Source organism: Micromonospora sp. WMMD730 (assembly GCF_049178955.1).
Classification (GTDB): domain Bacteria; phylum Actinomycetota; class Actinomycetes; order Mycobacteriales; family Micromonosporaceae; genus Micromonospora; species Micromonospora wenchangensis.
On record NZ_JBMHML010000002.1, the window covers coordinates 457,791 to 512,919 of the forward strand.

The following is a 55,129-nucleotide window of genomic DNA, read 5'->3' on the forward strand; positions in this document are numbered from 1 at the left end:
GCCGGGAAACCGGTCGGACCGGAGACCTGGCGGAACGAGCCGCCGTCCCAGCGGTAGCCGCGCCACTGCCGCTGCGACCATTCACCGGCCCAACCGCCGCCCGGGTAGACGTCGCCCACCTGAACCCGGACCACCCCGTCGCCGCGTACCTGCACCCCGATCAGCCACTGGGGCCGCTCCCGGGCGCTGACGACCACCCGCCCGACGGTGACGATCCGGCCGGCGGTGTCCCGGTCGAGGGCCACCACCTGCTGCCAGCCGTGGGTGCCGAAGAAGCACTGCACCAACGCCACCGTCTCCTGCGCCCCGTCCCCGTCGACGTCACCGTGGGCGAGGGCGAGCAGGGCGTTCCTCCCCTCCTGGCCGCCCGCGGTCAACCGGACGCCCGCGGTCCGGCACGCCGTACCGACCGGCCAGGTCGGCAGCGTCACCGGGGTGGCCAGCAGGTCGTCCCGGCTGATCCGGCCGTCGGGCGGGGTCGCCGTCGGGCCCGCGCCGGTCGGCGGAGGGCCGCCGGTCGGGGTCGTCGGCGCGCTCGGCGTCGGCGTGCCGGTGCCGTCGGGGGTGGGCAGCACCGGGCCGGGCCGGGGCTCCGGACGGTGCAGCGCGACGTAGCCCAGGGTCGGACCGGCGAACAACGCCAGCGCCGCCGCGACCAGTGCGGCCCACCGGCGACGGCGGCGCAGCCGCACGGTCCGCCGGACGGCGGCCGGGCCCGGCACCACCACCGCCGCCAGCACGGTACGGCGGTAACGGGCGAACTCCTCGGTCGGGTCGAGAATCTCCGAATCAGGCATCGCGCACCTCCCCGGTGCTCTCCCGCAGTTGCGTCGCCAGAGCGGCCCGGCCCCGGTGCAACCAGGACTTGACCGTCCCCTCGGCGACCCGTTCCTGGGCGGCGATCTCGACTACCGACATGTCGGCCAGGTAGTGCAGGACGACCGCCCGGCGCTGCTTCGGGGGCAGTTGCGCCAACGCGACGTCGATCGCCACCCGGTCGGGCGTCGGCCCGGCCACGTGCGTCTCCCGCTGCCGCGACAACCACGCCTGGGCGGTCCGCAGCCGCCGCCACCGGTGGTGGCCGAGGTTCCAGGCGACCTTGCGGACCCAGGCCAGCGGATCGTCGTAGCCGGACACCCGGTCCCACCGCGTGTACGCCCGGCAGAACGCCTCCTGCACCAGGTCCTGCGCCTGCCCGAGGTCGCCGGTGTAGGCGGTGAGTTGGACGACCAGCCCCCGGAAGTGGGCGTGGTAGAACCCGTCGAAGCTCAGCTGCCCGGGTGCGGTGGCGGGGTCGGGTGGCGGATCACCGACCCGCGCGCTTCTCGTCACAGTCACTCGTCCTCCCCGTGGTCGCCGGCGGCCCGCATCCCGGACCCGGGCCGCCGTCACACCGGTAAGAGCCCGCTGCCGGCGCACGGGGTTGCGTCCGCGGGCTGTGGTTGACTGTCCAGTGGGAGACAGCGCAGCGGCCACGGCGACGGATGGGCGTCGACCGGCCGGACGAGGAGGCGGTCGTGCAGTTGCCGGGAGTGCTCGGCGAGCCGATCCGGTTCGTCCTCAACTGGGGTCGCCGCTACTCGCTCTGGGTGTTCAACTTCGGCCTGGCCTGCTGCGCGATCGAGTTCATCGCCACCAGCATGGGCCGGCACGACTTCATCCGGCTCGGCGTCATCCCGTTCGCCCACGGCCCCCGGCAGGCCGACCTGATGGTGGTCTCCGGCACGGTGACCGACAAGATGGCCCCGGCGATCAAGCGGCTGTACGACCAGATGCCCGAGCCGAAGTACGTCATCTCCTTCGGGTCCTGCGCCAACTGCGGTGGCCCGTACTGGGACTCGTACTCGGTGACCAAGGGCGTCGACCAGCTCATCCCGGTCGACGTCTACGTGCCCGGCTGCCCGCCCCGGCCGGAGGCGCTCCTGCACGGCATCCTCCGCCTCCAGGAGAAGATCGCCGCCGAACAGTCGGGCATCGGTGGCGTCGACCGCACCGACCCCCTCGCCCCGCCCACCGACACCGCCCCACGCCCGGTCGAGTCCCTGACCGCCCCCCCGGTCCACCCCCCCACCCTCTCCTGACCCACCCCGCCCCCTTTCCGCCCCCGCTGTGCCCCGGTGATCAAGAGCTTTGCGTCAAATCCGCCCCCACACTGTCCAAAACCTCTTGATCACCGCCCCTGGTGTGGGCTGGCCCCGGCGTCCGGCCGGATCGGGCGGGGTGGCCCGGGTCGGGTCGACCCAGGCCGGTGATCAAGAGATTTGCGTCAACATCCCGCGTGAATCTGACGCGAACCTCTTGATCAACTGACGCAAACCTCTTGATCACCGAGGCGGGACGGGGCGAGAGGGGGCGAGACGGGGTGAGAGAGGGCGGGGTTGGCGGGGGAGCGCCGGGTGGGCGGACGGCTCAGAGGAGAGGTGGCGGGTGGGGGTTAGCGTGCGGGACATGACCGACTCCGTGGACCGACGGTCCGCTTTCATCGTCGACGTGTTGACCGAGGAGTTCGGCGCGTCGATGGCGCTCGACCCGGCGGCGTTCCGCCGGAAGTTCCGCAAGATGGCCGCCTCCCCGTTCGCCTTCTACCGGGGCAGCGCCTCGTTGTTCTACGCCGACCAGCGCGGTGACTTCGCCGACGACGCGTTCCTCGACGAGCAGACCAGCCGGGTGTGGATCCACGGCGACCTGCACGCCGAGAACTTCGGCACCTACATGAACGCCTCCGGGCACCTCGTGTTCAACGTCAACGACTTCGACGAGGCGTACGTCGGGCCGTTCTCCTGGGACCTCAAGCGGCTCGCCGCCAGCGTGGCCCTGATCGGCTACGCCAAGGCCCTGTCCGACCGGGCGATCGGCGAGCTGGTCACCGGCTTCGCACAGTCGTACCTGACCGAGCTGCGGGCCATCGCCGCCGGTGGGGACGACGCGATCGGCTCGATCACCCTGGACAACGCCGACGGGGTGCTGCGCCGGGTGCTCCAGGAGGCCCGGCTGAACACCCGGGTCGACCTGCTGGCCGCGCAGACCACCGTCGACAACTACGAGCGGCGGTTCTCCCTCGGCGACGGGGTGTTCGAGATCGACGCGGAGACCCGCAAGAAGGTCTGCGCCGCGTTCACCGGGTACCTGGACACCCTGCCCCCCTCGACGGCCCGGCTGCGACCGGTCGCCACCCAGATCAAGGACGTGGTGCTGCGCAAGGGGGTGGGCATCGGCTCGGCCGGGCTGCCGTCGTACAACCTGCTGCTGGAGGGGCACACCGAGGCGTTGGAGAACGACGTCGTCATCTACATGAAGCAGGCGCAGGTGCCGGCGGTGGCCCGGCACATCGACGACGAGCGGGTCCGGGGCTACTTCCGGCACCAGGGGCACCGCACGGCCGAGTCGCAACGGGCGTTGCAGGCGCACGCCGACCCGTGGCTGGGCTTCACCGAGCTGGACGGGGCCGGTCAGCTCGTCGCCGAGGTCTCCCCGTACGCCGCCGACCTGGACTGGTCGGACGTCAACGAGCCGGACGAGCTGGCCGGGGTGCTCGCCGACCTGGGTCGGGCGGTGGCCCGGATGCACTCGGTCGCCGACGACGAGTCCAGCCACGACCTGGTCGACTACTCGACCGAGGAGGCGATCGTCGCCGCGATCGGCGACGACACCGACGGCTTCGTCGGGCACCTGGTCGAGTTCGCCCACGCGTACGGCGTCCGGGCCCGCACCGACCACCAGCTTTTCGTGGACCTGTTCCGCAACGGCCGGCTGCCCGGCATCTGAGCCGGCCCGTCGGGCGTCACACCCCGAACTCCAGCACCACCTTGATGTCGTCGTCGGCGTGGGCGTACGCCTGTGCGTACGCCGACACCGGCACCCGGCGGGTGATCAGCGCGTTCAACCACGACTGGTCGGCCTGGGCGAGCGCCCGGGCGGCCAGGTCCCAGTGCCGCCGGTTGGCGTTGACGGAGCCGAACACCACGTTGTTCTCCAGCACCAACGCCCGGTTGAGCGCCCCGGCGTCGAAGTCGATGGTCCGCCCCCCGCTGGACACCCCGGTCAGGCAGACGATCCCGGCGGGGCCGACCTTGCACATGGTCTCCAGCACCACGGTCGGCGCGCCGGTGCACTCGACCACGACGTCCGGCTCGAAGTCCAGCTCGTCGACCGGCACCGTGTGGTACGTCGCCCCGAGCGCCCGGACCAGGTCCGGCTTCGGACCGGTGGTGTTGCGGTCCAGCACGTGCACCGACAGGCCACGCTGGACGGCCAGCAGGGCCGCCAGCAGCCCGATCGGCCCGGCCCCGGTGACCAGCACGGTCTGTGGTTTCCACTCCGCCCGGGTGCCGATCTGCGCGATGTGGTCCCACGCCTTCGCCACCACGCTCGCCGGTTCCAGCAGCATGCCGACCGGGGCGAGGACGGGGTCCAACCCGACGGCGAACTTCGGCTGCACCCGCCACCGTTCCCGGGCGAAGCCGGTCAGCCCTTTGATCCCGTGCTCGGTGTACCGCCCGTTGCGGCACATGTCCCACTCGTCGACGGCGCAGTTCGGGCAGGGCACCGGGTCGGGGTGGCGGACGATGCCGGCCACCAGGTCGCCGGGTTGCAGGGTGCCGGACGGGTCCTCCAGCACCCGGCCGAGGGACTCGTGGCCGAGCACCAGTTCCCGCTGGCCGGGCGGGGCCTCCCCGTAGTCCCCGGCGATGATCTCCTGGTCGGTGCCGCAGATGCCGACGGCGACCGCCTCGACCAGGATGGCCCCCTCCTCGGCCGGCGGCTCCGGCCAGTCCTGCACCAGCCGCAGCGAGTCGCGGACCCCGGGAGTCACCGTCACAGCGCGCACGGCCCCATCTTTCCCCGCCCCGCCCCGCCCCGCCGGCCAAAGTGCCAGATGCCCGCCCCCGCCCCGCCGGACGAGCCCGCCGGGCCCGCCGGACGACGCCCGCCGGAACTGTCGTACGACGCGGCGGGGGGTCGTCCGTTCACCTCATCCAGGTGTCCGCCGGGCGCGTACGACCGGGCGGGCGGGCCCGGCGTCGGGGCGGCGGCCATAGGATCAACCGCATGACTCCGGAAGAGGTCGGTCGGCGGGTGGTCGCGCTGCTCACGCCGGTCGAGGCGACCGCGTCGGTGTCCGGCGGGCAGGCCCACGCCCGGGCCACCGTCGACGTACCCCCGGTGGCCTGGGCGGACACGCTCCGCGCGGTGCGCGACGACGCCGAGCTGGCCTGCGACTTCTTCGACTGGCTCTCCGCCGTCGACGAGTTGGCCGCCGGCTTCGACGTGGTGGTCCACCTGTGGTCGACCCGGCACCGGCACGGCGTGCTGCTGCGGACCCGGGTGCCGAGACAGTCGCCGACGGTGGCGTCGGTGGTCGACGTGTTCCCGGGCGCGGCCTGGCACGAGCGGGAGACCCACGAGATGTTCGGTGTCGACTTCACCGGCCATCGGGATCTGGCCCCGCTGCTGCTGCCGCCCGAGTTCGAGGGGCATCCGCTGCGCAAGGAGTTCGTGCTCGCCTCCCGGGTGGCCAAACCGTGGCCGGGGGCGAAGGAACCGGGCGAGTCCGAGGCCGGTGGTGGTCGTCGGGCGGTCCGCCCGCCCGGGGTGCCCGCCCCGGGGGAGTGGGGCGTGGTGCCGGCCCCAGCCGGCCCGGTGACGGTGGGTGAGGGCGCTCCGGCCCGCACGCCCAGGGAGCGGCCGGCCCGGCCGGCCGGGGCCCGTCCGCCGCGTACCCCCCGCCCCGGCGCGGCCGGCGACCCCCCGGCGGTCGGCGACGGCCCGGCGCGCGGTGACCAGGGTGGCGACCAGGGGGGTACGGCCTGATGCCGACCTGGTTGGAGCTGGTGATCCGGATCGGCGGGGTGCTGCTGGCGTTCCTGACCCTGCCGCTGATCGTCGGTCAGGCCGAGCACAAGGTGATGGCGCACATGCAGGGCCGGCTCGGTCCGATGTACGCCGGTGGCTTCCACGGCTGGGCGCAGCTCGTCGCCGACGGGATCAAGTTCGTCCAGAAGGAGGACATCACTCCGCGCGAGGCGGACCGGGCGGTGTTCCGGCTGGCGCCGGTGGTGGCCCTGGTGCCCTACCTGCTGGTGCTGCTGGTGATCCCGCTCGGCCCGGACGACCTGGTCGGGCAGCCGCTGGACATCGGCCTGTTCTTCGTCCTCGCGGTGGTCGGGGTCGGCGTGGTGGCGGTGCTGATGTCGGCGTGGGCCTCGGCCAACAAGTACAGCCTGCTCGGTGGGCTGCGCGGGGCGGCCCAGCTACTCGGCTACGAGCTGCCGCTGGTGCTGGCCGCCGCCTCGGTGGCGGTGGCGGCCGGGACGCTGAGCCTCGGCGGGATCGTCGAGGCGTGGCAGCCGTGGTGGCTGCTCTGGCAGGCCCCCGCCATGATCGTGTTCTTCGTGGCCGGGCTGGCCGAGATCCGACGGCCCCCGTTCGACATGCCGGTGGCCGACTCGGAACTGGTGTTCGGCTACATGACCGAGTACACCGGGTTGCGGTTCGCGTTCTTCCTGCTCGCCGAGTACGTCGGGATCGTGGTGATCGCCGCGCTGACCACCGTGCTGTTCCTCGGCGGCTGGCAGGGCCCGTTCGCCGACGCACAGCTCGGGTGGCTGTGGACCCTGCTGAAGGTCTTCGCCGTCTCGTTCGTGATCATCTGGCTGCGGGTGTCGTTCCCCCGGCTGCGGGAGGACCAGCTCCAGCGGCTGTGCTGGCTGGTCCTGGTGCCGGCCGCACTGGCCCAACTGGTCCTCACCACCGCCGTACGCCTCACCCTGAACTGAGCGCCGGCCCGGAGGGGCCCCGGGACACTGTCCGGGGCCCCTCCGGCGCGCTCACGGCGCGGCGTAGAGCAGGCGGTTCGGGGAACCGACCCCCGGGTTGACGACCTTGCCGGTGGTGGCGGCGGTGATCAGCGCGCTCTTGGCGGTGGCGAGGGTCGCCGACGGGTTGGTCTGCCGGTAGCGGGCCAGCCAGCCGGTGACGTGCGGGGCCGCCATCGAGGTGCCGGACCAGCCGCTGGCCACGGCGGTGTTCGAGGCGATGCCGGCGGAGGTGATGTCCACCCCCGGGGCGAAGATGTCGACGCAGGTCCCGTAGCTGGAGAACGAGGCCCGGTTGTCGTTGATGTCGGTCGCCGCGACGGTGATGCCCCGGCTGGACCGGGGGCCGTTGGTGCAGGCGTCGGTGTTGAAGTTGTTGGCGATGAACACCGGGTACACGCCGTGGTCGATCAGGTTCTCGATCGAGGTGTTCGCCGAGGTGCCGTAGCCCTGGAGGCTGAAGTTCGCCACCGAGACGGCCGCGTGGTTGGTGGCCAGCCAGTCGACGCCCTCGATCAGGTCGGTGCTCCACCCGGAGTTGTCGCACTGGAGCACCCGGACCGCCCGCAGCGTCACCGACTTGGCGACCCCGTAGGTGGTGCCGCCGATGGTGCCGGCGACGTGCGTGCCGTGGCCGTGGCAGTCGTTGGTGCCGTTGCCGTCACCGACCGCGTCGTAGACCCCGGCGGCCCGGGTGCCGAAGTCGACGTGGGTGGCCCGGATGCCGGAGTCGACGATGTACGCGGTCACCCCGGAACCGGTCGAGGTGTAGCCGAAGCTGTTGCTCAGCGGCAGGTTGCGCTGGTCGATGCGGTCCAGGCCCCACGACGGCGGGTTGCTCTGCACGGCCTGGATGGACACGCCGCCGGCCTGGGCCCGCTCGGCGCGGGCCGTCGTCGGACCGGTCCGGTCCGGGGTGGTGCTGGTCAGCCCGCCCTCGATCCGGGTGTCCCGCTCGACGTACTGCACGGCCGGGTCGTTGCGGACGGCGGCGAGGGCGGCCGGCGGCAGCACGGCGGCGTACCCGTCGAGGACCTGGGTGTAGCGGTTCAGCACGGTGCCGCCGGCCCGCTCGGCGACGGCGGCCGACTGGTCGGTGCGGGCGAGGCGGGCGGTGCGCTCGCCGCTGACCGGCTTGTCGGAGAGGACGACGATGTACCGGTCCGGCGCGGCTTGCGCGCTGCCGGCCAGCAGCGGCGCGGGCGCGGCCCGCCCCGGGCCGGGGGTGGCCGGTGCCGCGACGGCGGCGTTGGTGGTGGTGGCGAGCGCGCCGGCGAGAACACCGGCGAGTACGCCCAGACGTGCGGTCCTGCTACCCAGCTTGCGCAAGGCTAGATCCTCCTCGAAGGGGAGTCCGTAGTGGACTGGTAGCCCGTCGACGGGAATCGCGGCGACGGACATCCCCTAGTCGAACAGGTCATATTGACCATCGTGTTAACTCTTGGGCACTGAAGGTGAATGTGCGACAGCTCTCAGTGTCCGGATTCGACTGTGGTCCGGCGACCGGCCGGAACGGCGGTGGCCCGGTGACCGCCCGGCCGCAGTGGCTCGCGTTCAGGTGGGGCGACGGCAGCGCGCCCCCGCCCGGTGGTCCGGGCGGGGGCGCGTGGTCGGTGGTGGTTCAGCCGATCGGGGTGTGCTCCGCCGGCACCTGCTCGGCCGGCAGCGGGGGCGGCGGGGGCGTGCCGTCGCCGAACGGTCGGCCGCCGAGCGCCTCCCGCCCGTGCGGGCTGAGCCAGTTGACCAGGTCCGGGCCGAGCGGCACCACCCCGGTCGGGTTGATGTCCCGGTGCACCTCGTAGTAGTGCCGCTTGATGTGGTCGAAGTCGATGGTGTCGCCGAACCCGGGGGTGGCGAACAGGTCCCGCGCGTACGCCCACAGCACCGGCATCTCGCTCAGTTTCTGCCGGTTGCACTTGAAGTGGCCGTGGTAGACCGGGTCGAAGCGGACCAGCGTGGTGAACAGCCGCACGTCGGCCTCGGTGATGGTGTCACCGACCAGGTAACGCTGGTTGGCGAGCCGGTCGCTGAGCCAGTCCAGCCGGTCGAACAGCCGCCGGTACGCCTTCTCGTACGCCTCCTGTGAACCGGCGAACCCGCACCGGTACACCCCGTTGTTGACGTCGGCGAACACCACCGCGTTCACCTCGTCGATCTCGGCGCGCAGCGCCTCCGGGTAGAGCTGCGGGGCGCCCTCGCGGTGGTACGCCGTCCACTGGGTGGACAGGTCCAGGGTCATCTGCGCGTAGTCGTTGGTGACCACCTGCCCCGTCGGCACGTCGACGATCGCCGGCACGGTGATCCCCCGGTCGTAGTCGGGGTAGCGGGCGAAGAACGCCTCGGCCAGCCGTTCGATGCCGAGCACCGGGTCGCGCCCGTCCGGGTCCAGGTCGAACGTCCAGCTCCGGGCGTCGTGGGTGGGCCCGGCCACCGCCATCGGCAGCGCCTCCTCCAGCCCGAGCAGCCGCCGTACGATGATCATGCGGTTGGCCCACGGGCAGGCCCGGCTGACGACCAGGCGGTAGCGGCCGGGCTCGACCGGGTAGCCGTCCCGCCCGTCGACGGTGATCCGGGTGGCGATGTAGCGCTGGTCCCGGGTGAACTCACCGCCCGGCTCGACGTACTTGCCGCCGCTCTGGGTCGCCGTCGTGCCGTTGCTCTCCGTCATCGTGTCGCCTTTCGTCCGCTTCGGCTCCCATCATGGCGGGTCCGGCTGCCGGCGGCACGGTAACGCCCGGGGTCGACACCCCACCTCCACCGGCCGGCCCCGACCCGGCGGGCCTAGGCTGCCCGCATGATCGACGTGGAGGCGGCGGCCCGACGCTTCGTGGCCGACGTGTGGAACGCCGGCCGCGAGGAATCGGCCGACGAACTGGTCGCCGAGGAGTGCCCGGGGCTCGGCGGCACCGGCCCGGCCGCGGTGCTGGCCTGGCACCGGGACCGCCGGGCCGCCTTCCCCGACCTGCGCTACAAGCTGGTGGACGTGGTGGCGACCGGGGACCGGGTGGCGCTGCGCTGGCGGGCCGCCGGCACCCAGGCGGGACAGTTCGGCCCGGTGCCGCCGACCGGGCAGGTGGTCAGCTACTCCGGGGCGACGTTCCTGCGCTTCGACGCCGCCGGGCGGATCGTCGACGTGTGGAGCGTCAACGAGCTGTTCCAACTGTTGCAACAGTTGGGTGTGGAGATGCTGCCGCCGCTCACCGACGCCGGGGCGTGATCCGGGCGATCGACAGGTTCACCGGGAACGGCTCACCGGTGTCGACGAACTTCGTCCACCGCCCGGTCTCCAGGTAGACCTCGTTCACCGCGTCGATCTTGTGGGTGTGCACGACCAGGCCGTCGTCCTCCACCTCGATCCGCCAGTAGAACGGGATGCCGGCCTGCGCGTAGAGGGTCGGCTTGAGCACCCGGTCGATGGAGCGGGTGCTGGGGGAGACGATCTCGACGGCCAGCACCACCTCGTGCGGCTCGTACCGGGACGGTTCGCGGGCGGCGGCGGTGGACGTGGTCACCAGCACGTCGGGGATGAACGAACGGGTCCGGTTGATCCGCACCTCCACGGCCTGGGTCACGTCGTAGTCGTCGGGGCAGTCCTCTTCGAGCGCGATCATCAGGCGGCCGGCGATGGTCTGGTGGACACGGGTGGGGGAGGCGGGCACGATCAGCACTCCATCGAGAAGTTCGCGGCGGCGGCCGTCCTCGGGCAGCGCGTCCAGATCGTCAGTCGTCCAGCCGCCCTCCGGCGGATGGTCGTTCTGCAGCGCGGCGGTCATCGGTCGGTCCTTCCCGGTGCGTCGTTCTCCCCGCCCGTCACGGTAGCGCCGGCAAACGCCGGGTGGTGGTCGCGCACGCCGTGGCCACAGGGCAGGATGACCCCATGAGCGAGCGAATCGGGGCGACACGGTGAGCGAGCACGGCGGGGGCACCGGCGGCGGGCTGGTGAAGGGGCTGGCGGTCACGTTGAAGACGATGACCCGCCGGTCGACCACCCAGCAGTACCCGGACGTCGCCCCCGAGTTACCGCCCCGCTCCCGGGGCGTGATCGCGCTGCTGACCGAGAACTGCACGGTCTGCATGCTCTGCGCCCGCGAGTGCCCCGACTGGTGCATCTACATCGACTCGCACAAGGAGGAGGTGGCGGTGGCCGGCGCGGCCCGTCCCCGCCAGCGCAACGTCCTCGACAAGTTCGACATCGACTTCTCGCTCTGCATGTACTGCGGCATCTGCATCGAGGTCTGCCCGTTCGACGCCCTCTACTGGTCGCCCGAGTTCGAGTACGCCGAGTACGACATCAAGGACCTGCTGCACGACCGGGACCACCTCGGCCAGTGGATGGCCACGGTGCCGCCACCGCCTGCGCACGACCCGCACGGCGAGCCGGCCAAGGAGGAGACCACCGCCGCGCGCAAGGCCGCCGCCCCGACCAGCTCCGCCGCCCGCCCCACCGTGGTACGCCCCGAGCCCGGCCCCGCCACCCCGCCTGCTCCCGGCGTCGGACCGGCCGTCCCCGAGCCCGGCCCCACCGACGACGGAGGTGCTCCCCGGTGACCGGTGCGGACGTGCTGCTGCTCGCCCTGGGCGCGGTGGCGGTCGGGTCGGGGGTGCTGGTGGTCGCCACGAAACACCTGGTCCGGGCCGGCCTCTACCTGGTGCTCTGCCTGGGCGCGCTGGCCGGCGACTACCTGGTACTCACTGCCGAACTGGTCGCCTGGGTGCAGGTGCTGATCTACGTGGGCGCGGTGGTGGTGCTGCTGCTGTTCGCGGTGATGCTGACCCGGGCCCCGATCGGGGCGTCCGACGACCTGGACCGGCCGGGCTGGCCGGCCGCGCTGATCGGCGCGGGCACCGGGCTGGGCCTGACCGCGCTGCTGGTCGACGCGTTCCGCTGGTCGACGGTGGAGCTGCCGGCGGCGGGCACCGCCGAGGGCATCGGCGAGCAGGTGTTCCGCTCCTGGGTGCTGCCGTTCGAGGTGCTGTCGGTGCTGCTGCTGGCCGCCCTGGTCGGCGCGGTCATCCTGTCCCGCCCCGACATCGGCCGCCGCCCCGACGCCGCCGCGTCGTCGTCGCGAACAGAGGTCATCCGGTGAGGCCGGTCATCCCGTACGTCACGGCCGCGCTGCTGTTCGGCCTGGGCGTCTACGGCGTGCTGCGGCGACGCAACGCGGTGCTGGTGCTGATGGCGGTGGAGCTGATGCTCAACGCGGTCAACCTGATCCTGGTCACCGCCGACACCACCGTGCGGGCGGTGCTGCCGCACTCCGGGCAGGTCTTCGCGCTGTTCGTGATCGTCCTGGCCGCCGCCGAGATCGGTGTCGGGCTGGCCATCGTGCTCCAGCTCTACCGGCTGCGGGCCAGCGTCACCGTCGACGACGTGCCGCTGACCGAGCCGGCCGGGGACCGCGCCGGTTCGGCCGGTGACGTCGCGGCCGGGGCGGCCGGCGTACGCGCGGAGGCCGGGCGGTGACCGGGCTGCTCGGGGCGGCGCTGCCGGTCGTACCCCTGGTCGCCGGGTTGCTCGGGTTGCTGCTGCCGCCGGCACCGCAGGGCGCGACCGCCGGGGAGGGCGCGGCCCGGCGGGCGGCGATCGGCCTCGGGGTGGCCGGCGCGGCCGGCGCGCTGCTGGTCGCGGTGCTGCTGCTGGTACGGGTCGGCGACCCGGTGGAGACCAGCACCACCTGGATCGACCTCGGCGGGCTGCGGGTCACCCTCGGGGTGCGGCTGGACGGCGTCGCCGCGCTGGTCGCCGTCGCCGTGGCGGCGGTGGCGCTGGCGGTGCAGGTCTATTCGGTGGCCTACCTGCGGCGCGGCCCGCACGACGACGTCGAGGTGGACCACCGCTATCCGCCCTACGCCGCGCAGATCAGCCTGTTCACCGCCGCGATGCTGCTGGTGGTGGTCAGCGGCGACCTGATCCTGCTGCTGGTCGGCTGGGAGGTGATGGGCCTCTGCTCGTACCTGCTGATCGCCCACGACCGACGGCTGCCCGAGGCGCCCGCCGCCGCGATGAAGGCGTTCCTGGTCACCCGGGTGGGTGACGTCGGGTTCCTGCTCGGCATCGCGCTGCTCGGCGTCTCCGCCGGCAGTTTCCGGATCGCCGACGTGCTCGCCCACGACCACTCCACCGGCACCCTGACCGCCGCCTGTCTGCTGCTGCTCGCCGGGGTGGCCGGCAAGAGCGCCCAGTTCCCGCTGCACACCTGGTTGCCGGACGCGATGGCCGGCCCGACGCCGATCTCCGCGCTGATCCACGCCGCGACCATGGTCGCCGCCGGGGTGTACGCGGTGACCCGGCTCTACCCGCTGTTCACCCGGGCCCCGGTGGCGCTGGCGGTGCTCGGGGTGCTGGCCTCGATCACCCTGCTGCTCGGTGCGCTCGCCGCCACCGCGCAGGACGACCTGAAGCGGGTGCTCGCCTGGTCGACGGTCTCCCAGCTCGGTTACATGACCGGCGCGCTCGCCGTCGGTGCCCCGGCCGCCGCGCTGTTCCACCTGCTCACCCATGCCGCGTTCAAGGCGCTGCTGTTCCTCGCCGCCGGTGCGGTGATCCACGCCGTCGGCACCACCCTGCTGTCCCGGATGGGTGGGCTGCGCCGCAGCATGCCTGTCACCTTCTGGTGCACCCTGATCGGCCTCGGTGCGCTGGCCGGCGTGCCGCCGCTGTCCGGGTTCTGGAGCAAGGACGGTGTGCTCGCCGCCGCCGAGGCCGCCGCGTTCGACGGCACCGGCCCCGCCCCGGCCTGGGTCGGTTGGCTGGTCTGGCTGTCCGGGCTGCTCGGGGTGCTGCTCACCGCCGCGTACGCCACCCGGCTGCTGCTGCGCGCCTTCTTCGGCGAGCCCCGGCTGCCGCTGCTGCACCCGCACGACCCCCCGGCTCTGATGCGCTGGCCGGTGCTGCTGCTGGCCGTCCCGGCCGCGCTGCTCGGCCTGGCCGGCTTCACCAGGTGGTTCTGGCACCGGCTCTTCTTCCCGACGGTGCCCACCCTCGCGCCCGGGGACCAGGTGCTCGTTCACCTCGGCCCGGCACTGCTGCTGCCGCTCGTGCTGGTGCTGGCCGGGGCGGGGCTGGCCTGGGCCGGCTGGCGGCGGGACCCGGCCGCCGATCCGGCCCGCGTGCTGGGTCCGCTGCGGCCGGTGTTCGCCCGCGCCTTCCGCCTCGATGACCTGCAACACACCCTCGTGGTACGCCCCACGACGGCGCTCGCCCGGGTGACCCGTACCGGTGACGAGGTCGGGGTGGACGGCCTGGTGGAGGGGATCGGCCGGGGAGCGTCCACGCTCGGTGCCGGGCTGGCCTCGCTGCACCGGGCGGCGCTGCCCCGCGCGACGGCGGCGGTGCTGGCCGGTGCCCTGCTGATCGGCCTCGCCGCCGCCCTGATCGGAGTCTCCTCATGAGCGCGAGGAGTGCAGCGCAGCGGAGCCCCGCAGTCGCGAATGAAAGGTCGGTTCGGTGAGCGCGAGGAGTGCAGCGCAGCGGAGCCCCGCAGTCGCGAACGAGAGGCGGGCCCCATGACGGTTGGGCAGGTGTTGCTGGTCGCGGTGCTGGTGTTGCCGGCGGTGGGGGCGGCGCTGGTGGCCGTGCTCCCCGGGGAGCGGGCGGCCCGGCTGCTGGGTACGACGGTCGCCGGCCTGACCCTGGTCGGGGCGGCGCTGCTGGTGCTCGGCGACCACGGCTGGTTCGGGTACGGTCCGGCTCCCGCCGTGCAGCCCTGGCACGAGGTCGACCTGCCCTGGGTGCCCGGCCTCGACCTGCGTTTCCACCTCGGGGTGGACGGCATCTCCTGGCCGCTGGTGGTGCTGACCGCCCTGCTCACCCTGCTCTGCTGCGGCTACACCGTGCGGCGGGTGCCCGAGGGCCGGGGGAGCGGCCGGGCGCTGGTGGCGTTGCTGCTGGTGGTCGAGGTGGGCATCCTCGGTACCTTCCTCGCCCTCGACCTGGTGCTCTTCTTCGTCTTCTTCGAGGTCGTCCTGCTGCCGATGTACGTGATCATCGCCGGTTGGGGCGGCACCGGCGATGATCTACCGGCACGCGACGCGGCCCGCGCGGCGGCCCGCAAGTTCGCCCTCTACACGCTCTTCGGCTCGGTGCTGCTGCTGGTCGGCGTGTTCGTGGTGGTGGCCGCCGCCGGGACCGCCGACATCGTCGCGCTGACCGGCGGGGTGGGGCTGTCGCGGGGCACCCAGTTGACCGCGTTCGCCCTGCTCGGGTTGGCGTTCGCGGTGAAGGCCCCGCTGTGGCCGCTGCACACCTGGCTGCCCGACGCGCACACCCAGGCACCCACCGTCGGCAGCGTCATCCTCGCCGGGGTGCTGCTCAAGATGGGCACGTACGGCCTGATCCGGGTCGCCGTCGGGGTGGCCCCGGAGGGTGCCCGCTGGGCCGCGCCGATCCTCGGGGTGCTGGCCGTCGCGGCGATCCTCGTCGGCTCCCTGGTCTGTCTGGCCCAGGACGACCTGAAGCGGCTGATCGCCTACTCCAGCGTCGGACACATGGGGTTCGTGCTGCTCGGGGTGGCGACGCTGACCGCCACCGGCATCCAGGCGGCGCTGATCGGAAACGTGGCGCACGGGGTGATCACCGGGCTGCTGTTCTTCCTCGCCGGGGCGGTCAAGGACCGGGCCCACACGGGGGCGCTGGCCGAGCTGTCCGGGCTGCGGGAGACCGCGCCCCGGCTGGCCGGTCTGCTCGGCTTCGCGGCGGTCGCCTCGCTCGGCCTGCCCGGCCTGGCCGGGTTCTGGGGTGAGGCGTTCGCGGTGGTCGCGGCCGTCGAGCGGGGCGGGCCGCTGTGGACCACGCTGGCGGTGCTGGCGGCGGTCGGCGGGGCGCTCACCGCCGCGTACTTCCTGCGGTTGCTGCGCCGGGTCACCCACGGCCGGCCGAGCCCGGCGGTGGGCCGGTTCACCCCCGCCCTGGCCGGGGTGGAGCTGACCGCCTGGGTTCCGCTGGTCCTGCTCGCCCTCGCCGTCGGCCTGGCACCCACCCTGGTGCTCGGCTACGCCACCGGCCCGGTGGACGCCCTGGTGGGGATTGTTCGGTGAACGGGGTGGCCCGGTGAGCGCGAGGAGTGCAGCGCAGCGGAGCCCCGCAGTCGCGAACGGAGGTGAGCACCGATGAGTCTCGTGCAGAGCGTCGACAACGTGGCGTTGCTGCCGGCGTACCTGGCGGCCGGCACCGCCGTACTCGTGCTGCTGGCGGATCTGCTGGTCGGCCGGGCCGGCGCGACGGTGGCCGTGGCCTGCGCGGGCGTCGTCGCCACCGGGGTCGGTGCGGTGGTGGTGGGCGCGGCCGGCACCCGGCGGACCTTCTGCATGGGGGCCGACTGCTCGTGGGTGTTCGACGGCCGGGCGGCCCTGGTCGCCGGGGTCTTCGCCCTGCTCACCCTGGGGGTGCTCGGGCTCTCCGGGCCGCTGCTGCGGGGCGGTCCGACGCCCGTCGGGGAGTACTGCTTCCTGCTGGCCTGCTCGATGACCGGTGGCGTGGTGCTGGGCGCGGCCGGTGACCTGATCACCCTGATCGTCGCCCTGGAGACCCTGACCCTGCCGTTGTACGTGCTGGTGGGTCTGCGCCGGGGCAGCCTGGCCAGTGCCGAGGCGGCGGTCACCTTCTTCGTGGTGAGCGTGGTGGCCACGACGGTCACCCTGCTCGGCGCGGCCCTGCTCTACGCGGCGACCGGCGGTCTGCACCTGGGCCGGCTCGGCGGGCTGCTGGCCGACGCGCCCGACCTGCCGCTGGTGCCGGCGGCGGTGGCGTTGGTGGTGCTCGGGCTGGCCTTCAAGGTGGCGGCGGTGCCGTTCCACGCCTGGGCGCCGGCGACCTACGACGGGGCACCGCTGCCGGTGGCGGCCTACCTGTCCACCGCGTCGAAGCTGGGCGGGGTGGTGGCCCTGCTGGCGGTGGTGCAGCGGGCGCTGCCGGCCGAGGTGACCGGCCCGGTGCTGGCCCTGCTGGCGGTGCTCACCATGACCGTGGGCAACCTGGTGGCGCTGCGCCAGCGGCGTACCGTCCGGTTGCTCGCCTGGTCGTCGGTGGCCCAGGCCGGTTACATCCTGGCGCCGCTGGGGGTGCTGGCATCGGCCGCCGGCCGGGCCGACGACGTCCGGGCCGGCGCGTACGCCGCTGCGGTGGCGTACGCGGTCTTCTTCGTGGTGGTGGAGCTGGCGGCGTTCGCGGCGCTGGTGGCGCTGCGCCCGGCCGGTGCGGACGGCGGCGCGGTGGCGGACCTGCGTGGGGTGGGCCGGCGGCGGCCCTGGGCCGGGGCGGCGTTCGCGTTGGCCCTGGTCGGGTTGGCCGGCCTGCCACCCGGGCTGGCGGGGTTGTTCGCCAAGGTGACCGTGGTGCGGGCGGTGCTGGACGGCGGGGCCGGCTGGCTGGCCCTGGTGGTGGCGCTGAACGCGGTCATCGGGCTGGCCTACTACCTGCGCCTCGCCGCCACCCTGTACGCCGACCCGACCGCTCCTACCCCTGCCGGGGAGCCGGCCGCGACCGACGTCCCCGCCCGAACCGGGCAGCCGGCCGCGCCCGTCGGGGTCGCGCCCGGGATGACGCCCGGCCGGGTGGCCTGGCCGGTCTCCGTGGCGCTCGCCGGGGCGACCGCGCTGGCCGTGGTGATCGGTTTCGCCCCCCAACTGGTGCTGGATCTCGCCTCCCGCTGACCGGCCCGCTCGGAGCTTGCGCCCCGGCGGGCCGGACGTCCCCCGACCTGGTGTCCCGGGTCGTCCCCGGTGTCCGGTCCGTTCAGCGGGTTCCCAGCTTCTGTCAGTCAACTGCCAGTCATGAGCTGGATGGTTGACGGGTACCGGTGACGTTGTACCGGTCAGCGGGTCCCGCGCGACCCGCGCACCGAAGGAGCGATCGTGCATCACAACCGTCTGAAGACCGCAGCGCTGCTGGGCCTGCTGACCTCGCTGATCCTCGCGGTCGGCTACTGGTTCGGTGGGAGCGGTGGCCTCGTCGTCGCCGTCGTCGTCTCGTTGCTGATGAACGGCGTGACCTACTTCTTCTCCGACAAGCTCGCGTTGCGCTCGATGCGGGCGCAACCGGTCAGCGAGGCGCAGTTCCCCGAGCTGTACCGGATGGTGCGTGAGCTGGCCACCGAGGCCGGGCAGCCGATGCCCCGGCTGTACGTGAGCCCCACCTCGCAGCCCAACGCGTTCGCGACCGGTCGTAACCCGGCCAACGCGGCGGTCTGCGTCACCCAGGGGATCACCGAGATCCTCGACTACCGCGAGCTGCGCGGGGTGATCGGCCACGAGCTGTCCCACGTCTACAACCGGGACATCCTGATCTCCAGCGTGGCGGCCGGGCTGGCCGGCATCATCACCATGCTGGCGAACCTGGCGTTCTTCATCCCGCTGGGCGGCAGCAACGACGAGGACGGCCCGAACCCGGCCGTGCTGCTGCTCACCATCATCCTCGGCCCGATCGCGGCCACCGTGATCCAGTTGGCGATCAGCCGCAGCCGGGAGTTCCAGGCCGACGCGTCGGGCGCGCAGCTCACCCGGGACCCGTTGGCCCTGGCCAGCGCCCTCCGCAAGATCCACCTGGGTACCCAGACCCGGCCGCTGCCCGCCCAGGGCCAGCTCACCAGCACCGCCCACCTGATGATCGACAACCCGTTCAAGCGGGGTGGCGGCATCGCCGCGCTCTTCTCCACCCACCCCCGGATGGAGGAGCGGGTGGCCCGGCTGGAGCAGATGGCCCGCAACACCGGCCCGGTGCAGTTCCAGCGCTGACCCCGACCGACACCGCGCCCGCGTCCACGTTCCGGACGCGGGCGCGGTCGTCTGCGCGCGGCGCCCCCGCGCCGGGACCACCGGCGCGGTGGTCGGGGCCAGCGGTCCGTCGCGGTGTGCCTCTGCCGGAAGCCGGGCCGCCGCAGGGCGTCAGTGCGGGGAAACGGTCGGTTGCGGGCCGGCGTCGGCCGGCAGCCGGTCGGGGCGGGTCAGCAGCACCACGACCAGGAGCAGCACCCCGGCCAGCAGGTAGGCCACGGCCGGCCCGAACAGCGCGGCGGCCGACCCGAGCAGGAAGATCCCGCAGCCGGCGACGACGATGTTGGCGGCCACGATGGTCGCCTCCACCTGCCCCATCCGCTCCACCGGGGCCAGCCTGGCAAAGGTGGCCTGCGCGCCGATCAGCCACCCGCCGCCCGCGCCGATCAGCGCGTTGGCGCAGGCCAGCGCCCACACCGGGGCGTGCGTGGCGACCAGCAGGGCGGCCAGCAGCAGCGCCCCGGCCAGGGCGGTGGCCACGGTGACCTGCCCGGCCAGCCGGCCCAGCCAGGTGCCCCGCCCCAACACCAGCACGAAGACCGCGCCGCCCAGCGCCGAGGAGGCCAGCACCACCGGCCGCCAGGCCCCGGCGGCGAGATCCGGGGCGAGGGTCTCCGGTAGCGCGCCGGAGAGCACCGTGGCGAGGGTGAGCAGGGCCACACCGCGCAGCACCGGGTGCCCGGCGATGGTCCGCAGGCCGGCGGTGGCCGGCGGGCGCGGCCCGCGCCGCCGCTGCTGCCCGGTCGGTAGACCGGCCAGCACCACCGCCGCGACGAGGAACGAGACCAGGTCGATCAGGAGCGCCACCCGGGGGCCGAGGGCCACGGTGATGCTCGCCCCGGCCAGCAGCCCCACCACCTGGCCGATCTGGTTGGCGAAGGCCGACAGCCCGAACAGCGGCAGCCGCAGCGGGGCGTCCACCGACTCGGCGGCGACCGCCACGTTGACGCTGGAGTAGGCGGCCCGGACCGCGCCGAGCAGACCGGCCGCGACGATCGCCGGCACCGGCCGGGGCGCCGCGAAGGGGACCGCGATCAGCACCGCGCCGGCCACCGAGAGCCAGACCAGCAGGGTACGGCGGGCCGGCACGTCCAGCCAGCCGCTGAACACCGTGGCGACCAGCAGGGCGGGCAGGGCGCGGGCGGCGTACACGGCGGCCGGCCCGAGGACCGACTGCGTCTGGTCGTACGCGAGCAGCAGCAGCGCTGCCAGCCCCACGAAGTCGCCCAGCTCGGAGATCCCCCGGGCGGTGACCAGGCGGGAGGCGACCGGATGCCGGAACAGGGCCAGGTAACCGGGGGGCGGTGAGAACCGCTCGTCGGCGTCGGTCATCAGGTCGTCGGGTCCGCTTCCTCGACCCCGTTCTGTTGGTGACTGGTGCTCTTGCGGAGCACCGGGGCAGCTTCCCGGCGGCGGCTGCCCCGGGACGCCGGGCCGGGCCGGCGGCGTTCGGTCGTCGTGCCGACCATTGGACCTCCTACGACATCGGGGGCGATCCAGCGGTGTATGTATCTGGGTCGATCAGCAAGTTACCCTCTCGCCGCCACCGGGTCAGCGGCCCCGGATGTGAGTGAATCGACCATTCCCGGAGCGACCTGCGGCGTTAGGGTCTACAGGGTTCTGAGTCGTTACCTGATCGTCTCCTGGGAGGTGTGCCGTGTCCGCACTGCGCCAGTACCTGGGCGTCTGGCGGATTCCCGGCGCCCCACTGCTGCTGCTCCTCGGCGTCGTCGGCCGGCTGGGCATCGGCATGACCCCGCTGGCGTTGCTGCTGGTCGTGGAGCAGGTCACCGGGCGGTACTCCCTCGCCGCCGTGGCCGGCGGAATCTACGCGCTGTCCGGTGCCGCGCTCAGCCCGGTCGCCGGCCGGATCGCCGACCGGGTCGGGCCCACGCCGGTGCTGCTGGTCACCGCCGTGGCGCACCCGCTGGCCCTGTTCGCGCTGCTCGGGGCCAGTCGCGCCGAGAACGCCGACCTGCGCCTGATCTACCTGGCGGCCGGGCTGGCCGGGGCCACCTACCCGCCGCTGACCGCCGCCATCCGGGGTGCGTGGAACGACCTGACCGCCCCGGCGACCGGCCGCTACCAGCTCCGCAACACCGCGCTGGCCGCCGAGACGTCGCTGTTCGAGGTCGTCTTCGTGCTCGGCCCGCTGCTCGTGGCCGCCTTCGTCCTGCTGGCCGACGCCGCCGCCGCACTGGTCGGCGCGGCCGTGGTGACCCTGGTCGGCACCGGCGGGGTGGCGCTGGGGCGGGTGATGCGCGCCTGGCGTCCGCACGCCCGCGAGCACCACGCCCGGGGCCTCGGGCCGCTGCGGGTCGGCGGGTTCCCGGCGCTGCTGGTCTGCGTGGCGAGCCTCGGCATCGCGTTCGGAGCGGCCGGGGTGATCGTGCCGGCGTTCGCCGGCAACCAGCCCACCGACGACCCACAGAGCCTGGCCGGCCTGCTGCTCGCCGTCTGGGGGGTGGGCAGCGCCGTGGGTGGTTTCTGGTTCGGGGTACGCCGCCCGGCGGCCAACATGACCCGCCAGTTCGCCTGGCTGCTCGGGGCGGTGGCCGGCACCCTGGCGATCTTCGCGGTGATGCCCGGCCCGGTGTCCCTCGGCATCGCCCTGGTGATCGGTGGAGCCACCATCGCCCCCGCGCTGACCCTGGAGAACACCCTGGTCGGGCGAATCACCCCGACGGGCATGCTCAACGAGGCGTACACCTGGGTGGTGACCATGTCGGTGGCGGCGAGCGCGGCCGGCGGCGCGGTCGCCGGCCTGATCGTCGACCACGCCGGCGGGGTGCCCTGGGCGTTCCTGTTCGCCGCCGGGGCGGTCGGCGTCGGGGCCGGCGTCGCGGCGCTGCCCGGCGGCCCGATCGCCCGCGCCGAGGCCGCCGCCACCCGCGCCGAACACCCCGTCGCGGTCTGACCAATGCGCGCGCCCCTCGGGGGTACGCGGTCCCGCTGTCCTCCGGGGTCCGTGCGTGCGCCGGGCGGCCGTCCCCCTCGGGGACGGCCGCCCGGCCGGTTGGCGCCTGGCTACCGGGTCAGCGGTAGTTGGTGAACTGGAGGGCCACCCCGAAGTCCTCGCCCTTGAGCAGCGAGATGACGGTCTGGAGGTCGTCCTTCTTCTTGCCGGTGACCCGGAGCTGGTCGCCCTGGATCTGCGCCTGGACACCCTTCGGGCCCTCGTCGCGGATCTTCTTGCTGATCGCCTTGGCCTTCTCCGACTCGATGCCCTGGATCACCTTGGCGTCGATCTTGTAGACCTTGCCCGAGGCGCGGGGGTCACCGGCGTCCAGGGACTTCAACGAGATGTTCCGCTTGACCAGCTTCTCCTTGAACACGTCCAGGGCGGCGCTGACCCGCTCCTCGGTCTCGGCCTGGAGGCTGATCGCCTCCTCACCCGACCAGGAGATCTCGGCGCCGGTGCCACGGAAGTCGAACCGCTGGGCAAGCTCCTTCTCCGTCTGGCGAAGGGCGTTGTCGACCTCCTGCCGGTCGACCTTGCTCACGATGTCGAACGACGGGTTCGCTGCCATGCTGATGCTCCTGCTTGTCCGGCGGTCTGTCAGGGTCGTCGCGGTGCTGACCAGCCCCACGACCCTCTGACGGTACCCGGTTGCCACGCCCCGGGGGGCGACCGCTATCCTTGCTCCGCTGCCGCGTTACGACGCGGCGGTGTGCCCTGGCGGGTTGCCCGAGCGGCCAATGGGAGCGGACTGTAAATCCGTCGCGAAAGCTACAGAGGTTCGAATCCTCTACCCGCCACCAGGTGCACAAAGAGGCCCCTCACCTGCTGAAACACAGGTGAGGGGCTTCTCTCGTTGGTCCCACTGAGTCTCACTCAGAGCCGTTGGATCTCACTCGTCACGGCAAATGCGCGGCAAAGTTCGGTCAAGATCCTTCCTGGTCGTCGGCCTCCTGGTCCTCGGTCCTCAGCGCGTTCTCGATCCGCCTCTTGGCGGCCTCCTGCTGACCGTCGATGCACTTCGCGTAGACCTTCATCAGGACGTGCACGCTGTGCCCAGCCCACTCGGCTACCTGCGGAGCGGAAACCCCGGCGTTGAGCCAGAGAGACACAGCGGCGTGACGCAGGTCGTACGGTCGGCGTGCCAGCGGGGAGCGCTGCTGTGCGGGCGTGAGTACCTTCTCCCGAGCCTTGCGCCAGGCGGTCCCGTAGGCGTTGTTCGTCAGCGGCTGCCCGGCGGTGGGTCGATAGCGCCCACCAGGGCCGCGACGGGTGACGAACATCCGACCGTTCGATCCGGCGGGGTACTCGGCGAGGTGCCGGTCGAGCAGGACGCAGAGGGCCGGGGCGGCCGGGACGTCACGTGTCGCGTTGCGGCCCCGGTGCTTGAGTGCCCGGTTCTCGATCGTGCCGTCCGCGTCGCCCCATCCATTGCCGACGGCCACCGTTGCCCCGGTGAGGTGCAGCCAACCCCAAGCACCTTTGCGCTTCGGCCGCTCGTACTCGTCCTCTCGCAGGTGGAGAACTTCCTCCGGGCGCAACGCGGCGTAGTACATGCACCCGAAAAAGGCGGTCAGCTCGGGCATGACCGCGTCGACTGCGGCGAGCAGCGCGCGGGCCTGCTTCGGGTTGGCGACCACCTGCCGGTCGATCTCGTCCGTGTTCTTTGGCGCAGTCCAACTCACTCGGTCCAACGGATGCGAGTCGAGGTGTCCCAGCTCCACCGCATATCGCAATGCGCCACTGAATACCGCCCGCTTACGGGCCACCGTGCTCGCCGACGCCGCTCCGCCTTTCAGCAGTACAGCGAGGCCGTCGAGCACCTTGCGCACCAGCGCGGCATCGGCCAGGGCGGCGAGCCGCACCGTATTGCGTTCTGCCCAGGCAACAGCGGCGGCGAGGCTGGCCGGCGGCGGCCCCGCGTCCCGTCGCGCCTTGTTGAACACGTAGGTGTTCAACGCCTGGCGAATCAGGTCGTCAGGCGGGGCACCGCGCTCCGTGGCAAACAGCGCCATCGTCGCCCCCGTCAGGCTTTCGGCGATGCCCTTCCGGTGCTTCGCGGACGCTCGGGGCCACTTCACATCGACGTAGGCAACGGCGTGCTCGTACCACGATCGGCTGTTCAGTTCGCGGGCCATCGGCTCGGGCAGGCCACTCGCCACGTCGAACGCAAGGCCCTCACGCTGCGCCGTGACCAGCTTTGACCGAAAGCTCTCGGCGAGAGCCCTGGTCTGGTAGGTCTGCCCGAAGTCCTGTCCCGCCACCAGCCACCGCACCCGGTAGGTACTGCGCGGCTTGCCGGTCTTGCGGTCCTTGCCCGCGTGTTCTCGGATAGCCCAAAGGCGCACGTCGTATGTGGTGTTCATGCGGCTTGCGGCTCCTCACGGCTCGACAGCCAGGCGTCGAAGTCGGTGCGACGGATGCGGAGCTGCCCGTTCGGCAGCTTGTAGGTGCGGGGTGCCTCGCCGAGCGCCTTCCAGCGGAAGAAAGTCGACTTCGGTACGTCTAGCTCGGCGAGGAAGTCAGCAAGGGTCAGGAAGTTGCGTGCCATCGGGTTCCGGCCTCCCTTGGCGAGGTGCGGGGGTGCGCTGAGTCGTGCGGAGAGAGACGTTCGGATGCGGGTGGCTTCTCGATCCAGATGGGCGGCCCACGCCGGGAGAAAGCCGTACGGCGGCCCGCTGAGAGCCGCGCTGAGCCAAGATTCCGGCTGCCCTGGTGTCTCGGTCTGCCTCTGTGCTGGAACAGCCGCATAGCTCCCTGTTTCAGCATGTTCGGCGAGATCACTGCCAGAGTCCGGCTGTCCCCGTGCTGTCCCCCTCGTTTTCGCTGCTCAGAGCGGGTCGGGGGACACCGGGGACAGGAGGGACACCGGGGACGCGATACCGGCCGCCGGTGTCGGCGGCGAGCTGCCCGTCGGCGAGCATCCGTTGACAGGTGCGCTTGACGTTGTCGTAGGCGAGTCCGACCCCGTCGGCGATGACCTTGGGGGTACTGCCGGGTGCGGTCCGCAGGAAGCGCAGGATCGTCGCGCGGGTCTCGCCGACCTGGTGATCCTCGGCCGGTCCGTCGAGCATCTGCCAGGCACCGGCGGCGGGGTCGAACGTGAGGGCGTACTCGTTCTCGTCGACGTCGCGGCCGGTCACGTGCAGCACGCCGTCACCCTGGTTACGCGCCCGCTTGAGTACGAGGGTGGCGTCGGCGGCCCCGGCGAGTCCGTTGGTCCCCGAGACCTCTGTGAGGAAGTCGTCTGATCCGGCCTTACGCACGTGGTGGACTAGGACGAACGCGACGCCGTAGTCATCGGCGACCTTCTTCGCCCGGCCGACAGCGGCGTAGTCAGCATCGTAGGCGGACGCGCCGGGGGCGGAGTTGCCGCGCAGCTTGGCGAACACGTCGATGATGACCATGCGGGCGTTCGGGTTGCGGTCGAGCCACGCGGCGATGGCCTGGTCGCCACCTTGCGGCAGGGGCGGGCACTCGGTGGCGAGGGTGAGTCCGGCCGGGGCCTTGCGCTGGCCGAGGACTTTCCCGAGCCGGTTTTGTAGGCGGCGGGCGGTGTCTTCCAGGGCGAGGTACAGCACGGGGCCGGGTTCGACCGGGATCGCGCCGAATGCCTTGCCGCCGAGGGCGACGTCGAGGCCGAGGCCGAGCGACATCCACGACTTGCCGACTTTGGGGGGGCCGCAGAGCAGGTTCACGCCCTCGGACAGCACTCCGGGCACGGCCCACTTGGGCGGGGCGAATTCCATCGCCATGATGTCGGCGGCGGTCCACGACGTGCGGATCCGGGCGGGCCGCGCCTGCGCTGGCGACAGGACCTCGGCGGCGTCGTCTGGACCTGCGACATGTAGGTGAGGCCGTACGGCTGGCTCAGGGGGCATCAGGTCACCTGCTTCTGTAGTGGTTGATGAGGAGTCGGCCGATGTGTTCGCCGACTGCGGGGACGACGGCGTTGCCGAGGGCGGCAACTCGGTCCACCCGGTCGGGAAGCCCATAAGCCACTCGACCCACTCGGGGTTCAGCGGGCCACCGACCCGCTCGGACAGGGGTCGACCCGGCTGATCCCAGCCGGCACCGCGAGGGCCGTCCCGGGCCGTTGGTGTGGGCCAGGACGAACACCCGGGGTCGTGGGTGTGGGGCGCCCATCTCGCAAGCTCGGAGAACGCCGGGATGCGGGGTGTATCCGAGTCGTTGGAGGTCATCCAGGACGGTCGGCAGTCCGCGGGTGCGGTGTCCGAGGACGTTCTCTCCGATGACCCAGGTGGGCCGCAAAGCGGCGATGATCTCCGCCATGTCGGGCCAGAGCCACCGGGCATCGACGGCGCCGAGCTTGGGGCCGGCGACCGAGTCGGGTTGGCAGGGGTAGCCACCGGCCACGACATCGATCCGGGGCCGCGTCTCGGTGCGCCACCAGGCGACGGCAGTACGAACGTCGTCATGGGCGGGAACCTCCGGCCAGTGCTTGTGCAGGACTGCGCGACAGAACGGGTTGATCTCGACGTGGCCGACGATGCGCATCCCGGCCCGTTGCAGCCCGAGGGACAGGCCACCGATACCGGCGAAGAGGTCGAGTACGTTCATCTGCCCTCCGCTCCGTGCGGGACGCGGCGAGCCGTCCGAGGCACATCGCCGTCCATCCGTCTGTCCGGATCGGGGTATCGCGCGGACAGTGGTTGGAGTGTTAGAACCTCTGCGGCGGAACGACCATGATCACGGTGTGGGGGACTTCTGTGGGACTGAGTACGACGTTGCAACGCGTTCTCGACCTGGCCGGGGAGTACTCCAAGGACCAGACACCGGCCATGGCGTCGCGAGACGACCTCCTGCGTGACTGCGTCGCGGATCTCACTGTCGCTGTCGGCGACATTGCGCCGATTGAGCGGCTCCGTTTCGATTTGCGGGTCAAGGCCGGCGGACGGCAGTCGAACTACAGCCCGGTGCCCTGGGTCCGGCTCTATTCGCCTGCTCATTCGCCTACCGCAACCAGCGGCTACTACCTCGTGTACCTGTTCGCCGCAGACGGATCGCGGGTGTATCTCTCCCTGAACCAAGGCACCAGTGAGTTCCGGTCCGGCGCCATGCGGCCGATCACCAAACTTGAGGTCCTGACCACCCGGGCGACCGAGGCACGGGCGGCAATCATCGATTTCGCGGCAACGCTGCCCGCAACGGCGGGCCGCCTCTCGATTGACCTCGCGTGGGCGAGCATGTCGACCGTGGGCGCCGAGAGCAGGCAACGAGTCCGCAACTACGAGGCCGGCGATATCGTCGCCTACGAGTACGTGTCGGGCGCCGTACCCGACGATGAACACCTGTACAGCGACCTCGCGGCGATGCTGCCTCTGCTGGCCCAGCTGTACCGGACTCCAGTCATCCGGCCCGCCGCGGCGATAGACGAAAAGAACAGCCCCCGAGAATCGCTCGCTGCTCGCGCGACTAGAAACAGCGTCCGACGCTCGCAAGGTCGGCAACTCGACCCCGCGACCCGCCGGGCGATCGAGGTGTACGCGGAAGACTGTGCGATCCACGAGCTCGAACAGGCCGGCTGGAAGGTAGGGCGAGTCGGCCATCTCCACCGTGGATACGACCTGGAGTGCACGCGTCCGGACGGTGCCGCGCTGCACGTCGAGGTGAAGGGGACACAGACTCGCGGCGAGGAGGTGACGTTGACCCCGGGCGAGGTCCGTCACAACCAGGATCAGGAGAAATGCCCAGCCGCCCACGGCCTGTACGTGGTGTCGGAAATCCAGGTACAGCCGGGTGATCCGGTGGTGTGCAGTGCCGGTAGGCCACAGTTCACGACGCCGTGGCTGATCGATGCCGCAGACCTGGTGCCGCGGGAGTACAGCTACCGCGTGCCCCGTGCTGAACCGTAGGTTGGCGTTCATGCGGCGACCGTCCGCGGGCGGCGGGCTCCGGCGGCGAGGCCGGAGCGGATCGTGCGCAGCGTCTCGAATCGGGTGAGGCCGATCGACAGCGCGGCCTGTTCCAGCAGGGCGGCGGCCTGGTCGGCGGGCAGCGCTCCCCCGGCGGCGAGCTGGCCGAGGGCGACCGCGGAGACGTAGAGCGTGTGGTTGCGCTCGCCCTCGGCCGCGCGTCGAAGGTGGTCGAGCTGCCCGTTGATCGCGGCGTCCAGGTAGGCGCCTGCCTGACCGGTCGGCAGGTCGACGGAGATCGGGCGTTGCGGTGGCAGCGGTGCGGGGGCGAGGCGTTCGGCCAGCCAGCGGGGGAGGTCGGCGACCGGCAGGTCACGGGCGACCGCGTAGGGGCGGCCCGCGACGGTGCTCCCGGCCGCGACGACGTAGCCACCGTGGGCGCGGGTGTCGACCAGCCAGCCGAGACCGTTGCCGCGCTCCCCGGCCGTGTTGCGCAGCGCCGGCCCGCCGGCCGGGTGCCGGAAGTACAGGTGCGTCCCACCTCGCCCGGTGGTCACGGTGTAAGTGTCGTCGGGCACCGGCTGTCCAGCGGCCTCGCACAGCGCGGCGAACACGTCGATGCCGTTCGTCGCGGCCGGGTACGGGCAACCGGGCGGCGGGACCTGGTCGGCCTTGCGAACGTCCAGGTCGACGACGACCAGCCCGGACGGGCCGCAGGCGACGCCGACGCCGTACGGGGTCTCGGCCCACCCGCGCCGGATCCGGTCGGGGTCGACGGTGGCGCGGGCTTCCCAGCCGGTGTGCCCGTTGCGGCAGCGCGGGTCCCGGCCGGTGCAGGCGTCGGCGACGTGGTCGGGAAACGCGGGCCGCTTGTCGTTCGGCCGCAGGGGGAAGACGTGCCAGCCACGCGCGGCGGCGGCGAGAGCCACGTCGCGCAGGGATTCGTTGTCGGGCATGGGTTTCGGCCTCCTGATGTCGGATGCGGACGGGTGTTCGCGCTGGTAGTTCTCGTCGGCGCAGGCGGCGCAGTAGCGGGCCTTCTCCCACCGGGCGACCTGCAACGGCTGACCGGTCACGGTGTCTTCGGCGGCGACGGTGCGGGCGCAGATGTGCGGGTAGGGCAGGTCGGTCGGCATGAGGCGGCCGAGGGCTTTGCTTGCGCCGATCCAGTGCCCGCCGGTCATCGGCCCGGCCGCCCGTCGTGGCAGTCGAGGCATTCGCCGAGCGAGCGGGGGATGTAGTAGTCGCGCAGCTCTCCGCAGGTCGGGCAGATCCGGCGGGCACGCAGCGCGGCCGAGATCGCGCGCCGCTGTGCGGGGCTGGCGGTGCGCTTGGGTCGGGCGAGGTCGACCCGGTACAGGTACGCGGTCCGGGTGCCGCCGACGCCCCGCCAGAGGATCTGAGCGGCGACCGGCTGACCGCCCGGCCGCAAGCCGCGCGCCCGGAGCTGCCTGCGGGTGGCGTAGCCGTCCGGCGCACCCTGCCACCAGAACGTTGGGACGTCGTGCTGCTCGGCGTCGGGATCCCAGTAGGCTGCCCGGATCCGCGACATCAGCCGGCCCTCCTGCCGAGCGCCGGCCGGTCGGCGGCCCGGCCGCGCAGGGCGGCGGGCCGGATGGCGGCGACGGCGGCCAGCAGCTCGCGGCACAGGTGCAGCACGAGGCCGAGTTGCCGCCGGGCGGTGTCCTCGGTCCGGTTGAGCGGGACGCGGATGCGGATCTCGGCGTAGTCGACGTCGGCGGCGCGGACGCGGGTGATGACGGCCCGGCCGCCGAGCGGCCCGTCGGCGATGATGTCGGGGGCTTGGTGCAGGGTCACTCCGCAGCGGTGGTCGCGGGTGCACCAGGTGGTGTGCGGCGTCTCGGTTCGGGTGAACCGGGCCATGGTCCGGGCCATCAGCGGGTGCCCTTGCCGTGCGTCTCGCGCAGGCTGTTGATGATGCGGCGGCCGATGCGCAGTCGGCGTCCGTCGCCGTGGCAGCGGCGGCAGAGGCCGAACGCGCGGCCGAACGGGGAACGGCGGGTGCCGGTGCCGGAGCACTTGCGGCAGGCTCCGAACGGCCAGAGCCAGCAGCCGAGGGCGTAACACAGGGTGGCGATCACGGCGGCGAGGATCAGTACGCCGATCGTGGTGGTTTCGGGGGTCGCGGTCGCGGCGAGGGCAGGCACAGTGAGCCTCCAGAGGCGGTTTTTGTGCGTGAAGGGCTGGCGACGCAACCCGCGACCGGTCAATGTCTGCGCTGACCAGGCCGGTCGCGGGTTGGGTCGCGGTGACGCGACCGGTCGCGGGTGGGCCGCGACCGGTCAGGCGGCCTTGCGGCGGGTGATCGCGGCGTCGATGTCGTCGGCCTTGGCTCCCTTGAGGGCCTTGCCGGACCGCTTGACGTCAACGCTGCGTACACCGAACGACCGGACCTGAGCCGAGATCGACTCGGCGGTCACGTCGGCGTACACCTCGGGAAGCCGGTCGGCGAGGCGGGCGGCGATCTCTTCCCACTGCGCGCCGGTCTCGCCGCGCTCGATCACGCTGCGGACGTCGGCGAGCACGTCGCGGATCTCGCGGGCGACGTCTTCGCCGGCCGCCATGCCGGACAGGGTGCCGGCCGCCTCGCGCAGCTTCCGGGCGGCGATGAGGATCTTCTCGGCGTCGTCGGCGTCGGCGAGGTACGTCCGTACGGTCGGGGTGGCGTCGGACGCGCCGCGCAGGATGCCGACGCCCTTGTAGCTGGGCAGCAGCGTCGACGAGTCGTAGCCCTCGGAGTTAGCCCCCGCCCCAAGGACGAGGTCGGAGACGTTCCACGAGCCGGTACGCAGGGAGAACCGGACCTGGTGGTTGTCGCGGAAGCTGATGAACTGGGTAGCGACCTGCCCGCCGCCCACGCCCGAGGGGCGTTGGGTGGCGTCGACGAACCCGACACCGGCTGCCGGGGCGACCTTGACCAGGTAGACCAGCAGTGACGCGATCTCCTTGCTGATGTCGCCGAGGTCGAAGTACTCCTGAAACTCGTCCAGCACGACCAGCCGCACCGGCATCCGGTACTGCGGGTCACGGGCGATCTCGCGGGTCAGCTTGCCCTCGGGGCAGATGTCGACCGGCAGCTTGGACAGCCGCTCGTACCGGTCCTGCACGTCGGCCTTGATCTCGCGCAGCGCTTCGAGCGCGATCTCGGCGGGGTCACCGTCGCGGGTCATCGCCAGCCCGAACGCGTACCGGTCGGCGACCAGCGAGAACTTGCGCCAGTCCGGCTTGCCGCCACCGTCCAAGACCGTCAGCTTCACGTACGGGTCCAGCGCGGCGTACAGGGCCAGCGAGCGAGCGGCGAACGTCTTGCCCTGCCGGGGCTGCGCGCCGATCAGGATGCTGTTCCACATTAGGTCGACGCTCACCTTGTTGCCGCGCTCGTCCAGCCCGAACGGGGCAGGCTGCCAAATGTCGGTGGGCTTGCAGCGCAGCAGCGGCGTACGGCCTGCGCCTTTGGCGAGCGGGTCGCGGTCGGCGACCCACAGCGTGTGCCGCCGGTGCGACGACGGATCGCGGGTGATGAACACCTGCGACACCGCCACGTCCAGGCCCGAGGCGATCGCGCCGCGCGCCTTCACCGCGTCGTCGAACGTCTTGCCGTAGGGCAGGTCGATCGACACCTGCGAGCCGGTGCCCGACGTGTCGCGGGCCATGGTCGAGCCGAACCCGATCTGCTGGTGCGCCTTGTCCGGGTGCCCGAGACCAGCGGCGTAGTAGGCGCGCAGGATGATGTCCGGGTTCACTCGGCGGAAGCGGCCCGAGACGGTGGCCGGGGTGATGATGCGCCGGTCCTGCGGGCGGCCGATGTGCGCCAGGAACGCGACCAGCAGGCAAGCGGTCAGGACCAGCGCCCACACCGGGGCGACGGCGTAGAGCACCGGGCCGCCGACGCACACCGCGACGGCCTCGGCGGCGAGCACGATGCCGCGCCACATGCGGGTGGCCTTGACCTCGCGGTGCAGCTTGAGCCACATGGCGGGGTCGTTGGCGTCGGCGGCGGCCTGCCGCAGCCCGTACTGCTCCGACACCCACCACCACTTGAGCTGCCGACCGATCAGCCGGAACGTGCCGACACCGGCCCAGAACGTAGCGAGGGTGGCGTACTGCGGTGCGCGGACCGCGTGGAAGCCGGCACGGTAGCCGGTCAGGGCGGCGGCCTGTCCAAGGCTGTGCCGGATGTTCGGCCACGTCGACCAGTTGGCCGGCACGATCGGCCGCTTGCCCGACGCGTCGACCGGCGGCGGCTCGACCGGCATCCCGCCGCGCTGCGGCGACTCGTCGAGGTTCACCTCGAAGTGCGTGCCGGACTCGGCGGCGGCCCGGCGTGCCCGCTCGGCGTCCAGGTCGACCACCTCGGCGACGTCGGCCTCGGCGGCGGTCCAGTCGAAGTTCTCGGGGTTGGGGTTGGGCGTGTTCACGGCGTTGTCCTCCGGTCTCAGGCGGCGATCACGAGGGCGGCGACGAACAGGAACAGGTAGTGGAAGGACTGATCGAGGGCGTACGAGCCGGTGCCGAGCGACGGGTTGTCGTCGCGGCCGGGACGCGGGATGCCGAGGGCGTAGAACTTCGTGGAGCCGCACAGGTCGGCGAGGCGCTTGAGTGGGGTGCGCCGGTCGGCGATGTAGTGCGTGACGGCGGAGATCGTGAGTCCGGCGGCGACGTTGCCGGGGCTGACGTCCAGGTCGGTCGACAGCGCGAGGGCGGCGAGGGCGACCAGGGCGGTCAGCGTGTAGGTGGTGACGTGCGCGGCGCAGGCGATGCGGCCGGGCCAGCCGGGGCGGCCCTTGCAGTCGGCCTGGTGCTGGGTCTGAATCCAGTGGTCGGCGACCTGATGGGCGACGAACAGGGCGACGAAGACAGCAGCGAACGTGGCAGTCATGATGGGGGTCTCTCCTGAGGTCTGGTGACTGATGGGAGGGCCGGTGACGCGGCGCTTGCTTGGCGGCGGGTGGCCGCGTCACCGGGCGAAGTCAGGCAGCGGCGAGAGTGGGCGTTTCCGCAGGTACCGGGGCAGATGGTGACGCATCGGTGACGCGCAGCGCGGCGAGGTGACGCCGCGCGGTCGAGACCGACACACCGGCCTTGGCGGCGATCTCCGAGACCGGCGCGTCGGGCATCTTGGCGGCGGCCTTGGCGACCTTCTCGGCCGACACCGGGCGCGGCGTGACGCGCTTGGCAGGCGTCTTCTTGACCGGCGGAGCCGGGGCAGACTCGGCGGCGGGTTGCTCCAGACCCCAGATGTCCTCGTTGGTGTAGACCGGCTTTGACTCGACCAGGTCGGCGGGGGCCGGGGTCGGCTCGCTGACCGCTTCGGTCGCGATCCTGGTCTCGGTGATGGTGCGAATCCGGCCGCCGATCTCGACCAGGCTGATCGACGCGACGATGATCAGGCCGTCCACGCTGAACGGCAGCAGGTAGGCCGACGAGTCGGCCTCGCCGTACCGGACGGCAACGCCCACCATGTGCCAGTACGACACCCACGCCGCGATACCCGCGATGACGGCGGTTGCGCCGAGCCGTACGGCGGACAGTGCGCCACGACGAGCCGGAATCCGGGAGATCAGCTCGACCGCCAGCAGCAGTGCCACCGGCGACCACGCGGAAATGGCCTGACTGATCCCGTTGTCGGCGGCGTGCAGCACGTTGCCCGCCAGCGACGCCGCGATCCCGAGGGCGAACACCGAACGGACACCCCACCCGATGCGCTTGAGGCGCTTAAGGTCCTGAGCCATCACGCGACCGCCTTCCGAACGGCGGGACGCGCGGCCAGCTCGGCGGCGACACGGGTCACGCGGGCCTCAGCCCGGCGCAGTCGACGCCAGTCCAGCGGCGACGGGCCGCCCTCAGCGGTCAACACTCGGATCTCGGCGTCAACCAGGTCGATCTCGGCCTCGATCAGCGGCATCTCGTGCTCGATCGCGGCAAGGTCGGCGGCAGTAGGACCTTGGAGATCGGACGGCAAGTGCTTCCTGTGCATCGGTGGATTCCTCTGCTGCTAGGTGCGCGGCCCAGTAGGGCCGGTCCGCCCCGCTGGGCTGTGACCTACGCAACCTAACAACTGATATGACGGCAGGTCAACTGTTAGGGTCGAAGTCGGCTGTGACCAGGTAGAACGCGCGACGACGGCCTACCATCTGGTAGGCCGCTGGTAGGCTGTTCCGGTTCCCCGGCTGCCGTGAGATGCGAGGTCCCGAGACATGACGTCCCCTGAACCCCGGCTGTCTAGGTCGGAAGCGCTACATCTGCAAGTAGCCCGCAAGCTGCGGAACGACATCGGGGCCGGAATACTCCGGGACGGGGAAACGCTGCCATCTACCCGAGAGTTGGCCAAGCAATGGGATGTGAGCGTCTTCACCATTACCGAGGCAATGCGACTCTTGGCCGATGAAGGATTGGTAGTCAGCAAGTCCAGATCCAAGCGTGTAGTACACGCGCCAGACCAAGCTCGCCGTAATGAGATACGGCTGCCGCAGCCGCAGGTAATCTTCGTGGGCGGCTATGCCGGGAGCGGCAAGACAGAGCTAGGCCGAATTCTTGCCAAGGAAACGGGTTGGCCGATGCTCGATAAGGACACGCTGACTCGACCAGTCGTCGAGGCTGCGCTAGAAATTCTCGGACTGTCGCCGAATGACCGCGAATCCGAGAGGTATCTTAAGCTGATCCGGCCTAGGGAGTACGAATCACTGATGGCTGCCGCTCTAGAGAATGTTGGTTGTGGAAATAGTGCCATCGTGACCGCCCCGTTCATCCGTGAGTTCAACGACCCATCTTGGATCACCCGCACCCGAGCCATGTTTACCGGCCTCAAGGCTGTCACTACGCTGGTGTGGGTCTACTGCGATGCCGACTCGATGAATGGCTATATCAGGCAGCGGGGCGCAGCGAGAGACGGAGCAAAGCTCGCCGACTGGCCGGGCTACGTCGCCAGCATCAACCTTGAATTTCGACCCTCGGCCCCTCACGTAGTCGTCAACAACTGCACATCAGGTGAGCCGTTGCAGAGTCAAGCCGCAGCGCTAATTAAGGCCGTCCTGGGTGGAGAGCAACCATGACGCCGGGCGTAATTCTCTACGGTCCGCCAGCCGCAGGAAAAGACACCATCACGCGAGAATTGGTCAAGCTGGGAAACGGCTATGCGCAATTCCGTCGAATCAAGGTGGGATGTGGCCGCACGGACGGCTATCGGATGGCAACGGCTGCCGACGTGGAACGTCTACGCGCGAATGATGACATCCTTTGGGAAAACAAGCGTTATGGTTCAACCTACGTTATTGATTACACGGCGTTAGCCGATGAACTCTTGCGGAGTTTTCCCGTACTGCATTTAGGGCAGCCTGAGGGAATCAACGCTGTACAGAGTGCTTTCCCATCCGGCTCTTGGATCGTTGTCTACCTTTGGGCTCCCCGAAGTGTTGCAGCAGAAAGGATCGAGGCACGGAAAACCGGTGACACAACGGAGCGGCTCGCCGTATGGGACGCTACGCCGCCAGTGGACGCAGACCTTGAGATCAACACTGATCGGCTGTCCGCCGAGCAGGCTGCGCGAAGTATCGACGCGGCTGTTCGGCTACACGGCGCACGGTTCCCCGAGTCTCCCATTCGTGGGCGACCTGGGGGACGAAAATAAGTACGCGTACTGCTGACAAATCGCTCCTCTGGCATCGGGCCGCCAGCGCCGCTGGGGTCGGCCGACGAGGCAATCCGCCGTGAGGGCTCGGTGCGCGATCGGCTACGCCGATGGGCCCGGCAGCTCGCATTCGGCCTTGTTCTTAATACAAGAAAACGTCGGGCCAGCCGCCTAGATCTAGTGAAGTCCTAGTCGGTAGGAAAGCCAAGCAGGATTCATAAGTTGCCGCAAGGCCACGGTTGGTCAAATCCGCATATAGGACATCGAATAATTCGACCAGGTGCTCAACATCGGCGCACGCATAAGCGATTTGACTGGCGCTTAGCTCATCGGCTAGCCAATTGCTACGTCTCTCGCCCTTGTTGATCTCAACACTCAATAGCTCCTTGAGAAGGAATCTCAGGCTGTGGCATTCCGGGGCAACGTCTCTCGCGACGAGCTTTGACGCAATTTTGGTGCAAGCGACATTGCGTGGAGTGATGCGCCAATGGGCCAAGATGAACCGCAGGTCGAAGGGTGCATGATGGAAAACTTTCCTCACGTCAGGATTCTCTAGAAGACGGCCAAGATTGCTGGACTTTCCGTCGGGTTGCAATTGCACAACTACCGCCCCAACCGTCGGGCCGTATAGCTGGAAGGTGCCAATTTGATCCTGAAGGGGGTTCAGCCCAGACGTTTCTGTATCGCAACCCACCGTCGCTTCTCGACTAAGCGCCCTGTAGAGATTCTCGCTTAGGTCGCCTTTAATTAGGGACCGCTGAGCATGACCTTCTACAGTTCCATTCGAAATTCGAGCCTTTGATCGCACCGTGAAGTCTCTACGCTTCCTTGCTCGACTCTTCGATCGAGCGAAATTCATCTCTGACGAACTCATATAGACTCCCTGGGTCGCGACATACCAACGTAGGAACCGGACCCCTCATCTTGCTGTGGCTGTAGAGGGTGATAACGGCTCTCTTGTCAAATCGATAAAAGCTGAACATGCGGTCGCCCGGGCAGTGGTAAACCGTGACATTGGCAGATCCGCTCTTGCCTATGGCCTTGAAAGCCCCCTCAGCTTCCTTGATGGCATCCTTAAGTTCTTGAACGGACTTGTTGAATCGTTCCGCTAGAGCCTTGATCGAGGTCGTATCTGCTGGATCCGGAAGGAATACCCTAAGTCGATTCCCTGATTTCTGGGCAAATCTTTGCAACAGTTGGTGGTGGGCATTGCGCCAAGTGGTTCCGCAGGCGAGAAAGACATCGACCTTGGTGGTTCCGGAGAATAAGTCTTCCCAGTCGGGGTCACTAAGGTAGTTGGTTCCTACCTGTGTTAGGCCCGCAGTATGTACATCAGACGAGGTTCTCGCCTGCTCCAGGATTTCCGCTGCAAAGGATCGTTTGCCCATCAGTTCCCACAGGACGCCTAGCCCCAGGGAGGCGATCATCAGGCCACCGAGGTTATTGCACAGCGCCTGTAGTCCTTTATGCTGCTCCCAGAAACTAGTTTCGTCATCGCCGACGTAGAGAAGCAGTATGCCAAGAATGAGCATCACTAGTGCGATCGTGGCTGTCTTCCAGTTCGACAGACCACGGAAGGGTTGCTGCCGTGAACTCGGGGACATCGCCGCCTCCTGGGCCATGTAGAGAACGCTATGTGGGGGGTGCGACACTCTCGGGGCGCAGCCGACTGACCTGCTGTCTTGCGCCTTCCTGTGGGAACGTGCCGAGCGCGCCAACCGCGCAGGACGTTTCGCGCAGCGTAGTTGGTCAGACACAGGAAGGGCGCACCATGGTGACGCGTCCTATCGTGGCACGGCAGCTTCGGCTTGCTGCCTGAGCTGCTGCTGTCCCCCTGTCCCACCTGTCCCCCCTGTCCCCTGACGGGGCTGAGCTGCGAAAAGGCGGGGGACAGCGGTGACGGCCCATGTCCCCCAACGGCCCGCCGGCAACGAGCACAATTGCCGAGGACTCGGGCCATTAGTGGGCCATTGCGCCGGGCTAATCCAGGTCACTCCAGGCCGCTCGATCACTCGCCGAGCTGCCAGCCGGGTATCCACCGGCGGGCCTTGTACGGTTCCCAAGCTGACAGTGCGGGCGTGCGGTGGCCTGCGCTCGGCGAGGCCGTCGCGCTCAAGTCGCCAGCAGAGCGTGGAAGACGTCTTCCCCGCGGCCGACATCGTGGTAGCACCGATGGGGGGCACTCCTGTCCCCTCTGTCCCCCGTGTCCCCGCTGTCCCCCGAGGGGAGCTGAGCTGCAAGAACGAGGGGGACAGGCCGGGGACACCCCGTCTGTTTCAGCTCACTACTCGCTGTGCCCACGACAGCAGCACACCGCTTGTCGGCCCGGTCACCGGCAAGTGCGCGGCAACGGTCACACCCGAGGCGGCGTTTCGGCAGGTCAGGTACGGTCAGTGGGTCGGTCTGTAAATCCGTCGCGAAAGCTACAGAGGTTCGAATCCTCTACCCGCCACCAGGTGCAAGAAGGGCCCCTGATCAGCAGAGATGCTGATCAGGGGCCCTTCTTGTTAGTCCCGCTGGTTCTCACTCGGGGCGGCTGCGTCTCACCGATCGTGTCGCATACGTGTCGCCATGATCGCCTGTCCTGCCGCGTCCAGTTCTACGTCTGGCTGGGATGCGTGCCATCTTCGGCTTTTCTCAACGCGGGAGGACACGGGGATGGGACCTCAGCCTGCTCCACCGGCGCTGCCTGCACGTCGTCAGAGGGCTCCGGGCTCCCGACAGGGCCGGTGATTTGTATCCGACAGATCGCGGGACGCGCGCCGGTGCCTCGTACCCGCTTCACAAAGTCACGTAGGTTTACCTTGCTGAAGCTCGGAAGCCCTAGTGGTACTGGTCTGTCCTTCTGGACGCCGATTGCATAAACGACTACTTCGGGAGCCTTCGCGGCTATAGGTGTGAAGGCTGGGTTGATGCCCTCCACGGCTTGGAGAAAGTTGTCACGGTACACGGAGTCGCCGCGCAAGCTAAGCGCGGAAACGAGCCCCTGGGAGAACAGGTGACTGAGGGTCTGGCTCTTCTTGTAGTTCTTCACGTGGATCAAAAATCCATCACGATGAAGTGAATCACATGCTTCGATCTCGTCGCCATCCTCTGACCGTATCTTAACCTTATCGAGGATTATGGTGGTATCCTTGTGGGCTTCTTGGAAGTCGTCGTTGTATGCGCCCTCCGCTTTCCCGCCCTCCCATGCGGGCGGTTTGAGGATATCTGTTAGGTCATCGATTCTGCTCAGGTCGTCATCGAGCTTGTGCGTGTACGCCTCGTTCAGAGCGAACCATCTACCTAGTGTGAGAATGAAGCGCCGCTCCTCGTTGCCCGACTCAAAGATTAGCCAATGGCGTAGCGGCATATATGGGCTCCTGGCTTCACCTTCATTGTCGAACGCCATTAACTTGATGTTGTCGAGCGATCGCGCCGTTAGTCGACCTTTAAGTTCGTTGAGTGCGTCACGGACACCTGTAATGGAGGGCTCCGCCAGAAGTGTTGATCGTTCTCCGCGGTAGAGACGGATTTGGTCTATCTCGTCTGTCGTCAGAGTATCGGGAAAAGAAAACTCCAGCAGATGGTCCTGTAGGACACTCAACTCATCCTCGAACTCAGCAAAGCCATGCACCCCACCGAAGAGTGCTTGTGCTAGGTGGCGATCAAGCTGGGCTGTCTGCTCGCTCTTAACTCGAAGTGGCTCTAGAGAGTCAACGAATTTCAGTCCCTCGCTGGCCGTGCCAGCCTCAATCTCGGCAAGCATCCGACTAAGTGTTCCTTGGATCTTCTCAAGGTCTGTGCGGGCTCGGAAGGATATGGCGTCGGTTGCGGCCACCGCGTCAACGTCGGCGAACTCGGCTCCGTTGCTCTCGTCTAGTGTTCCTGCCAGGCGTCGAACAAATTCGCCCTCCAGTGCTCCAACGTCAAGGTCCTTAAGGTCACCCCCGAGCGGTAGTTGTACGGCTTGGGCGCGATTTGACGCGCCTACCCTTCTGCTGCGGAACTCGCGGAGTGACTTAGGGCTCATGCGGCGGGCTGCGAATCGGAGGCCGAAGTTTGCCTCAATTGCGCTCCACTCCAAGGCTGAGCTGCCGTATCCGAAGCATACGGCGAACCATCGACTCTGAACTGGAAGGAAAATGACGAATCGATTCGATAGGTTCTGCGCTTGGGAAAGTGCAGGGAAGATTGGCGAGAGGGCTTTGGCCCACGGGGGAACCTTTTGTTTCGGGTTGCTGAAGTAGCCAACTGTTCCCTGTGGCGCTCCGCCCGCTGGTTGAATGGGCAACATCGGTGTTCTACCACCTGGGCGGTACGGGGCGCGTAGGGCGGCTTCGATCGTCGGCAGACCTTGACGCAGCAGGTAGCAGTTGAAGCGGAGCTTGGGAGGGGCGGCGGCCGGCGTGGCTTCTGACTCCATGAATACGTAGTACCATAGTGGGTAATCATGGCGGAATGAGTGGTTAGGTGGATAGAGGTGGCTCCAGGGCCCTGGGGCGAGCCCTCACGTCCCCGCCTGACTGCCCCTTTAGCCGGCTTGGCTGCCACTTTCGGCCGAGACGCCTCGCCGGGCGGAGGCAGGAAAACGCAGGTCAGCTTTGTCCTGCCTCCGCCTGGCAACACTAAACGCTAACTCGCGTCGGGTGGATCTTCTAATCGAAAAGGGCGGCAGATGTCGGAATTCCGTCATTTTACCTGCGTCAAAGCGGCCTCGATTCTTCTCCGCGCGGCTTCCTCTTGGCCGTAGACGCACTTGGCTTAGACCCGCATGAGGACGTGGACGCTGCGCCCCGCCCACTCGGCTACCTGGGTAGCCGGTACCCCAGCGTTGAGCCAGAGCGACACGGCGGCATGCCGCAGGTCGTACGGTCGCCGAGCCAGCAGGGAGCGCTGCTGAGTCGCAGTGAGCGCCTTTTGCCCGCGCGTCGCGCCACACCTTGCCGTAGGTGTTCGGGATGGGTTGCCCGGCGGTTGGCACGTAGCGCCCGCCGGGGCCGAGTCGGGTGACGAACATCTTGCCGTTCGATCCGGGCGAGTACTCCTTAAGCCAGAGCGATACGGCGGCGTGTCGCAGGTCGTACGGTCGCCGAGCGAGCGGGGAGCGCTGATGAGCCGGGGTGAGCACCTTTGCCCGCGCGTCGCGCCACGCCTTCCTGTAGGCGTTGCCCGGGATCGGCTGGCCGGCGGTTAGGACGTACCGCCCACCGGGGCCGCGTCGGGTGACGAAGAGCGGCCCGCCGACTGATGTCGCCCGGCGCCTGGGCCACGGCGTCGCCGTCCTGCTCCGGGTCTACGCCAACTGCATCGACGGGGGAGATGACATCATGAACGACGAGATCAGCGATGCGCTCGCAGATGCGCCGGCGGTTCGACCCGGCAGAGGTGGGACTCGGGATCAATAGAGAGTGCGGTGCACCGTCGATCGAGAGCGGCTTGACCAGGTGGGGACACTCGTAATCATGTGGCGACCATGTGTAGCTGGCTCGGCGTCGAGAGTTTCAGGTCAGGCAGGCGGTACACGGTGAAGGTGCAGTCCGCCTACGGTCGGGGGGTGGCAACGGCGGGTGCCTGGCGCCTTGCACCAATACGGCGATATCGAGACCGCGCCATATGGTTGACGCTCATTCCTCTGCTTCTGGCGCTGGTACTTGCTGGCTGCGACCCAGAGGGAGAGGGCAAGGGCAAGGTCAAATACAAGCCTGCGCTGCTGCCGGTGGCCCTGACAGTCGGTCCGGACGGCGTTGCGGTTGAGGGCGAGGCGAGCATCGTCACCCCGATCGGCGAGTTCTCGATCGGAGCGGAGTACTCCCTCCCACCTCGAGATGGAAGCACGATCTACGTCTTGCTTCGGGACCGCAAGAAGGGTGCCACCGGGTTTGACAGGGTGTTCAAGGTCCAGACCGGACGCGACCAGCTCACCGTGGTCGTGAACGGAACCACCACCATCCAGGTCAAGGGTGGCCAGGTGTTGATCGACGTCACCGGCGGCGCCGTCAAGAAGATCCAGTTCAAGCGAGTGGATCAAGCGAGCGTGAAGGAAGGTGGCGACTCGTACTGGTCCAGCATCGGCGCGAAGTGGAGTCGGGGTTGGGACTCCTCCCTCTACAAACCCTTCGTGTTCACCCGCTGGGCATACGACGACTCGACAATCGACAAGTGGTGCGGCCTGGGGTTTGTCTGGTTCCTGCTGCGCTTGGCGCTCACCCTCGTGCTGCTGCTCGTAGATCTGGTGCTGAGTTCGGTCTTCTTGTTGGCGCAGATCGCCTATTTGATCTTCGGCTCGACTGGACGGAACGTTGTCTGGGGGATTGCCATCCTGCTGGCGGTCGTCACGGTGGTCCGCAGGTTCCTCTACTACTGATTTGGACGTTCTGCGTGTGGGCAGATGGTGGGTGGCCAGCACCTCCAACCGTGCGGCGGGATGAGAAGGAGTAGGTCAGCACACCTGACGCGGCCAACATCACGAACGCCCTGTGGATCCGTCGCGAAAGCTACAGAGGTTCGGATCTTCTACCCGCCACCAGGTGTACGAAGAAGCCCCTGACCAGCGTCAGCGCCGGTCAAGGGCTTGCTTTGTCAGTCTCGCTTGCGTCCCACTCCGACCGGGTCGACCCAGCCCACCGTGTCGCACACGTGTCACCGTTCGATCATGTTCGCCTCAGGAGTGAAGCCCGATCCGTCGGGTGCCTGTCGGTTGGGAAACCGGGTGCACCAGGCCAGCGTGGCATCGTCGTACGCCTTGGCGCGCGGCCACCGCCGGCCCTGCGGATCGCCGGCCTCCGCCGCCCGGACCCGCCGGATCACCTCGCCCGGCCCTTCCGCGGCGATGAGCGCGAGAACTTCCGGCCAGTCCGCCAGCGCGAACTGGTCCACGATGCGGCTGGCCCCGTCACTGAGCAGGACGGCACCCCTGATGTCCGCGACAGGCCGGCTCCCGGTCAGCGCTTCCGCCGCCACCCCCGGGTCGTCGGCGGCGACCCAGAACCCGCCAGGCCGGTTGCGGTGGACGCGCATCGTTTCGATGTATTCGCGCAGCGCCCGGTCGTGTTCGGGGCTCCCGTTCGGGGCGGCGTCCATCGCGGCGCGGTAGCGGCTGCCGACGGCGTCCACCCGACCGTCGGTGATCACCTCGGGGGCGTTCCCGGCGTGGTCGAGGACCAGCACGGAGTCGGCGAGCACGAGGTGGTCGGCGCGGTCGTCGTCGACCCGGAGGATGGTGACGGTCGCTGACGGACTGCTCGGGTCACCGATGTCGCAGGTGTCCCGGTGCGCGTCGGCGACCTCCGCGATGGCCTGACCGAGGATGGCGGTGAGTTCCCGACCGTCGTCGGCTGCGAGCTGGGCGAGCAGTGCCCCGCCGAGCCGGCGGGTGTACCAGGCGACACCGTGCAGGCAGGTCGAGGTGGTGCCGGCCAGCCCGGCCCCGTCGAGCAGGACGACGGCATTCGGTACGGCACCGACGAAGTCCTCATTCGGCTGGTCGGGCTTGGCCGGGCTGGTTGCCATGACGACCTGCATCAGCGTCCTCCATGCCGTTTCAGGGACCGATGAAGCGTGGCATCGGTGACCGGCTTCGGGTCGGTGACCCATGGGCAGGCCCGTCCGAACCACCCGAGGTACGACGATCGCCGGTCGATGTGACGTGCGGGTTATCCGATTTCGGTGGACCGTCGCCGGGTCAGGGTGACCCCGGCGAGCACCAGGGCGATTCCGGCCACGATCGCGGTCGTGACGGCCTCGCGGAGGATCACCCAGCCGAGGATCACGGCGACGACGGGCAGCAGGTAGGTGACCACCGAAGCGGCGGTCGGCCCCTCGTCGTCGATGATGCGGTAGTTCAGGACGTAGGCGGCCCCGGTGCCGAGCACCCCGAGGACGAGCAGGCTCGCCACCGCGTCGGGCCGCCACACCGGCGACTCCAGTCCGGCGAACGGCAGCGCCGGGACCAGCAGTACGGTGGCCGCGCCGAGCTGGGCCGCCGACAGTACGAGCGGCGGGATTCCGCGTCCGGACAGGAACCGGCCCATGTAGACGTAGCCGAGTCCGTAGCTGGCGGCTGCGGCGAGGCAGGCGAGGCCGCCCCAACTGGCGATCTCGCTCGCGGATTCCCACGGCGAGAAGATGACCACGACGCCGAGGAACCCGAGGGTGAACCCGGCGGCCTTCTTGACGGTGACGGCCCGGTCGACGCCGACGATGAATGCCAACAGCAGCGTCCACAGCGGCGTGGTCGCGTTCAGCACCCCCGCCACGTTCGACCCGATCGTCTCCTCCGCGACGCTGAACAACAGGTACGGCACGGCATTGGCGACCAGGGCGGCCGCGAACAGGTGACCCCACAGCCGACCCTGCCTCGGGAAGTGGAGTCCCCGGGACAGGGCGATCGGGGTCAGGACCAGGAAGCCGAGCAGGAGCCGGGCGAACACGATCTGCACCGGGTTGAAGCCCCGCAACGCGAGCTTGATCCAGAGGAAGCCGGAGCCCCACAGCAACGCGAGGCCGGCCACCCGGGCGATACCTGCCCGGGTCACCCGCTGGCGGTCAGTCTTCACCGAAATCCCGTCATTCAGGGTGTTCGCATCGGTTCGGGTCATGTGGATGGCTTACCTGATCCGCTCGCGGAGGAACAGTGCCCGGTCTCCCGGAGCAGGCCGACGGGAGTTGACCGGGCGCGCGGATGATGCGGGGCTACGGTGGGGCCGGCCGGGGGAGGAGCGGTGCGCGGGGCGGCCCGCAGCGGCGCGCCCCTGCGGCGTCGGCGAGGATCGCGGGATGTCCGACGACCGCTTCATGCGTATCCACAGCCCCGAGTTCCAGGCGATGGCGGCGAGGGTGCTGCGGGCCACCGAGTTGACCTCCCGGCTGAACGTGCTGCCCTTCGACGACGAGGCCGGGCGGACGGAGCTGTTGGCGCAGCTTCTCGGCCGGCCGCTGCCGGCGCGGGTCACCATCTATCCGCCGTTCTACACCGACCACGGCCTCAACCTGGAGATCGCGGAGCGGGTGTTCATCAACCAGAACTGCACGTTCCTCGACTATGCCGGCATCCGGCTCGGCGAGGGCGTCATGATCGGCCCGAAGGCCACCTTCATCACCCTCGGTCACCCGGTCGACCCCGTGCAGCGGCGGGAGTGGCTGACCGGTGCGCCCATCGACGTGGCGGAGAACGTCTGGATCGGGGCCGGCGCGACGATCCTCCCCGGCGTCCGCATCGGCCGTGACGCCGTGGTGGCGGCCGGCGCGGTGGTCGCCGACGACATCCCGCCCGCCACCCTGGTCACCGGCCCCAAAGCGGGTGTACGCCGCCAGTGGTGACCCTCACCCGCCGCACCGTTGGGCCGAGGTAGTGGTATCGGGGCGGGGCGGATACCGCTACCTCGGCCCAGTTGCGTTGATCATGCGCGACGCCCGTCCCGGTCGGGGAGGCCGCGCGGGCTACGGCGTGGCCTCGTGGCCGGGCATGCCGTGGGTACGCCGCCGCTGCTTCATCTCCGCCTCGTAGAGGTGCCGCCGGCCGTCGGCCAACTTCTCCCGGGCGTACCGCTCGATCTCCTGGAACGTGGCGTAGTAGCCGTCGTCGAACTCCTCCACGATCTGGAACGTCCACCGGCCGGGCAGCAGGTTGCGCCCCAGCAGCTCGTGTTCGACCCGGTCGGCCACCTCGTCGTGCCCGGCCCCGCGCAGCAGCTCCACCACCCGGTCCAGGGTGAGGTCCGCGCCGCCGACGAGCTGGTGCGCGGAGTAGAGGTGACCGCGCACCCGGTGGATCGTCTCCAACGCCTCGCTCAGCTTGCCCAACGCCTCGACCGTCGCGTCGTCGACTCCCGTCGGCCGCGCGTGCTCCTCGTCCACCGCACCGTTCTGACCTGCCATAACCCCCGACATACCCCCAAACCTCCCCAGCTATCCCGCCCCTGCTCAATCCGCCAGGCGGAACGCCAACTGCGTCTTCCACGTGCTGCGGTCGGGGTCGTCGTCCGGGCCGAGGTGGTATATCTCCAACCGGCAGCCCCAGCGTTCACCCGCCCCGGTGTCGCTGGCGTCCCAGCGCAACCCGTGGCGCTGGGCCCACTCCAGGAACGCCCCGGTCACCGCCACCAGTTCGTCGGGGTCGCCGACGTGGGTGGTGGTGAGGTAGCGGCCGGCCGGCAGCACGCCGGAGCCCAGGGGCGCCTCGACCGCGAGCTGCGCGTCGGCCGGCAGCGGCACGCCCGCCTCGACCTCCAGCTCCCGCGCCATGTCGATCACGTGGTAGCGCAGGAAGTCCGGGCCGGCCGGGGTGATCCCCCGCGCGGTCAGCCAGTCGGTCAGGTCGGACAGGGCGGCCGCTGCGTCGCCGATGGTCGCCATGGTCACCGTGCGTCTGATCCCCAGGTACGGCTGGGCCGCTCGTTCCTCGATCACCGGCGTCGCCGGTGTCTGCGATGTCATGGATTCACGACATCATCGGGGTGCGACATCACGGGGCCCGCCCGCCTCGGCGGGTGTTTCACCTGCTCGCGCCGGCTCGCCACCGTACGCGCGTTTTGTCGTTGATCTGGTGCGGAGTCCGTCGACTCCCGACAGGCCGCTTCCGTACCTGACGAAATGAGCTATGGTGATCGATGTGACGGTTCCGGGAGCAGTCGTCGCGGCCCTCGACTACGACGGCCGCACCGCTACCCGGAGAACGGCCCCGCGCCGTTAAGATCGGGTTTGCGTCGATAGTGACATTGGGCGATTCGTGGAGGCTGTTACCCGTCCTGGTGCCGCTGATCTGGCACGGGGAGGTGACGGTGGTGGGCCGAACGGCGGAACCTCTCCGCTGCTCGGACCAGCGCCGCTCTCCCCGCTTTTCTGGGTACCCGAGGTGTGGCACGATCGTGGAACCTCCACCATCCCCCGTGAACACTCTCTCGACAGGAGCAATCATGTCTGGTCGAAGGCTGGGCCGGCTGTTTGGCTCGCTCCTCGTGCTCGCCACCATCCTGGGTGGACTCGCCGTCGCCGGCGTCCAGTCCATCGACGGCAGCGCGCAAATGGCGGACGTCGTCTGGACGATGGGCGGCGCGCGCTAAGCCCCCGCGTCGTCCCCGCTCCCGGTGTCCTGGGGGTGACGTCTCTCAGGGAGAGGGTGGCGCATGGCCAGCCGAGATCAGCGGCGTAAGTCCACCGAACGCGCCTGGTTCATCACCGCCCCCCTGGCCCTGCTGGCCATCGTCTTCAGCACCGCGATCGGTGTCCTGCGGCCCGAGTTCGGGAAGTGGGGCCTGGCGTTCGTTCTCTTCGTGGCGATGACGGGGATCAGCATCCCGGTCCTCAACGTCATAGTCCGGCGGCAGTCCGTCGGGGTGACGTTGACCGAGGTGCCCCTCGTCGTCGCGCTCTTCTTCCTGCCACCGCTGATCGTGGTGCTCATATACACGCTCTCCGTGCTGATCTGGAGCGCGTCACACCGGTTCGCCCCGGCCAAGCTGTGGTTCAACGTCGCGAAGGCGGCGGCGGCCACCTCGTTGGCCGGGCTGCTCCTGCTGGCCCTGCCCCCGCTCAAGGGGGTGGGGCCGGGCACCTGGGGCATCCTGTTCCTGGCGGTCAACACCATCACCCTGGTCAGCCTGCTCTCGGTGGCCGGGGTGCACGTGCTGCTACAGGGCTGGCAGGCCGGGCGGGAGGCGCTACGTACCGCGCCGTCGGTCTTCCTCACCACCTCGATCAACGCCTCGGTGGGCCTGCTCGTCCTGATCGCGTTGAAGACCACCTGGTGGTCGGTGCTGCTGCTGGCGGCGTTGTTCGCGGCGTTGTTCCAGGTCTACCGCTCCTACTCGCAGTTCTTCCGGCAGCACCGCACCCTGACCGGCATGTACGACCTGACCCGGTTGCTCACCAACAGCGCCGAGGGGGCGCTCGCCGACATCCTCCTCGACCGGGTGCGGGCCCTGATGCAGGCCGAGTACGCCACCCTGTGGCTGCCCGCCCAGCGTCGGCACCCCGAGGTGCTGCTGACCGCCCGGGTCGACACCCCGGGCCTGCTGGACTTCGCGCCCACCCCGACGGTCTTCCGGGAACAGGCCCGTGAGCTGGGCAAGACGCTGTCCATCGGGCGGCTGCTCGGCGACGACACGGCCCTGCGCCGGGAGGTCGGCGCGCAGCAGGTCAAGGACGCGATCGTGGTGCCGCTGCGGTCCGGCCAGGCGGTGATCGGCACCCTGGAGGTCACCAACCGGCTCAGCGACATCGGCCACTTCACCACCAGCGACATCCCCGTCTTCGAGACCGTGGCCGCGCACGCCGCCGTCGCCCTGGAGAATTCGCGGCTGGTCGACCGGCTGCGCCACGACGCCTACCACGACGCGCTGACCACGCTGCCCAACCGGCGGCGGATCACCGCCGCGCTGGCCGAGGCGGTCAAGATCCGGGCACCCGGCGAGGTGGTCGCCGTCCTGCTCTTCGACGTCGACGGCCTGCGGCAGGTCAACGAGTCACTGGGCCACGCGGCGGGGGACAAGGTCCTCGTCGAGGTGGCCGAGCGGCTGCGCGCCTGCGCCCCCTCGTCGGCCCTGGTGGGTCGGGCCGGTGGGGACGAGTTCCTGGTGACGCTGCGGCTGGAGAACGCCGAGGCGGCTCTGGAACTGGCCGCCCAGCTCCGCGAGCAGATCCGCGACGAGATGGTCTTCGACGCGCTCACCCTCGACGTGGACACCGCGGTCGGGGTGGCGGTGCACCCGGATCACGGCAGTGACGCCGCCGTGCTCCTGCAACGGGTCGACCTGGCGGCCACTGCGGCCAAGGCGGTGCCGGGCAGCGTGCAGTTGTTCAACCCGGCGCTGGAGTCGCGGTCGCTGCGCCGGCTCGGGCTCGCCGGTGACCTGCGTCGCGCCCTCGACGAGGGGGAGTTGGAGGTCTACTTCCAGCCGAAGGTGACGCTGCGGGACCGCCGCCTGCTCGGGGTGGAGTGCCTGGCCCGCTGGGAGCACCCGGCGCACGGCACGGTCTCCCCGGAGGACTTCGTCGCGGTCGCCGAGCACACCGGGCAGTTGGGTCGGCTCACCGAGTTCGTCCTGCGGGAGGGGCTGCGCCGCAGCCGGGACTGGAGCCGCACCGGGCAGCCGTTGGCGGTGGCGGTCAACATCGCCGCCCGCTCGCTGACCGACAGGCACTTCCCGGACCGGGTCGGTGAGCTGCTGACCGAGTACGGTGTCCCGCCGCAGCTGCTGACCGTGGAGATCCCGGAGGCGGCGGTCCTCGACGGCACCGAGCGGCCCATCCCCACCCTGCGCCGGCTGCGGGACCTCGGCGTCCGGCTGGCGGTGGACGACTTCGGCACGGGCAACTCGTCGCTGGCCCAGCTGCGTCGGCTGCCGGTGCACGAGGTGAAGGTGGACCGGTCGTTCGTGCAGGGGATGGCGACCGACCCGGGGGACCTGGCGATCGTGAACGCGGTGGTGTCGCTGTCCCAGCAGTTCGGCCTGTCGGTGGTGGCCGAGGGGGTGGAGAGCGAGCTGACCCTCGAACTGCTCCAGGACATCGGCTGCGAGATCGGGCAGGGCTTCCTGTTCAGCCGGCCGCTGCCGTACGAGCGGCTGGAGGCCTGGTTCGGTGCCCAGACCGACCAGGAGGCGATCGACCCGGACGCGCTGCCGAGGCTCCGCGTCGTACCCTGAGCTGCGGCGATGCGGGACAGGGGGATCCCATTTCACCCCCGGCGCGGTGCCGTGTAATGTATCCCCTGCGCGACGCCCTCCGGGGTGATCGGGTAGGCCCCCTTAGCTCAGTCGGCAGAGCGTCTCCATGGTAAGGAGAAGGTCTACGGTTCGATTCCGTAAGGGGGCTCAGAGGGTCCGGCTGGACCCGCCTGCGGCGGTGTAGCTCAGATGGCAGAGCAAGCGGCTCATAATCGCTGTGTCGCCGGTTCAAGTCCGGCCACCGCTACTCTCGTCCTTCGGGCTCATCCCCGGTGGTCGGTGGGACGGGCGCCACTGGCGCCCGCTTTGCATGTCCAGGCGTTGTCCGCGTAGGCTGATGCGCTGTAGTTGATATCCGTAGCGAGGAAGGCACTCCGCCGTGGCGAAGGCGACCGATGTCCGGCCGAAGATCACTTTGGCGTGTGTGGAGTGCAAGGAGCGCAACTACATCACGCGCAAGAACCGCCGCAACGACCCGGACCGCATCGAGATGAAGAAGTTCTGCCCCCGGGACGGCAAGCACACGATCCACCGCGAGACCCGCTGACCTGCGGCCGGCAGTAGCCGGCCCGGTCCGCAGCGCTTCCCCGGACGCCGATCCGCACGGTTGGTGCGCCCCCTTTCAGGGGCGCACCAACCGTGCGGATCGGCGTTCGTGCGTCCCGTGTAGGTTCGGCGGCATGTCCCTGGACCCGTCCTTCGTCGGCCGGACGTACCCGCCGACCGCCCCCTACCAGGTGGGCCGAGAAAAGATCCGCGAGTTCGCCACCGCCATCGGCGCGACCGACCCGGCCCACCACGACCCGGCGGCGGCCCGCGCGCTCGGCCACCCGGACGTGGTCGCCCCGCCCACCTTCCCGGTCCTGATCACCATGGCCGCCAGCCAGCAGATCGTCGACGATCCGGCGCTCGGGGTCGACTACAGCCGGGTGGTGCACGGCGACCAGCGGTTCGCCTACACCCGGCCGGTGGTGGCCGGGGACGAGCTGGTCTGTGTGAACACCATCGAGGAGATCAGCTCCCGCAGCGGGCACGGCTTCCTCACCACCCGCACCGACGTGACCACCGTGGCCGGTGAGCCGGTGGTCGCCGTCTGGTCCAAGCTCGTCGTCCGTGGGGAGTCCTGACGTGGACCTGTCGACCCGTACGTTCCGGGTGACCCGGGCGGACCTGGTCCGCTACGCGGGCGCCTCGGGGGACTTCAACCCGATCCACTGGAGCGACCGGACCGCCACGAAGGTGGGGCTGCCCGGGGTGATCGCCCACGGCATGTTCACCATGGCGCTTGTCGGTCGGGCGGTCACCGAGTGGGCCGGCGCGCCCGACGCGGTGGTCGAGTTCGGGGTGCGGTTCACCCGGCCGGTGGTCGTCCCCGACGACGACGAGGGCACCGAGATCACCGTCGACGCGGTGGTCAAGGAGGTCACCGAAGCCGGCCTGACCAGGCTCGATGTGACCGCCCGGTGTGGTGGCGAGAAGGTCCTGTCGCAGGCGCGGGCGACCGTGCGGACGGCCGACTGAGGGTTCGTCGGCACGGACCGGGCGGGACCGGTTGGGAAAGTCGGGGTGCTACCCGTACACTGGTCCGCCGTGGGGCAAGTGACCCCTGCTCGGCCGCGTAGGTCGGGTGGGGCGAGCGTTGCCGCACAGGGGTGTAGCTCAATTGGCAGAGCAGCGGTCTCCAAAACCGCAGGCTGCAGGTTCAAGTCCTGTCACCCCTGCGCCTCAGGCCTGACCGTTCCCGTGGGTCGCGCCGCCGCAAGGCGGCGTCCGGCCCGTGGTGGTGGCATCGGCGGGGTGGCTTCGAGGCGACTCGGAGCCCTTCGTCCGGTCCGCCGGCCGCGGCCCGTCGCGGGACGGTTGGTCCGGCCGGCGTGACCAGCGCCGCGTACGCCTCCCGGCGTACGACCCGACATCCCGCGACGGAGGGCGAAGTGGCCGAGAGCAAGCGGCGCGGCGAGGACGCCGGCGACGACGGTCTGCGCGACGAGCGTGACGAGGTCGTCGACGAGGTGACCGCCGACAGCGACGCCACCGACGACGACGCCACCGATGCGGACGAGCCGGTATCCCGGGGTGGCACCGCGACCCGGTCGCGGACCCGTGCGGGTGCCGCCGACAGCAAGTCGAAGACCCGCTCCGAGACCGACCGGGTGGGGCCGTTCGGCCGCATCGCGCGTTTCTTCCGCGAGGTCGTCGCCGAACTGCGTAAGGTCATCTGGCCGACCCGCAAGGAGCTGCTGACCTACACCGCCGTGGTGGTCACCTTCGTCGCGGTGATGCTGACCATCGTGGGCCTGCTCGACTTCGCCTTCGCGAAGGGCGTGCTGTGGGTCTTCGGCAGCCCCAGCTGACCGGCCGACTGAGCCGATAGTGACGGAAGTGAGCAAGCGTGCCTGAGTACGACGAGACCGCCGGGACCACGGACGACCAGTCCACGGTCGCGACGGCGGCGAGTGACGAGTCGGTCGAGGCCGCCAGCGAGCCGGAATTCCCGACCACGGAGCCGGAGCCGGACGAGGACTACGACCCGGTCGCCGAGCTGCGCCAGAAGCTGCGCTACGCGCCCGGCGACTGGTACGTGGTGCACTCGTACGCCGGTTACGAGAACAAGGTCAAGACCAACCTCGAGACCCGGATCACCTCCCTCGACATGGAGGAGTTCATCTACCAGGTCGAGGTCCCGACCCGGGAAGAGGTCGAGGTCAAGAACGGCAAGCGTTCCCAGATCCAGGCCAAGGTCTTCCCCGGCTACATCCTGGTCCGGATGGAGCTGACCGCCGAGTCCTACTCCTGCGTGCGCAACACGCCGGGGGTCACCGGGTTCGTGGGGGCCACCGACCGGGCCGACCGGCCGGCGCCGCTGAGCCTCGACGAGGTGCTCAAGTGGCTGGCTCCGGCGGTGGAGACCGAGCAGAAGAAGGCCAAGCCCGAGATTAAGGTCCTCGACTTCGAGGTGGGCGACTCGGTCACCGTCACCGACGGGGCGTTCGCCTCGCTGCCGGCGACGATCAGCGAGATCAACGCCGACCAGCAGAAGCTCAAGGTGCTGGTGTCGATCTTCGGCCGGGAGACCCCGGTCGAGCTGAACTTCAACCAGGTCGCCAAGATCTGACGTCGTTTTCGTCGCCGGCGGTGGGCCACGGCCCGCCGCCGGCGACGTCGTTACGTCCCGGCGTGGACCTCGGCGCAGAGGGTCGCCGGGCGCTGCGCTACCCTTGAATGTCGTCGCTGTGGCACCGCGCTGACCGTGCGCGCCCGTGGCCGGCACCTTTCCCAGTTCCAAGCCCCAGGAAGTGACATGCCTCCGAAGAAGAAGCTCGTCAAGACGTTCACGCTTCAGCTGAAGGCGGGCCAGGCGACCCCGGCGCCGCCGGTGGGCCCCGCGCTCGGTCAGCACGGCGTGAACATCATGGAGTTCTGCAAGTCCTACAACGCGCAGACCGAGTCCCAGCGGGGCGACATCGTCCCCGCCGAGATCAGCGTCTACGAGGACCGCTCCTTCACCTTCGTCCTGAAGACCCCGCCCGCCGCCCGGCTGCTGCTCAAGGCCGCCGGCGTGGACAAGGGCTCCGGCGTGCCGCAGAGCCAGAAGGTCGGCTCGGTGAGCCAGGCCCAGGTGCGCGAGATCGCCGAGAAGAAGATGGTCGACCTCAACGCCAACGACATCGACCAGGCTGCGAAGATCATCGCCGGTACCGCCCGGTCGATGGGCATCGTCGTCAACGACTGACGCCCGTCAGTCCCCCAGACCAGTTCGTGGGAGGGCGCGCGTCGACCGCGGCCCGCCAGAGACCACAGGAGTAACCCGAGATGCAGCGCAGCAAGACGTACCGCAAGGCCGCCGAGGCGATCGACAAGTCGAAGCTCTACACCCCGGCCGAGGCGGTCAAGCTCGCCAAGGACACCACCAGCGCCAAGTTCGACGCCACGGTCGAGGTCGCCATGCGCCTCGGCGTCGACCCCCGCAAGGCGGACCAGATGGTCCGCGGCGTGGTCAACCTGCCGCACGGCACCGGTAAGACCGCCCGCGTGATCGTCTTCGCCGCCGGCGCGAAGGCCGAGGAGGCCGCCGCCGCCGGTGCCGACGAGGTGGGCACGGACGAGCTGGTCGCCCGGATCCAGGGCGGCTGGCTGGACTTCGACGCGGCGATCGCCACGCCGGACCAGATGGCCAAGATCGGCCGGATCGCGCGGATCCTGGGCCCGCGCGGCCTGATGCCGAACCCGAAGACGGGCACGGTGACCATGGACGTCACCAAGGCCGTCTCGGACATCAAGGGCGGCAAGATCACCTTCCGGGTGGACAAGCACTCCAACCTCCACCTGATCATCGGCAAGGCCTCGTTCTCCGAGACCCAGCTGATCGACAACTACGCCGCGGTGCTGGACGAGGTGCTCCGCGCCAAGCCGTCCGCGGCCAAGGGCAAGTACCTCAAGAAGGTCACCCTGGCCACCACGATGGGTCCGGGCGTCCCGATCGACCCGAACGTGGTGAAGAACCTGCAGGAGAACGCCGTCGAGGGCTGATCCCGACCGCTCCCGCGCAGGGGCCCCGCCACGCACCGTGGCGGGGCCCCTGCCGTGTGTCGGGCTGTGGCAGGCTCACCCCATGCGACTGGAGGACGTCCGGCTCCGGTACCGTCGGGGCGGCCCCTGGGTGCTGCGCGGCGTCACGGCCCGCCTCGACCCGGGCGAGGTGGCGGTGGTGCTCGGCCGCAACGGGGCCGGCAAGTCGACCCTGCTGCAACTCTGCGCCGGGGTGCTGCGTCCGGTCCGGGGCCGGGTGGTCGACCGCCCGCACCGGGTCGGCTGGGTGCCCGAGCGGTTCCCCGCCGACCAGCCGTTCACCGTGACCCGCTACCTCACCGCCATGGGCCGGGCCGCCGGCCTGGGCCGGGCCGACGCCGACCGGGCCGTCGACAGGTGGACCGACCGGCTGGGCCTGACCCCGTTCCGCGCGGTCCGCCTGCCCGACCTGTCCAAGGGCACCGCGCAGAAGGTCGGCCTGGCCCAGGCGATGCTGCGGACCCCCGGTCTGCTGGTCCTCGACGAGCCCTGGGAGGGGCTGGACGCCGCCGCCCGGGGCCTGGTGCCGGAACTGGTCGACGAGGTGCTGGCGGCCGGGGGAGCGGTCCTGGTCAGCGACCACCGGGGCGAGACGGTCCGGCTCCCCGGAGCCTGGCACTGGACGGTCGCCGACGGTCTGGTCACCGACGAGCCGGCCGCCGGTGACGCCGCCGTCGCCGTGGTCGAGGTCGCTGTGCCGGCCGCGCGGGTGGCCGGCACCGTCGCCCGGTTACGCGCCGACGGCCACCAGATCCTGCGGGTACGCGAACCCGCCGGCACGCCCCCGGGGGCGGCTGCGCCGCCGGCACCCGTCCCGCCCGCCGGGGCCGGGTCGGCGGGCGAGCCGGCACGGGACGGCCGGGCGGGGGAGGTGGCCCGGTGAGCGCCCTGGTTCGGATGCGGCTGGCCGGCTTCCTGCGTACCGGACGGGCGCTGGCGCCGCTGCTGGCCGGCCTGCTGGCCCTGGGCATCCTGTACGGCGGCGGCCGGGCCCGCCCGGCGGAGGCGTACGGCGTCAGTGCGGTGGTGCTCTTCCCGGTGCTGGCCTGGCAGACCAAGATCCTGCTGGACGTCGAGCCGGACGTGCAGCGCCGGCTGGCGCAGGTGCTTGTCGGTCCGGTCCGGGAGCGGCTCGCCGGGCTGCTCGCGGCCGTGCTCGCCGGGGTGGGCACGGTGCTGGTCGCGCTGCTCTTCCCGTGGCTGGTCGGCGGGGTGGCCGCGCCCGGTCCGGGTGATCCGCCGGTGGTGGCGGCGCTGGCCCTCGGCCTGTGGGCGCACCTGCTCGCCCTGCTGCCCGCGGTGGCCCTGGGCGCCCTGGCCAGCCGGGCGCTCACCCGCAGCGCCGGGTACGGCGTCGCCGTGCTCGCCCTGGGCGCGGTCGGCACCCTCGCGCTGGGCCTGCGCGGCTCGGCGGCGCCCTGGCTGGTGCCGCCGGTGCTGGCCACCGCGCGGGCGCTCGCCGGTTCCCTGCCCACCGGCACCGCGCTGCTCCTGTCGGCCTGGGCGCTGGCCTGGGCGGGGGCGGCACTGGCCGGCTACGTGCGGTGGCGGCGGGTCCGCCCGTGACCGGCGGAGGGCGATTTGGTGATGGCCGGGCCGTCGCGTAACCTGGTGCGGTAGTTCCACCCAGAGACCGCTGGTCACCGTGCCCCGGCACGGTCGAAGGCTCCGCGATGACGGGCGACCCGCGCAGGGCGGTAAGCGTAGTTCGGTTCCTCCCCGTGGTCCGCCGACCATGGTGATCGGCCCCGCCCTCGCCCCGCGCGCCCTGCGCCGGGGTTTTTTCGTTGTCGTGACGCCTCCGGCGCCGTCACCGAGCCCTGTGCTCCCCGACGGCGACCAGCTCC

The 55,129-nt window shown here is 70.3% G+C and carries 56 protein-coding genes, 4 tRNA genes and 1 pseudogene (1 of these 61 running past the window's edge); 32 read left to right on the forward strand and 29 right to left on the reverse strand.

The genetic code is table 11. From position 1 onward, the window contains the following. Both ACN265_RS02110 and ACN265_RS02115 read right to left on the reverse strand, forming a co-directional pair. Window positions 1–797: the 5' portion of a hypothetical protein gene (locus tag ACN265_RS02110; protein WP_421405867.1), read on the reverse strand. 409 nt of this gene lie to the left of the window's left edge; the window shows 797 of its 1,206 coding nt (coding positions 1–797); its start codon is at window positions 795–797; its stop codon lies beyond the left edge, outside the window. Then, entirely contained in the window at window positions 790–1,338 is a 549-nt protein-coding gene (locus ACN265_RS02115) for a SigE family RNA polymerase sigma factor (RefSeq protein WP_421405868.1), read from the reverse strand. Before ACN265_RS02115 ends, ACN265_RS02110 begins: the two co-directional genes overlap by 8 nt. Before the next feature lie 179 nt (window positions 1,339–1,517). Here ACN265_RS02115 and ACN265_RS02120 point away from each other — a divergent pair, with 179 nt between their 5' ends. Next, on the forward strand, window positions 1,518–2,081 hold the full coding sequence (locus tag ACN265_RS02120; protein WP_420119102.1) for an NADH-quinone oxidoreductase subunit B: 564 nt from the start codon (window positions 1,518–1,520) through the stop codon (window positions 2,079–2,081). A gap of 367 nt (window positions 2,082–2,448) precedes the next feature. Further along, a complete protein-coding gene (locus tag ACN265_RS02125; RefSeq protein ID WP_420118325.1) occupies window positions 2,449–3,765 on the forward strand; it encodes a DUF2252 domain-containing protein in 1,317 nt (438 codons plus the stop codon). A 16-nt stretch (window positions 3,766–3,781) separates the two neighbouring features. On the opposite strand, the gene ACN265_RS02130 is transcribed toward ACN265_RS02125, so the two are convergent. Continuing rightward, window positions 3,782–4,828, reverse strand: coding sequence for a glucose 1-dehydrogenase (locus tag ACN265_RS02130; RefSeq protein WP_421405869.1), 1,047 nt, complete (start codon window positions 4,826–4,828; stop codon window positions 3,782–3,784). Window positions 4,829–5,049: 221 nt separating this feature from the next. Between ACN265_RS02130 and ACN265_RS02135 the strand changes: the two genes are divergently transcribed. Beyond that, window positions 5,050–5,811 (forward strand): NADH-quinone oxidoreductase subunit C, encoded by a 762-nt coding sequence (locus ACN265_RS02135; RefSeq protein ID WP_421405870.1) that lies wholly within the window; start codon window positions 5,050–5,052, stop codon window positions 5,809–5,811. Next, window positions 5,811–6,776: a complex I subunit 1/NuoH family protein gene (locus ACN265_RS02140; RefSeq protein ID WP_420118328.1), complete on the forward strand. Its 966-nt coding sequence runs from the start codon at window positions 5,811–5,813 to the stop codon at window positions 6,774–6,776. Before ACN265_RS02135 ends, ACN265_RS02140 begins: the two co-directional genes overlap by 1 nt. 51 nt (window positions 6,777–6,827) lie before the next feature. Here ACN265_RS02140 and ACN265_RS02145 read toward each other — a convergent pair whose 3' ends face one another. Both ACN265_RS02145 and ACN265_RS02150 read right to left on the reverse strand, forming a co-directional pair. Then, complete coding sequence (locus tag ACN265_RS02145) at window positions 6,828–8,144, reverse strand: S8 family peptidase (RefSeq protein ID WP_421405872.1); 1,317 nt, start codon at window positions 8,142–8,144, stop codon at window positions 6,828–6,830. 292 nt (window positions 8,145–8,436) lie between these two features. Further along, window positions 8,437–9,483 carry a glutathione S-transferase family protein gene (locus ACN265_RS02150; RefSeq protein WP_421405873.1) on the reverse strand — a complete coding sequence of 349 codons (1,047 nt, stop codon included), beginning with the start codon at window positions 9,481–9,483 and terminating at the stop codon, window positions 8,437–8,439. 126 nt (window positions 9,484–9,609) lie between these two features. On the opposite strand from ACN265_RS02150, the gene ACN265_RS02155 reads away from it, so the two are divergent. Beyond that, entirely contained in the window at window positions 9,610–10,032 is a 423-nt protein-coding gene (locus ACN265_RS02155; RefSeq protein WP_420118331.1) for an ester cyclase, read from the forward strand. Here the strand turns inward: ACN265_RS02155 and ACN265_RS02160 are convergent. Further along, window positions 10,013–10,588, reverse strand: a complete 576-nt coding sequence (locus ACN265_RS02160; protein WP_421405875.1) for a Uma2 family endonuclease — start codon at window positions 10,586–10,588, stop codon at window positions 10,013–10,015. The two genes, ACN265_RS02155 and ACN265_RS02160, sit on opposite strands and share 20 nt — an antisense overlap. 130 nt (window positions 10,589–10,718) lie before the next feature. Between ACN265_RS02160 and ACN265_RS02165 the strand changes: the two genes are divergently transcribed. The 7 genes from ACN265_RS02165 to htpX all read left to right on the forward strand — a co-directional run bounded on the left by ACN265_RS02165 (window position 10,719) and on the right by htpX (window position 18,545). Continuing rightward, a complete protein-coding gene (locus ACN265_RS02165; protein WP_421405876.1) occupies window positions 10,719–11,363 on the forward strand; it encodes a NuoI/complex I 23 kDa subunit family protein in 645 nt (214 codons plus the stop codon). Next, a complete protein-coding gene (locus ACN265_RS02170; protein WP_420118334.1) occupies window positions 11,360–11,902 on the forward strand; it encodes an NADH-quinone oxidoreductase subunit J in 543 nt (180 codons plus the stop codon). The genes ACN265_RS02165 and ACN265_RS02170 overlap by 4 nt, the downstream gene beginning before the upstream one ends. Beyond that, window positions 11,899–12,279: an NADH-quinone oxidoreductase subunit NuoK gene (gene nuoK, locus ACN265_RS02175; protein ID WP_421405878.1), complete on the forward strand. Its 381-nt coding sequence runs from the start codon at window positions 11,899–11,901 to the stop codon at window positions 12,277–12,279. Before ACN265_RS02170 ends, nuoK begins: the two co-directional genes overlap by 4 nt. Beyond that, a complete protein-coding gene (locus tag ACN265_RS02180; protein ID WP_421405879.1) occupies window positions 12,276–14,207 on the forward strand; it encodes an NADH-quinone oxidoreductase subunit L in 1,932 nt (643 codons plus the stop codon). Before nuoK ends, ACN265_RS02180 begins: the two co-directional genes overlap by 4 nt. Before the next feature lie 114 nt (window positions 14,208–14,321). After that, window positions 14,322–15,851, forward strand: coding sequence for a complex I subunit 4 family protein (locus ACN265_RS02185; RefSeq protein ID WP_421405881.1), 1,530 nt, complete (start codon window positions 14,322–14,324; stop codon window positions 15,849–15,851). A 72-nt stretch (window positions 15,852–15,923) separates the two neighbouring features. Beyond that, complete coding sequence (locus tag ACN265_RS02190) at window positions 15,924–17,465, forward strand: NADH-quinone oxidoreductase subunit N (RefSeq protein ID WP_421405882.1); 1,542 nt, start codon at window positions 15,924–15,926, stop codon at window positions 17,463–17,465. A 201-nt stretch (window positions 17,466–17,666) separates the two neighbouring features. Then, window positions 17,667–18,545 carry a zinc metalloprotease HtpX gene (gene htpX / locus ACN265_RS02195; RefSeq protein ID WP_421405883.1) on the forward strand — a complete coding sequence of 293 codons (879 nt, stop codon included), beginning with the start codon at window positions 17,667–17,669 and terminating at the stop codon, window positions 18,543–18,545. Window positions 18,546–18,695: 150 nt separating this feature from the next. On the opposite strand, the gene ACN265_RS02200 is transcribed toward htpX, so the two are convergent. After that, window positions 18,696–19,916 (reverse strand): MFS transporter, encoded by a 1,221-nt coding sequence (locus tag ACN265_RS02200; protein WP_421405884.1) that lies wholly within the window; start codon window positions 19,914–19,916, stop codon window positions 18,696–18,698. Continuing rightward, window positions 19,916–20,053 (reverse strand): hypothetical protein, encoded by a 138-nt coding sequence (locus tag ACN265_RS02205; RefSeq protein ID WP_421405885.1) that lies wholly within the window; start codon window positions 20,051–20,053, stop codon window positions 19,916–19,918. Before ACN265_RS02205 ends, ACN265_RS02200 begins: the two co-directional genes overlap by 1 nt. Window positions 20,054–20,241: 188 nt before the next feature. Between ACN265_RS02205 and ACN265_RS02210 the strand changes: the two genes are divergently transcribed. Further along, entirely contained in the window at window positions 20,242–21,501 is a 1,260-nt protein-coding gene (locus ACN265_RS02210) for an MFS transporter (RefSeq protein WP_357926327.1), read from the forward strand. A gap of 118 nt (window positions 21,502–21,619) precedes the next feature. On the opposite strand, the gene ACN265_RS02215 is transcribed toward ACN265_RS02210, so the two are convergent. Further along, on the reverse strand, window positions 21,620–22,114 hold the full coding sequence (locus ACN265_RS02215; protein WP_204924838.1) for a YajQ family cyclic di-GMP-binding protein: 495 nt from the start codon (window positions 22,112–22,114) through the stop codon (window positions 21,620–21,622). A gap of 148 nt (window positions 22,115–22,262) precedes the next feature. Here ACN265_RS02215 and ACN265_RS02220 point away from each other — a divergent pair. Then, a tRNA-Tyr gene (locus ACN265_RS02220) sits at window positions 22,263–22,346 on the forward strand. Window positions 22,347–22,469: 123 nt separating this feature from the next. Here the strand turns inward: ACN265_RS02220 and ACN265_RS02225 are convergent. From ACN265_RS02225 to ACN265_RS02240, 4 genes are all read right to left on the reverse strand, one after another. Beyond that, a complete protein-coding gene (locus tag ACN265_RS02225) occupies window positions 22,470–23,909 on the reverse strand; it encodes a tyrosine-type recombinase/integrase (protein ID WP_421405886.1) in 1,440 nt (479 codons plus the stop codon). Next, window positions 23,906–24,094 carry a helix-turn-helix transcriptional regulator gene (locus ACN265_RS02230; RefSeq protein WP_097322800.1) on the reverse strand — a complete coding sequence of 63 codons (189 nt, stop codon included), beginning with the start codon at window positions 24,092–24,094 and terminating at the stop codon, window positions 23,906–23,908. The genes ACN265_RS02225 and ACN265_RS02230 overlap by 4 nt, the downstream gene beginning before the upstream one ends. A 229-nt stretch (window positions 24,095–24,323) precedes the next feature. After that, the gene (locus ACN265_RS02235) at window positions 24,324–25,424 is read right to left on the reverse strand and encodes an AAA family ATPase (RefSeq protein ID WP_421405887.1); all 1,101 of its coding nucleotides are present in this window, start codon (window positions 25,422–25,424) and stop codon (window positions 24,324–24,326) included. Window positions 25,425–25,428: 4 nt separating this feature from the next. Then, entirely contained in the window at window positions 25,429–26,124 is a 696-nt protein-coding gene (locus ACN265_RS02240; protein WP_421405888.1) for a DNA cytosine methyltransferase, read from the reverse strand. A 125-nt stretch (window positions 26,125–26,249) separates the two neighbouring features. Here ACN265_RS02240 and ACN265_RS02245 point away from each other — a divergent pair, with 125 nt between their 5' ends. Further along, entirely contained in the window at window positions 26,250–27,419 is a 1,170-nt protein-coding gene (locus tag ACN265_RS02245) for an MrcB family domain-containing protein (RefSeq protein ID WP_421405889.1), read from the forward strand. Window positions 27,420–27,427: 8 nt separating this feature from the next. On the opposite strand, the gene ACN265_RS02250 is transcribed toward ACN265_RS02245, so the two are convergent. From ACN265_RS02250 to ACN265_RS02285, 8 genes are all read right to left on the reverse strand, one after another. Beyond that, on the reverse strand, window positions 27,428–28,603 hold the full coding sequence (locus ACN265_RS02250) for a bifunctional DNA primase/polymerase (RefSeq protein WP_421411323.1): 1,176 nt from the start codon (window positions 28,601–28,603) through the stop codon (window positions 27,428–27,430). Next, on the reverse strand, window positions 28,600–28,971 hold the full coding sequence (locus ACN265_RS02255) for an RRQRL motif-containing zinc-binding protein (RefSeq protein WP_421405890.1): 372 nt from the start codon (window positions 28,969–28,971) through the stop codon (window positions 28,600–28,602). The genes ACN265_RS02250 and ACN265_RS02255 overlap by 4 nt, the downstream gene beginning before the upstream one ends. Continuing rightward, on the reverse strand, window positions 28,971–29,315 hold the full coding sequence (locus ACN265_RS02260) for a hypothetical protein (protein WP_421405891.1): 345 nt from the start codon (window positions 29,313–29,315) through the stop codon (window positions 28,971–28,973). Before ACN265_RS02260 ends, ACN265_RS02255 begins: the two co-directional genes overlap by 1 nt. Beyond that, window positions 29,315–29,587, reverse strand: coding sequence for a hypothetical protein (locus ACN265_RS02265; protein ID WP_421405893.1), 273 nt, complete (start codon window positions 29,585–29,587; stop codon window positions 29,315–29,317). Before ACN265_RS02265 ends, ACN265_RS02260 begins: the two co-directional genes overlap by 1 nt. A 135-nt stretch (window positions 29,588–29,722) precedes the next feature. After that, on the reverse strand, window positions 29,723–31,858 hold the full coding sequence (locus ACN265_RS02270; RefSeq protein WP_421405894.1) for a cell division protein FtsK: 2,136 nt from the start codon (window positions 31,856–31,858) through the stop codon (window positions 29,723–29,725). 17 nt (window positions 31,859–31,875) lie between these two features. Continuing rightward, complete coding sequence (locus tag ACN265_RS02275) at window positions 31,876–32,319, reverse strand: DUF3307 domain-containing protein (protein WP_421405895.1); 444 nt, start codon at window positions 32,317–32,319, stop codon at window positions 31,876–31,878. Between the two features lie 91 nt (window positions 32,320–32,410). Then, entirely contained in the window at window positions 32,411–33,172 is a 762-nt protein-coding gene (locus tag ACN265_RS02280) for a DUF2637 domain-containing protein (RefSeq protein ID WP_421411326.1), read from the reverse strand. After that, window positions 33,172–33,417: a DUF6284 family protein gene (locus tag ACN265_RS02285; RefSeq protein ID WP_421405896.1), complete on the reverse strand. Its 246-nt coding sequence runs from the start codon at window positions 33,415–33,417 to the stop codon at window positions 33,172–33,174. Before ACN265_RS02285 ends, ACN265_RS02280 begins: the two co-directional genes overlap by 1 nt. 220 nt (window positions 33,418–33,637) lie before the next feature. On the opposite strand from ACN265_RS02285, the gene ACN265_RS02290 reads away from it, so the two are divergent. Next, window positions 33,638–34,492: a GntR family transcriptional regulator gene (locus ACN265_RS02290; protein ID WP_421405897.1), complete on the forward strand. Its 855-nt coding sequence runs from the start codon at window positions 33,638–33,640 to the stop codon at window positions 34,490–34,492. 717 nt (window positions 34,493–35,209) lie between these two features. On the opposite strand, the gene ACN265_RS02295 is transcribed toward ACN265_RS02290, so the two are convergent. The 4 genes and pseudogenes from ACN265_RS02295 to ACN265_RS02310 form a co-directional block, all read right to left on the reverse strand. Continuing rightward, complete coding sequence (locus tag ACN265_RS02295; RefSeq protein WP_421405898.1) at window positions 35,210–35,941, reverse strand: ribonuclease D; 732 nt, start codon at window positions 35,939–35,941, stop codon at window positions 35,210–35,212. Next, window positions 35,886–36,689, reverse strand: a complete 804-nt coding sequence (locus ACN265_RS02300; RefSeq protein WP_421405899.1) for a hypothetical protein — start codon at window positions 36,687–36,689, stop codon at window positions 35,886–35,888. Before ACN265_RS02300 ends, ACN265_RS02295 begins: the two co-directional genes overlap by 56 nt. Window positions 36,690–37,666: 977 nt before the next feature. Continuing rightward, window positions 37,667–39,472: a DUF6119 family protein gene (locus tag ACN265_RS02305; protein ID WP_421405900.1), complete on the reverse strand. Its 1,806-nt coding sequence runs from the start codon at window positions 39,470–39,472 to the stop codon at window positions 37,667–37,669. 341 nt (window positions 39,473–39,813) lie between these two features. Beyond that, window positions 39,814–40,126 (reverse strand): annotated as a pseudogene (locus ACN265_RS02310) (integrase); the annotation flags it as partial. A 477-nt stretch (window positions 40,127–40,603) separates the two neighbouring features. Here ACN265_RS02310 and ACN265_RS02315 point away from each other — a divergent pair. Continuing rightward, window positions 40,604–41,413, forward strand: a complete 810-nt coding sequence (locus tag ACN265_RS02315) for a hypothetical protein (protein WP_421405902.1) — start codon at window positions 40,604–40,606, stop codon at window positions 41,411–41,413. A 275-nt stretch (window positions 41,414–41,688) separates the two neighbouring features. On the opposite strand, the gene ACN265_RS02320 is transcribed toward ACN265_RS02315, so the two are convergent. Together ACN265_RS02320 and ACN265_RS02325 are read right to left on the reverse strand one after the other, a co-directional pair. Further along, complete coding sequence (locus tag ACN265_RS02320) at window positions 41,689–42,570, reverse strand: hypothetical protein (protein WP_421405903.1); 882 nt, start codon at window positions 42,568–42,570, stop codon at window positions 41,689–41,691. 131 nt (window positions 42,571–42,701) lie between these two features. After that, window positions 42,702–43,604: a DMT family transporter gene (locus tag ACN265_RS02325; RefSeq protein ID WP_421405905.1), complete on the reverse strand. Its 903-nt coding sequence runs from the start codon at window positions 43,602–43,604 to the stop codon at window positions 42,702–42,704. Between the two features lie 220 nt (window positions 43,605–43,824). On the opposite strand from ACN265_RS02325, the gene ACN265_RS02330 reads away from it, so the two are divergent. Next, a complete protein-coding gene (locus ACN265_RS02330) occupies window positions 43,825–44,367 on the forward strand; it encodes a DapH/DapD/GlmU-related protein (RefSeq protein ID WP_204924842.1) in 543 nt (180 codons plus the stop codon). A 120-nt stretch (window positions 44,368–44,487) separates the two neighbouring features. Here the strand turns inward: ACN265_RS02330 and ACN265_RS02335 are convergent, their stop codons facing one another. Further along, entirely contained in the window at window positions 44,488–44,925 is a 438-nt protein-coding gene (locus ACN265_RS02335) for a hypothetical protein (RefSeq protein ID WP_377684973.1), read from the reverse strand. Between the two features lie 45 nt (window positions 44,926–44,970). Continuing rightward, complete coding sequence (locus tag ACN265_RS02340; protein WP_421405906.1) at window positions 44,971–45,483, reverse strand: GyrI-like domain-containing protein; 513 nt, start codon at window positions 45,481–45,483, stop codon at window positions 44,971–44,973. A gap of 479 nt (window positions 45,484–45,962) precedes the next feature. Here ACN265_RS02340 and ACN265_RS02345 point away from each other — a divergent pair, with 479 nt between their 5' ends. From ACN265_RS02345 to ACN265_RS02410, 14 genes are all read left to right on the forward strand, one after another. Continuing rightward, the gene (locus ACN265_RS02345; protein WP_169733070.1) at window positions 45,963–46,109 is read left to right on the forward strand and encodes a hypothetical protein; all 147 of its coding nucleotides are present in this window, start codon (window positions 45,963–45,965) and stop codon (window positions 46,107–46,109) included. Window positions 46,110–46,172: 63 nt separating this feature from the next. After that, window positions 46,173–48,692, forward strand: coding sequence for a putative bifunctional diguanylate cyclase/phosphodiesterase (locus ACN265_RS02350; RefSeq protein WP_377684977.1), 2,520 nt, complete (start codon window positions 46,173–46,175; stop codon window positions 48,690–48,692). Between the two features lie 96 nt (window positions 48,693–48,788). Then, a tRNA-Thr gene (locus tag ACN265_RS02355) sits at window positions 48,789–48,861 on the forward strand. 26 nt (window positions 48,862–48,887) lie between these two features. Next, window positions 48,888–48,960, forward strand: a tRNA-Met gene (locus ACN265_RS02360). Between the two features lie 132 nt (window positions 48,961–49,092). After that, window positions 49,093–49,260 (forward strand): 50S ribosomal protein L33, encoded by a 168-nt coding sequence (gene rpmG, locus ACN265_RS02365; RefSeq protein ID WP_357926356.1) that lies wholly within the window; start codon window positions 49,093–49,095, stop codon window positions 49,258–49,260. Between the two features lie 133 nt (window positions 49,261–49,393). Further along, complete coding sequence (locus ACN265_RS02370; protein ID WP_088644785.1) at window positions 49,394–49,840, forward strand: MaoC family dehydratase N-terminal domain-containing protein; 447 nt, start codon at window positions 49,394–49,396, stop codon at window positions 49,838–49,840. Between the two features lies 1 nt (window position 49,841). Next, window positions 49,842–50,234: a MaoC/PaaZ C-terminal domain-containing protein gene (locus tag ACN265_RS02375; protein WP_357926359.1), complete on the forward strand. Its 393-nt coding sequence runs from the start codon at window positions 49,842–49,844 to the stop codon at window positions 50,232–50,234. Between the two features lie 127 nt (window positions 50,235–50,361). Further along, a tRNA-Trp gene (locus tag ACN265_RS02380) sits at window positions 50,362–50,434 on the forward strand. A 213-nt stretch (window positions 50,435–50,647) separates the two neighbouring features. Continuing rightward, entirely contained in the window at window positions 50,648–51,067 is a 420-nt protein-coding gene (gene secE / locus ACN265_RS02385; RefSeq protein ID WP_088644787.1) for a preprotein translocase subunit SecE, read from the forward strand. Between the two features lie 38 nt (window positions 51,068–51,105). Then, complete coding sequence (gene nusG, locus ACN265_RS02390; protein WP_204924848.1) at window positions 51,106–51,828, forward strand: transcription termination/antitermination protein NusG; 723 nt, start codon at window positions 51,106–51,108, stop codon at window positions 51,826–51,828. Between the two features lie 186 nt (window positions 51,829–52,014). Continuing rightward, window positions 52,015–52,446 carry a 50S ribosomal protein L11 gene (gene rplK / locus ACN265_RS02395; RefSeq protein WP_088644789.1) on the forward strand — a complete coding sequence of 144 codons (432 nt, stop codon included), beginning with the start codon at window positions 52,015–52,017 and terminating at the stop codon, window positions 52,444–52,446. A gap of 80 nt (window positions 52,447–52,526) precedes the next feature. Next, entirely contained in the window at window positions 52,527–53,243 is a 717-nt protein-coding gene (gene rplA / locus ACN265_RS02400; RefSeq protein ID WP_357926366.1) for a 50S ribosomal protein L1, read from the forward strand. 82 nt (window positions 53,244–53,325) lie between these two features. Further along, window positions 53,326–54,165, forward strand: coding sequence for an ATP-binding cassette domain-containing protein (locus tag ACN265_RS02405; RefSeq protein WP_421405908.1), 840 nt, complete (start codon window positions 53,326–53,328; stop codon window positions 54,163–54,165). After that, the gene (locus ACN265_RS02410) at window positions 54,162–54,848 is read left to right on the forward strand and encodes a hypothetical protein (protein ID WP_421405909.1); all 687 of its coding nucleotides are present in this window, start codon (window positions 54,162–54,164) and stop codon (window positions 54,846–54,848) included. Before ACN265_RS02405 ends, ACN265_RS02410 begins: the two co-directional genes overlap by 4 nt. The last annotated feature ends 281 nt before the right edge of the window (window positions 54,849–55,129 follow it).

Excerpts from the sequence above, each read along its gene's own strand:
- ACN265_RS02125 (WP_420118325.1), top strand. The coding sequence starts at position 2,449 with ATGACCGACTCCGTGGACCGACGGTCCGCTTTCATCGTCGACGTGTTG.
- ACN265_RS02135 (WP_421405870.1), top strand. The coding sequence starts at position 5,050 with ATGACTCCGGAAGAGGTCGGTCGGCGGGTGGTCGCGCTGCTCACGCCG.
- ACN265_RS02140 (WP_420118328.1), top strand. The coding sequence starts at position 5,811 with ATGCCGACCTGGTTGGAGCTGGTGATCCGGATCGGCGGGGTGCTGCTG.
- ACN265_RS02150 (WP_421405873.1), bottom strand. The coding sequence starts at position 9,483 with ATGACGGAGAGCAACGGCACGACGGCGACCCAGAGCGGCGGCAAGTAC.
- ACN265_RS02155 (WP_420118331.1), top strand. The coding sequence starts at position 9,610 with ATGATCGACGTGGAGGCGGCGGCCCGACGCTTCGTGGCCGACGTGTGG.
- ACN265_RS02160 (WP_421405875.1), bottom strand. The coding sequence starts at position 10,588 with ATGACCGCCGCGCTGCAGAACGACCATCCGCCGGAGGGCGGCTGGACG.
- ACN265_RS02185 (WP_421405881.1), top strand. The coding sequence starts at position 14,322 with ATGACGGTTGGGCAGGTGTTGCTGGTCGCGGTGCTGGTGTTGCCGGCG.
- ACN265_RS02190 (WP_421405882.1), top strand. The coding sequence starts at position 15,924 with ATGAGTCTCGTGCAGAGCGTCGACAACGTGGCGTTGCTGCCGGCGTAC.
- ACN265_RS02200 (WP_421405884.1), bottom strand. The coding sequence starts at position 19,916 with ATGACCGACGCCGACGAGCGGTTCTCACCGCCCCCCGGTTACCTGGCC.
- ACN265_RS02205 (WP_421405885.1), bottom strand. The coding sequence starts at position 20,053 with ATGGTCGGCACGACGACCGAACGCCGCCGGCCCGGCCCGGCGTCCCGG.
- ACN265_RS02215 (WP_204924838.1), bottom strand. The coding sequence starts at position 22,114 with ATGGCAGCGAACCCGTCGTTCGACATCGTGAGCAAGGTCGACCGGCAG.
- ACN265_RS02225 (WP_421405886.1), bottom strand. The coding sequence starts at position 23,909 with ATGAACACCACATACGACGTGCGCCTTTGGGCTATCCGAGAACACGCG.
- ACN265_RS02230 (WP_097322800.1), bottom strand. The coding sequence starts at position 24,094 with ATGGCACGCAACTTCCTGACCCTTGCTGACTTCCTCGCCGAGCTAGAC.
- ACN265_RS02235 (WP_421405887.1), bottom strand. The coding sequence starts at position 25,424 with ATGCCCCCTGAGCCAGCCGTACGGCCTCACCTACATGTCGCAGGTCCA.
- ACN265_RS02240 (WP_421405888.1), bottom strand. The coding sequence starts at position 26,124 with ATGAACGTACTCGACCTCTTCGCCGGTATCGGTGGCCTGTCCCTCGGG.
- ACN265_RS02245 (WP_421405889.1), top strand. The coding sequence starts at position 26,250 with ATGATCACGGTGTGGGGGACTTCTGTGGGACTGAGTACGACGTTGCAA.
- ACN265_RS02250 (WP_421411323.1), bottom strand. The coding sequence starts at position 28,603 with ATGACCGGCGGGCACTGGATCGGCGCAAGCAAAGCCCTCGGCCGCCTC.
- ACN265_RS02255 (WP_421405890.1), bottom strand. The coding sequence starts at position 28,971 with ATGTCGCGGATCCGGGCAGCCTACTGGGATCCCGACGCCGAGCAGCAC.
- ACN265_RS02260 (WP_421405891.1), bottom strand. The coding sequence starts at position 29,315 with ATGGCCCGGACCATGGCCCGGTTCACCCGAACCGAGACGCCGCACACC.
- ACN265_RS02275 (WP_421405895.1), bottom strand. The coding sequence starts at position 32,319 with ATGACTGCCACGTTCGCTGCTGTCTTCGTCGCCCTGTTCGTCGCCCAT.
- ACN265_RS02280 (WP_421411326.1), bottom strand. The coding sequence starts at position 33,172 with ATGGCTCAGGACCTTAAGCGCCTCAAGCGCATCGGGTGGGGTGTCCGT.
- ACN265_RS02285 (WP_421405896.1), bottom strand. The coding sequence starts at position 33,417 with ATGCACAGGAAGCACTTGCCGTCCGATCTCCAAGGTCCTACTGCCGCC.
- ACN265_RS02290 (WP_421405897.1), top strand. The coding sequence starts at position 33,638 with ATGACGTCCCCTGAACCCCGGCTGTCTAGGTCGGAAGCGCTACATCTG.
- ACN265_RS02295 (WP_421405898.1), bottom strand. The coding sequence starts at position 35,941 with ATGAGTTCGTCAGAGATGAATTTCGCTCGATCGAAGAGTCGAGCAAGG.
- ACN265_RS02300 (WP_421405899.1), bottom strand. The coding sequence starts at position 36,689 with ATGGCCCAGGAGGCGGCGATGTCCCCGAGTTCACGGCAGCAACCCTTC.
- ACN265_RS02305 (WP_421405900.1), bottom strand. The coding sequence starts at position 39,472 with ATGGAGTCAGAAGCCACGCCGGCCGCCGCCCCTCCCAAGCTCCGCTTC.
- ACN265_RS02320 (WP_421405903.1), bottom strand. The coding sequence starts at position 42,570 with ATGCAGGTCGTCATGGCAACCAGCCCGGCCAAGCCCGACCAGCCGAAT.
- ACN265_RS02330 (WP_204924842.1), top strand. The coding sequence starts at position 43,825 with ATGTCCGACGACCGCTTCATGCGTATCCACAGCCCCGAGTTCCAGGCG.
- ACN265_RS02335 (WP_377684973.1), bottom strand. The coding sequence starts at position 44,925 with ATGGCAGGTCAGAACGGTGCGGTGGACGAGGAGCACGCGCGGCCGACG.
- ACN265_RS02340 (WP_421405906.1), bottom strand. The coding sequence starts at position 45,483 with ATGACATCGCAGACACCGGCGACGCCGGTGATCGAGGAACGAGCGGCC.
- ACN265_RS02345 (WP_169733070.1), top strand. The coding sequence starts at position 45,963 with ATGTCTGGTCGAAGGCTGGGCCGGCTGTTTGGCTCGCTCCTCGTGCTC.
- ACN265_RS02350 (WP_377684977.1), top strand. The coding sequence starts at position 46,173 with ATGGCCAGCCGAGATCAGCGGCGTAAGTCCACCGAACGCGCCTGGTTC.
- ACN265_RS02370 (WP_088644785.1), top strand. The coding sequence starts at position 49,394 with ATGTCCCTGGACCCGTCCTTCGTCGGCCGGACGTACCCGCCGACCGCC.
- rplK (WP_088644789.1), top strand. The coding sequence starts at position 52,015 with ATGCCTCCGAAGAAGAAGCTCGTCAAGACGTTCACGCTTCAGCTGAAG.
- rplA (WP_357926366.1), top strand. The coding sequence starts at position 52,527 with ATGCAGCGCAGCAAGACGTACCGCAAGGCCGCCGAGGCGATCGACAAG.
- ACN265_RS02405 (WP_421405908.1), top strand. The coding sequence starts at position 53,326 with ATGCGACTGGAGGACGTCCGGCTCCGGTACCGTCGGGGCGGCCCCTGG.